The following is a 56,440-nucleotide window of genomic DNA, read 5'->3' as shown; positions in this document are numbered from 1 at the left end:
ATCAGTTGCGCGCCCACATCTCGGGCACAATCAATCAACAGATTTTCAAAGGGATGGGCGACAATCTCTGTCCCGGATTGCTCAGACAGCGATTTACACTCCGCCTCGATCATGGCAACCCGCTCTTCCAGCGTGAATAACGGGCCCTTGTCGCGATTGATCGCCACGCCAATCACCAGCCGGTCCACCAGCAAAGAGGCCCGTTTGATGATGTCCAGATGCCCAAGTGTCACCGGATCAAATGTACCGGGATAAAGTCCTACGCGCATGGCGTCCCCCACAATTTCCGGCACGCAACAATATTTCCAAGGTTATTGCAAGTTTTAGAAACGCACCTGCGCCCTAATGCCCCATGATCATGCCCTGAAGCGCATCTTTTTCCATGGCGATTTCAGATAGCTGCGCCTTGACCACGTCACCGATTGTCACCAGTCCGACCAACACACCATCATCGACAACGGGCATATGCCTGAAACGCCCCTCGGTCATGGTGGTCAGAATGTCCTGAACCTTGTCCTCAGGACCACAAGTGACAACAGTTTTGGTCATCAACGCGTCGACATTGTCATTCATGGTTGAAACACCACGTTTTCCCAGCTCGCGCACAATGTCACGTTCCGACAAGATCCCCTGTACGGATTTCTTATCGTCCGACACGACAACGGTTCCGATCCGGTGCTCTGCCAACATCTTGGCGGCATCCAACACATTCGACCCCGGCGTAATTGTCACAACATCCTGATTTGGCTTGGACTTCAAGATTTGGTGGACAAGCATACGGGCCTCCTGTTTCGTATCACCATAACGTTACCGTCGCGCCTCTCTATGCAACTGTCAAGTCAGGCTTTCCAATCTCGCCACTTCGCTACGGATTCCTTGCACCAATAGATCAGAAAACCTGTTTAATCTTTCAACTTTTCGGTCATCCATGTGGCGCACCAGATAAAAACTGCGAGTCAAAGACAGCTGATCGGTTAAAATACGCCTGATATTCGGGGCTGCAGGAATCGCAAAGTCATGCACAACCGCAACCCCCGCCCCCTGCCGGACAAAATTCAACTGAACAGAAAAGGAGTTGGACGCCAGATGCACCCTCTCCACCTTCATTTCGTCCAGATAGTCCAGTTCCTTGTCATGGATCATGTCGGGAATATAACCAATCAGGCGGTGATCCTTCAGATCTGACAGTCCGGTGATCGGGGGATGCGTTGCAAGATACTCCTCGCTGGCCGCCAGATGCAGGTGATAGTCGCTGACCCGTTGCACCATCAACCGGCCTGCCGTAGGGCGGGACACGGTGATCGCCATATCTGCCTCCCGCTTTGACAGGTTAAAAACCCGTGGCAGCGCAACAATCTGAACCTCCAGCCCGGGATTTTCATCGCACAACCGCGCACAAACCTGCGGCAGCAGATAGTTGGCCGATCCATCAGGGGCACCAACCCGGATCAAACCTGTCAGTTGCCCGGGCTCCCCCCGCATGTCCTCCACCCCCTGCGTCAGGTTCTGTTCGGCCCGCGTGGCATGTTCCACCAACCGCTCCCCCTGTTCGGTCAGCGCATAGCCTTGTGGCGACTTCACAAACAGGCGTGCTTCTAGCCCCTCTTCTAGCCTTGCAATACGTCGTCCAACCGTTGCCGGATCGATTTTCAGCCGCCTGCCCGCGCGCGACAGACTGTCAGATCGTGCCACCGCCAGAAAAATTCGCAGGTCATCCCATTGTAAATCCATCTTTCACCTTTGCATTTTTGCAAAACCTTTTTGTAAAACTGCCTCTTTTACACTTAAAAATGCAAGACTATTCTACGTCCAGCAAATTTCAGGAGATTCACCATGAAGACTATCGGTCACTTCATCAACGGCGCAGAGGTCGCAGGCACCACTGGTCGCACCTCTGACATCTTCAACCCGGCCACGGGCGAGGTCCAGGCGCAACTGGCAATCGCCTCCGCCGCTGAAACCGATGAGATCATCGCCAAGGCCGCTGCCGCACAACCGAAATGGGGCGCCACCAACCCACAAAAACGCGCCCGCGTGATGATGGCCATGGTCGGCCTGATGAACCGCGACATGGACAAACTGGCAGAGGCGCTGTCGCGCGAGCACGGCAAAACCATTCCCGACGCCAAGGGCGATCTGCAACGCGGTCTGGAAGTGATTGAATACTGCATCGGTGCCCCGCAGATGCTGAAAGGCGAATTCACCGACAGCGCCGGCCCCGGCATCGACATGTATTCCATGCGCCAGCCACTGGGCGTTGTGGGATCGATCATGCCCTTCAACTTCCCAGCAATGATGCCCCTGTGGCACGTGGGCCCGGCCCTGGCCTGCGGCAACGCCGTTGTGCTGAAACCATCTGAACGTGACCCATCCGTCCCGATGATGTTGGCTGAACTGTTTGTAGAGGCAGGCCTACCCGAAGGTGTCTTCCAGGTCGTCAATGGTGACAAAGAGGCCGTCGATGCGATCCTCGACAATGATATCATTCAGGGCGTCAGCTTTGTCGGCTCCACCCCAATCGCGCAATACATCTATTCCCGTGCGACCGCGAATGGCAAACGCGCACAATGTTTCGGTGGTGCCAAAAACCACATGATCATCATGCCCGATGCCGATCTGGATCAGGCTGCCGACGCATTGGTCGGTGCAGGTTTTGGCGCGGCAGGCGAACGCTGCATGGCGATCTCTGTCGCTGTGCCAGTTGGCGAAGAAACCGCCGACCGCCTGATCGAAAAACTGGTGCCTCGCGTTGAGAAACTGAAGGTCGGCCCCTACACCGCAGGCGAAGACGTCGATATGGGCCCGGTTGTGACCGCTGCCGCCAAGGAACGTATTCTGGGCCTGATCAATTCCGGCGTCGAACAAGGCGCGGAACTGGTCGTCGATAATCGTGACTTCAACCTGCAAGGCTATGAGGACGGCTTCTTCGTCGGCCCGCATCTGTTTGACCGCGTGACCCCGGATATGGATATCTACAAACAGGAAATCTTTGGGCCCGTCCTGTCCACTGTGCGCGCCAAATCCTACGAAGAGGCCATCGGCCTTGCCATGGATCACGAATATGGCAACGGCACGGCGATCTACACCCGCGATGGCGACACCGCCCGCGATTTCGCCAACCGCATCAATATCGGCATGGTTGGCATCAACGTCCCGATCCCGGTTCCGCTGGCCTATCACACCTTTGGCGGCTGGAAGAAATCCATGTTCGGCGACCTGAACCAGCACGGGCCGGACAGCTTTAAATTCTACACCCGTACCAAAACCGTGACCGCCCGCTGGCCGTCCGGCATCAAGGAAGGTGGCGAGTTCAACTTCAAGGCCATGGACTGATCACAAGACATCGCCTAACCTGACAGGGTCGCAGCATCGCTGCGGCCCTTTTCTTTTCTGGGGGAACTCACGTGTGGCCCGACACCCGACTATGCGATCTGCTGGGGATCGAACACCCCATCATTCAGGCCCCAATGGCGGGGACCACGACACCTGCATTGGCGGCAGCGGTATCAAACGCGGGCGGGCTGGGTTCCCACGGCTGCGCCTTGATGCCCATGGATCAGTTTAAGGCCGATATTCAAACCATTTCAGACACCACAAACCGGCCGGTCAATCTGAATTTCTTCTGCCACGCAGAGCCGGAATTTAGCGATGAACAGCATCGGCAGCTTCTGTCTGCCATGCAGCCCTTTTATCAGGCCGCGGGTGCCACACCCCCAGCCGATAAACCCGCCCCCAATTTCCAGCCCTTCGGGGCAGAACAACTGGACCTTCTGCTTTCCCACCCCCCCGCGGTGGTCAGCTTCCACTTTGGCCTGCCTGATGAAGATGCTGTGAAGGCCCTGAAACAGAAGAACTGCAAAATCCTGTGCACCGCCAATACCGTGGCAGAGGCCCGCTGCCTCGAAAACCGCGGCGTTGATGCCATCATCGCCCAAGGGTGGGAGGCCGGCGGCCATCGCGGCCTGTTTCTGGACCCCGATCACGATGCGCAGATCGGTCTCTTCGCGCTGCTGCCCCAAATCGTCGATGCAGTGGATGTGCCGGTCATTGCCGCCGGCGGTATTGCCGACGGGCGCGGGATAGTCGCGGCTTTTGCCCTTGGTGCCGCAGGGGTCCAAATTGGCACGGCCTTTATCACCGCTGATGAATCCGAAAAAAGAGACCTCCTTCGCCTTGCGACAGATGGCGCCCGGGATGACAGCTCTATTGTCACCCGCGCCGGTTCGGGGCGGCTGGCCCGTGGCCATCGCAGCCCATGGCTGGATCACATGGCGCGGATTGATACGGCCCCGTTCCCACTGATGTACAACTACAACGCTGCTTTAAAAGCGCAAGACACTGACATCACGCAAATCCACCAGCTTCTGCCTTATGGGCAAAGCGCAGCACTATCCCCATCTGGCAAGGCCGCCGAGCGGCTGGAACAATTGGTGGGCGAGGCACGCAGCCTCTTTGCCAACAACCGTCCCTGAGCCCTGATCGGCCTTATGTATCCACCAACCCCGCCACCCCAGGATCACGAAACGCCAGCAAATGCCGGGCGGCAAACCGCACCATATCTTGTGTCAGCCGCTTGCGCCGGGCGGCGGGCAGCTTGTCCTCTGGCCCCATGCGTAAAATCTCTGCATCATAGCCGTCCGCGATGATCAGCCCCGTCTCCTGAGGCAGTAGATCGGTGGGAAATTCCGCATCCACCGCCCAGAAATATCGGTCACACCATTCCAAATAGCCCTGCCATTTCTGATCCGCCTGAAAATCCGCCCGGCTGGATTTGCATTCCACCACCCACAATTCCCCCTTGGGGCCCAGCGCCATGACATCCACGCGCAGGCCTCGGGTGGGGGTAAATTCCTCAACAGACACAAACCCATGCTGTCGCAAATGCCGCGACACACCACGCGCCAAAACCTGTCCGGGCTGCAAATCTTCTCTCATAGCCAGATCATGAACAATTCATGAACATTTGACAAGCACCCTCGCTTTCAGGTGGCGCCGTGCGCGGCCCGGCGATAACATGGCCCGAACGAATGCAGAGGCCCCCTTGGCACAGACCGATCAGACCAGATTATCGTGGCATGACCAAAGCCGCCTGTTCGACGCACAGGGGCAAGCCCACGAACGCCCTGCCAACGCTGTTGAGCATGCCAATTGGGTGCTGACCCCCGATCAGGACGCCGCCGGGGCAATCGGTGAAATTTACCGCACAGGCATGGCCGCAACTGGATTTTGCGTCCATCAACAGGGCGGCGCCCCATCCGTCGATTTAGCCCCGACACAGACGCCATATTTGGGATGCATGACCTCCGGCACGACCAGCACGCCTAAAATGATCCTGCGCAGCCAACAAAGCTGGTGCAAAAGCATCGCAGTCAACCAACGGCGCTGGCAGATTTCGCCTGATGACAGTTACGGCGCTCTGGGTGCGCTCAGCCATTCGCTGTCGCTTTATGCCGCGTGCGAGGCGCTGCATCTGGGGGCAGACCTCCATCTTTTGTCTGGATTGCGACCAGATCGACAAGCAGCACGGCTCCGCTCCGCTGATATTACTATTCTCTATGCCAGCCCTGCACAGCTGCGCCAAATCGTGCAGGCCACCGACGGCCCAAACCTGCCAACATTGCGTTTGATCTTGATCGGCGGCGCACAGCTTGACCCCGAAACCCGCGCCACAATCGGCCAGATCGCACCTCGGGCCGCGATTCACGAATTTTACGGCGCGTCGGAAACCAGTTTCATCACGCTGTCTGGGCCCGACACCCCTCGAGGCTCGGCAGGCCAGGCCTATCCCGGCGTCACCCTCAGAATACGGGGCGAAGATAGTCAGAGCCTCCCCACGCATCAGACCGGGGAAATCTGGGTCGAAAGCCCCTATCTGTTTCACAGCTACGCAGGCAACACTGACACCTATACCAGACAGGTCGAAAAAGCGCTGAGCGTCGGTGAATACGGTCATCTGGATGAAAATGGGGATTTGTGGCTTTCCGGGCGCAAGGGGCGCATGGTTACGATCGCCGATCAGAACGTCTTCCCTGAAGAGGTTGAAACCTGCCTTCTTGGCTTGCCCGAGATTTCTCGCGCAGCAATCCTTCCAACCGCTGATCGACAACGCGGCACCCAATTGATCGCCTATGTCGAGGTCGGCACCGACATCACCGACGACGCGATCCTGCGTTACTGTCGCGCGACCCTTGGGCCGTTGAAAGCACCGCGCAGGATAATAAGGCCCCATCCCTTTCCGGTGCTGGCTTCCGGCAAGCCTGATCTTGTTGCCTTGGCGGACCAATTGGAAAGACAAGACGCATGATGAGCGCCCGTATCATCGCTGCCAAACGCAGCGCCGTAGCCCCGCGCGGCGGGGCCTTTTCCCGCCTCGCGCCCCACGAACTGGCCGCCCCGGTGATCTGTGCTCTGCTGGACCGCGCCGGGATCGCCCCGGATCAGGTGGATGAGGTGATCGTTTCAAACGCGCTTGGCGCGGGTGGCAATCCGGCACGGCTATGTGCCTTGGCCGCAGGGTTGCCAGAACGCGTGGGTGGGCTCAGCATCGATCGGCAATGCGCAGGCGGTCTGGATGCGCTTCTGCTGGCCAAGGCGATGATCGAAAGCGGGCAGGCCAATGTGGTGATCGCAGGCGGGGTCGAAAGTTATTCCCGCCGCCCCCTGCGCCTGAGGACCAGCACAGATGGCGGCGATCCGGTGCCTTACGATCAGCCACCCTTCACCCCCTTTCCAGACCGCGATCCCGATATGGCCGAGGCCGCCGCCAAACTGGCGATTAACCAATCCATCAGCCGCGAGGAACAAGACAACTGGGCCGTCCACAGCCATGCCAAGGCCCACGCGGCCCAAGCCCAGCCAACGGCCGAAATCGTACCCATCGCCGGGCTGGATCATGATGCCTTCACCCGTGCATTGACCCCGGCACATTGCGCACGCACCAAAACCATCACCGGCACCATCACCGCCGCCAATGCCGCCGTCGCTGCCGATGCGGCGGCCTTCTGTATAGTGGTGTCAGACCATATCGCGCGCACTCTGCCCGGCCTGCTCATCTTGTCCGGGGCCACGCTGGGTGCCGCCCCCGACTGCCCCGGCCTGTCGCCCTTGCCTGCCATCCATCACAGCCTCTCTGCCGCCGGTTTGCACCCCGCCGATCTCAGCGTGGCCGAGATTATGGAGGCCTACGCCGTCCAAGCCATCGCTTGCGTTCAGGGCGCGGGCATCGATCCTGCCATCACAAATCGCGGCGGCGGCGCCCTGGCCCGCGGTCATCCGATCGGGGCGTCCGGCGCAATTCTGGCCGTGCGATTGTGGCATGACATAATCGATCGGGGCGGCACAGGCTTGGCTGCAATCGCGGCGGCGGGCGGCGTCGGTTCTGCCCTGATCCTGACCGCAGATTAACTCTGCTCGTCAAACCCCTGAAAACTGGTGAACTCTTCCAAACCCGCGCGTTCCGTATGTACCGAATTTACATCTGCCTGCGGATCCACATAGCCCAGCGCCATACCGCAGACGACCATTTCGCCCTCTGGCAGGCCCATCGCCCCGTGCACCACATCGCCGTAGTTGGCCAAGGCCCCGATCCCGCACGTGGCAATGCCTTGATCCTCTGCCGCCAGCATCAACGCCATCAGCGCCATGCCCAGATCCATGAAACAGCCCTTGCCCATATCCCGGTCAATTGTCACCACAACCCCCACCGGGGCATCGAAAAACCGATAATTGCGGGCAAACTGATCACGGCGCGCGGCAATATCGCGCCGCTCGATCCCCAGCGCCTGATAGAGCGCAAATCCGGCAGCACGTTGACGTGCCTTCAATTCAGTGCCCATCCGGTCTGGGAAATAGGAATATTCGGAAACCTCAGGCCGCCCCTCTGCCACAGCGGTTTGCAGGGCTTTGGTCAGATCAGCCAATGCCACACCCGTCAGCACATGAAACCGTCCCGGCTGCAGATTGGCGCCGCTGGGGGCGGTTCGCGCCGCCCTCAGGATATCCTCGATCACATCGCGCGGCACCGGTGCGGGCAAAAAGCCCCGCACGGATCGCCGCGCATACAGCGCCTCTTCGACGCTCGCCATCAGGCCCGCGACAACAGCGCGTCAGGCCGCGCCTTGGCCAGGGCCGCCGTCACAAAGCCGGCCAGAACCGCCTTGATCAGATCACCCGGCATGAAGGGCGCCATGGCAACGACAAGGGCCTCCCCCAGCCCGGCGGGCTTCATCACCATGTAATAGGGGATCGCCACCAGATAAAGCGCCCCAATCCCGCCGATCACGGCGGCAACGCCTGCAACAACCGTCAGATTGCCGATGCGCCATTTTTCCATCACCAGACCGGTGACAAAGGCCGCAACCGGGAAGCCAAACAAAAAGCCGGCCCAAGGGGTGGTGAACACGCCCAAACCGCCACGTCCGCCCGCCAACAAAGGCAGCCCCAGCGCCACCATCAACAGGAACAATCCAACCGCCAACGCACCACGACGCGCGCCTAGAACCGTGCCGCACAGCATGATCCCCATGCTTTGCGCAGTGATCGGAATACCGCTGGCCAGTGTGATTTTCGGGATCAGTCCCAGCACTGCGATCAGGGCTGCGAACAGGGCGATATAAACGACATTGCGTTCCATTTGTATCCTCAGAGTGTCATAGCCGGCCCCTGTGGCCAACGTTGATCGGAACTTATGGCAGAGAATTCATGATGGGCAATCCGCAATCAAGGTTTACCCTGCGTCAATTTCGCCCAAATCGCACCTAGTCAATCCGCACCCCCTGCCGTTTCAGCTCTGCCTGAACCGGGGTCAGGTTCAACGCCGCCAACGGTGCATTGGATTTCACCGACAGCGCGGCCGCCACCCCTGCCCCCTGCCCGGCCACAGCACAGCACGACATATTGCGCGTGGCCGCATGGGCGATCCGGTCGCCCCCCGTGGCCCGGCCAGCCACCAACAGGTTTTCCACCCCCTGCGGCAACATCGACCGATAGGGGATTTGCATATACCGCCCCGTGGTGGGCAGAATAAGCACGCCATAACCATCAATGAATTCGGGATAGATGCCAATCGTGTCGTCAAACCGACCCTGCTCGCGCACATCCATCTCTGACATATTGTAATGGGCGTCGATCTTTCGCGTATCCCTGATGCCGATCGACATGCCGAAATTGCGCAACCGGATCCCATCACAGCCCGGCGTGTAGTTTCGCAGCGCCTCAATCGCCAGCATCGCCTGACGCCGGCCTTCGATTTCGAACTCTGTCAAACTGTCCGGGTCGGTGCCATCGCAGCCATCCAGATGGACAAGGTTCATATAGGTCATCTCGCCCGTATCATGCACCGCGCCCCAGGTGCCTGCGATCGTATTCAGATGCGGCGGGATCAGCCCGTCGCGAATGGCCTGCTCAAAGGGCTTCTTTAAGAAGGGCGAAAACATCTCATCCTCTTTACCGGATGTTTCGATCTTCCATTCGCCGCCACCGCCCCAATCGGCATAGGTCTGCGGGTCGGATTTGATCCCGCCCATAAAGGCCGCCTTGTCGATCCCGGCCACATGAAACATGACTGACGCCGCTTGCATATGTTCGCGTGGGGTCATGTGGCACGGTGCACCTGCCCGGTGGGCCACATCCGCATCGCCCGTTGCATCGATCACCCGCTTGGCCAAGATCGCCTCGCGCCCGGCTTTGCTCTCGACAATAATGCCGGTGATGGTCTTGCCTTCCATAATCGGCGCCACAAACTGCCGATGCAGCATGGCGCGAATGCCGGCCTCTTCGACCAGACGATCGGCGACCAGCTTGAACCCCTCGCTGTCCAACTCATAGCTCAGCGACTGGCTTTCCGGCACCGCCGCGCCCATCTCCTTGGCGCAGGCCTCGAACTCCCACCCGATGCCCCCGGCCTCCACGGTTTTTTCGTGCCTATACCAGGCAAAGCCTTCGACCCCGACCACCGTGATATTGCCACCAAAGCATCCAAACCGTTCGACCAGCGTCACGTCGACCCCTGCCCGCGCTGCGGCCAGCGCCGCTGCCAAACCGCCGGGGCCGGAGCCCACGACCAGCACATCGGTTTCATGGATAACCTCAATCTCGCGGGCTGGTTCGGTGATTGTGCGCGTCATGGAGTCTCCCCCGACAGAAAATTAAGGATTGGGCGTTCCGGCAGAATCCCCACCGACGTAATACCGACGCTATGCAGCCGTGTTACGGCAAGCAAGAATTAATCGTTAACGCACGCCGCCCCGGGCCCTGAGCGCCTCTGACACATGCTCGGCATCATCAATGGCCAACAACACCAACGGTACCACAATCCGCCACCCCGGGCGTTTGGGTGACCGACTGCGCCACGCCTCGGCCAGCGCCGTTCCTTTCTGCATCAGAACCGGCGTGAACCGGATCACCATGGCTATCGCCAGTTCCAGCGCCCGTGTATTCACACCCAGTTTGCGCAATGGCCATGTCAGCCAACGTAGCACCGCCAGCATGTCGTCCAACCGCGTCGTCATGGTGACCAGATTGGCCATCCCGACCGCCGCAATCAGCAAAAGGACGATGCCGATCCCCTCACCCATCGTCGCCGTCACGATATGCCAGATCGCAATAATAGCCACGAAAAAGAATATAGGTTTCAAATGCTTGACACCTTCAGTGGCAAAGCGCATTCCGCCAGAAACGTACAGTAACGCCACCAGGCAAACCGCAGCCACCCGGATCATTGCCGCATCATTCAGAAACAGAAACAGAGTGAACAGGCACAAAAATCCCAGTTTCAGCCCGGCGGGGATGCGGTGAAACCGCGTCTCAATCGAAGAGGTCAGAGCGATCATCATCCCCCTCCATCGCCGCCATAAAGGCCGGGATCACCTCAGCCGGTGGGCCATCGGCCTGCAACATCCCCTGTTCCAACCACAACACCCGATCATATCCCGCCAGCATGGCCGGATCATGGGTGATATGCAGAACCTGTTGATCCAACGCGTCCAGATACCGTGTCATGGCGCGGGTTGTCGGAATATCCAGCCCGGCAAACGGCTCATCCAGCAGGATCAAACGCGGATCCATCATCAACACCGCCATCAGGCAAACCAGATGCCTTTGGCCCTGAGAAAGCGTTTGGATTGATCGATCCGACCACTGTGATTTTCCAAATTTTTCAAGCATTTGAATGGCACCGTTGCGCGCCACGTCCTTGCTCTCTCCCAGTTGGGTCAGGCCAAAGGCAAGCTCCTCCTCAACCGTGGGAAAGATAATCTGATGATCCGGGTTTTGAAACAGGATACCCGCCGCCCCAATGGCAGATTTGCGGTCCCGGATCATGTCAATGCCGCCGACATGAACCGCCCCGTCATCCGGCTCAACCAACCCACAAATCAGACGCGCCAAGGTGGATTTTCCCGACCCGTTGCGACCAACCACGCCGATCCGGCGCTCAGACAGAGACACATCAGGAAGTGACAGGATCGTCTTGCCCAGTTTTGCAACCACGCAACCCGCCAGCCGAATTCCCGTATCATCCGGCATTGTTCTATGGTTCTTGCCTCGCCCCACCCGAAGGATCCTCTTTCGGTCGCCACGCTTTGCGACGTTCTAGTGCGCTTCTTGGCAGATTGGAATGGCCCTACCACGATCAGGATGCGAATCCTCTGAAATGAACGTGGCATTGATGATGCAGCGTCACAGGAATTGCACATCACAGCTTGGCAACGCAGGCGGACAGACCTATACCCGTCGCGAATTCAACTGGCGGAGCCCCCATGAGAACCGCAAAGATCAGCCGCAACACCGCGGAAACCAAAATCTCTGTGACCATCAACCTTGATGGCACCGGACGCTATGACAACCAGACCGGCGTAGGGTTTTTCGACCACATGCTGGACCAACTGTCGCGCCATTCGCTGATCGACATGGAAATCCGGGCCGAGGGCGACCTGCACATTGATGATCACCACACGGTAGAGGATACCGGCATCGCCCTGGGTCAGGCCTTGGCGCAGGCATTGGGCGACAAACGTGGCATTCGCCGTTATGGCGCCTGTCACCTGCCGATGGACGATGCGCAGGTGCGCGCGGCGCTGGATCTATCCGCGCGCCCCTATCTGATTTGGAATGTTGAACTGCCCACACCCAAAATCGGCACGTTTGACACTGAACTGGTGCGCGAATTCTTTCAGGCGCTGTCGACCCATGGCGGGATCACCCTGCACGTGGATCAGTTGCATGGCTTCAACAGCCACCACATTGCAGAGGCCGCGTTCAAGGCCGTAGCCCGCGCCCTGCGCGAAGCGGTAGAATCTGATCCTCGCAAATCGGATGCCATCCCATCGACCAAAGGGGCGCTGTAAACGGTGCTGACCGCAATTATCGACTACGGATCAGGCAATCTGCATTCTGCAGAGAAAGCCTTTCAACGCATGGCGAATGAGCTGGGCGCAGGCGAAGTCATCGTCACGGATCAACCTGATCAGATCGCCCGCGCTGACCGCATCGTCCTGCCGGGCGATGGGGCCTTTCCACATTGTCAAAACGCACTCTTCGGGCAGACCGGCATCGTCCATGCCATGCGCGACGCTGTAATCGACAAAGGGCGCCCCTTTTTGGGCATTTGCGTCGGCATGCAACTGATGGCCACTTGGGGCCGCGAATATGAGGACACCAAAGGGCTGGATTGGGTCAGCGGAGAGGTCGTTTTGATCGAACCCTCAGACCCTGCGCTCAAAGTTCCGCACATGGGTTGGAACGATCTGCAGATCACCAATCCGCACCCCGTGACCGACGGGATCGAGAGCGGCAATCATGCCTATTTCGTCCACAGTTACCACTTCCGTGTGGATGATCCGGCACAGCGCGTGGCCTATGTGGATTACGGCACCGACATCACCGCCATCATCGCCCGCGACAACATGGTCGGCATGCAGTTCCATCCAGAAAAAAGCCAGGAAACCGGATTAGGGATGATCGGTAACTTCCTGAACTGGAAACCATAACAGTCCACTACCCTTAGGCCTCAATGGTGATCTTTACCTTGAACAGAGCGGCATTTATGCCTTGGGAATGGACGATGGTCGATACGTCGCAATCCACCAAACATTGCCATTCGGGTCCTTCACGCCAGCCATTCGATCACCATGCGGCCGGTCATTCGGCTCCATAAGACTTTCCGCACCCGCCAATAGGGACGCACGGTAGTTCGCATCTGCATCCTCGACAAACAGATGCATCTGTGACTGAGTTTCCGGATAGTCTTCCGAACTGTCATTCAACATGACGATTGCCGTACCAATACGCATTCTCGCGTGTTGAACCCGGCCATTGTCGTATCGGTTTATCACGACAACCGATGCTTCAAACGCCGCCGTTAAGAACGCCATAAACTTATCTGCACCGTTGACCGTAAAGTATGGTGCAACCGAACTGTACCCGTCTGGAGTGTTGCTTTTGTTTATCATTTCCACTCACCACCCTTGTTCGCGCCAAGGTAACATCAAGGGCGGACACAAGCGAAGCCATAGGGCATAAGTGACAGAGCAATTTCTTTGCGACATGTTGATCAAAAATTCGCACCCCATGTCCGGCGTGCTCATCCAAGCGGCAAGCCAGGGTCGGTCATTTCAATGCTTTTACGCCGCGAGACACTCGCCCACCAATTGGAAAGCTCGGAAAAGTTGCCCACCGCGTCCGCTGCTTCGGGCGATTGGATGAAGTACGCCATCATCGGTGCAAGGTGACAATCAGCAAGAGTGAAATGCCGACCGTTGAGAACCTGGCCCTCTGCAGCGATGGAATTCAAGGCGGCCAAAACAGACCGCGACGCTGTCATACCCGCTGCAACCTCGATGTCTTCACCAATCTCTCCGACTGCCGGGCGAAACACGCGATGTGAAAAGACCTGTCTAATCATGGGGCGGTAGCCATAATTATCAATAATCGAAACAACTTGCGCCACCCGCGTCTGCGGTTCGGCCCCGACCGGCAAAAGGCTTGGGCCATCGAAGGCGGCATCAATGTATCGCGTTATCGCAGACGTTTCATAGATCTCGAACGCCCCGTGGCGTAGAACTGGAACGCGACCAAACGGATGGCGTTTAAGGTAGTCTGCCGGCATTTCGGCTGCGAAAGGATCAACCTCTTCTCTTTCATAGGCAACGCCCTTTTCGTGCAACGCCACCCGCGCGATACGATTGTACACGCTGAATTCATAGCCACACAATTTTACAGGTCTGGTCATGCGTTGACGTTAGCCATCACACCCCTGAACGGGAAGAGAAATATGGAAACAGCTAGTTCCTACTCCACCCTTACCCACGTCTGCCCGGAACAGATCAGCCCACCGGCCACACAGCCCCGCAGGCGTACGGAATCCCCATTCAGGCGCATTTTTCCGACATATATTTTGTCATTCGACGGTCGCCAGACTTTGCCGCGATATTCGCCCTCTCCCTTGGGCACCATATCGATCACCAATTGCTTGCCGATATCGGCACCCTGAAATTCTCCATCAATATCAAAGGTTCGCGCGATGATCCCGCAAAACGCCTGCCCACAGGGTGACATTTCGATAATCGCATAGAATCCATCATCGACCTCAGTCTGCCAGTTGCCCTCAATCGGGTCAGCCAAGACCGGTGCACCGACCAGAATCAACCCAGCCAAAACTGCCGAAAATCTCATCTCTGCTCTCCATCTGTTTTGCGACTGTATTGTGACGGTGACAGATTCTCGCGCAAGCGTGACGTTGGGTTGAAACCGGGCTTTGCAATTTCCTGCCGGTCATGCCAAAGAGCGCCAACCAAGACATTCAGGAAAAATCGCCATGATCCTCTACCCCGCCATCGATTTGAAAGACGGCAACTGCGTGCGCCTTTACAAGGGCGAAATGGATCAGGCGACCGTTTTTAATGACAATCCCGCCGCACAGGCACGCGCCTTTCAGGACGCCGGTTGTGAATGGTTGCATCTGGTCGATCTGAACGGTGCTTTTGCGGGCGAGCCGGTAAATGGCGCAGCGGTAGAGGCAATCCTGGCCTCCATAGATGTTCCGGCCCAACTGGGCGGCGGCATCCGTGATATGGCCACGATCGAGGCCTGGCTGCAAAAGGGGCTGGCCCGTGTGATACTGGGCACCGTTGCTGTGGAAAATCCCGATCTGGTGCGCCAGGCTGCACGCGCTTTCCCGGGCCAGGTCGCCGTCGGCATTGACGCTCGCGATGGCCGTGTTGCCACCAAAGGCTGGGCCGAAGAAACCGATGTCATGGTCACCGATCTGGCCCGCTCGTTCGAGGATGCCGGCGTCGCCGCGATCATTTACACCGACATCAACCGCGATGGCGCCATGCAGGGCCCGAATGTCCAGGCAACCGCCGTTCTGGCCAAGGCCGTATCAATCCCGGTGATTGCCTCTGGCGGGGTATCATCACTGGATGACCTGCGCGCGCTGAAAAACAGTGATGCATCGCTGGATGGTGCGATTTCCGGTCGGGCGCTCTATGATGGTGCGATTGATCTGGCAGAGGCGTTGCGCGTTTTGAAAGGCGATGCATGAACAATCGCCACCTGACATTGCTGGGCGGTGTTTTGCTCTTTATCGGCTGCCTGCCTTTTCTGTTGATGGGGTTGGGCATGATCCTGTCGGTGACCAGCGGCTGTGGCGAGGTCATTACCAGCGGGTCTGATCCATCCTGTCAGCACAATCATACTGAAACAGGCAGCCGGATCGCCAATCTGATGTTTGCTGGAATCTATGTTCCCATCAGCGTGCCCTTGGGCATGATCGGGGCGATCCTTTTGTGGATCTCCAGAAAGCGCCGCAAACAAATCTAACTCTGGATTGAGATTTCGACCAAACCCGTGCATATCACTCTTGAACCAGTCGGAGCTCACAAATGCTGAAAACCCGGATCATCCCCTGCCTTGATGTGGCCGAGGGCCGCGTCGTCAAGGGCGTGAATTTCGTCGATCTGGTCGATGCCGGTGATCCGGTGGAAAGCGCCCGCGCCTATGACGCTGCTGGCGCGGATGAGATCTGTTTTCTCGACATCAAGGCGACACATGAAAACCGTGGCACCATGTTCGATGTGGCCCGGCGCACGGCGGAGCAATGTTTTGTTCCCTTAACTGTGGGCGGTGGCGTGCGCACGGCAAAAGATGTGCGCGATCTACTTTTGTCGGGGGCCGACAAAGTCAGTTTCAACTCCGCCGCTGTCGCCAACCCGGATGTGGTGTCAGAGGCCGCCAATCAGTTTGGCAGCCAATGTATCGTCGTGGCCATCGACGCCAAAACCGTGAGCGACGGCAAGTGGGAGATTTTCACCCATGGCGGTCGCCGCGCCACTGGGATCGACGCCGTGGATTTTGCCAAAACCGTCGTGGCCAAAGGGGCTGGTGAGATCCTGCTCACCTCCATGGATCGCGACGGCACCCGGGCTGGCTTCAACCTGCCCCTGACTCGCGCCATTTCTGACGCGGTGAATGTGCCGGTAATCGCCTCTGGCGGAGTTGGCACACTGGATCACCTTGTCGAAGGCGTCACCGAGGGTGGCGCCGCCGCTGTTTTGGCCGCTTCGATCTTTCACTTTGGCGACTACACCATCCGCGAGGCCAAGGAACACATGGCCAATGCGGGCATCCCGATGAGGCTGGAATGAGCATTCTTGACGATCTCTACACAACCATCTCCGCCCGCAAGTCAGCTGACCCAGACAGCAGTTGGACCGCCAAACTTTTTTCCAAAGGCCCCGAAAAATGTGCCGAAAAATTTGGTGAAGAGGCGGTAGAGGCCATCATCGCCGCGGTCAAGGATGACAAGACCGAATTGACGGCAGAGGCCGCAGATGTGCTTTATCACTTGCTGGTTATGCTGGCGGCGCGGGATGTGTCTTTGGATGATGTCATGGCGGAGCTTGCGCGGCGTCAGGGCCAGTCCGGGATTGCGGAAAAGGCCGCGCGCCCCAAAACCTGACCTCCTTTTTCCTTTCGCCCCAAATACCTCGGGGTGAATTGGCCCGCAGGGCCAAGAGGGGCAGCGCCCCTCAAGCGATGTGCAGATTGACCCGCCTGTTCTGCTTGCCCTTCTTTTCGACCTTGCCCAACCTGACCGGGCCAATTTCTGCCGTGCTGCTCACATGCGTGCCGCCACAGGGTTGCAGATCGATGGGGTTTTCGCTCGGTCCGATCCGAACCAATCTCACATGTCCTGCCCCCATGGGCGGTTTGACCGACATGGTCTTGACCAGACCCGGATTGGCGGCAAGTTCTTCGTCGCTGATCCAGCTCTCGGAAACCCTCAAATCCTGTGCGATCAGGTCGTTCAATTGAGCCTCTATCGCCTCTTTGTTCTCCAGCGCATCCGGCATATCGAAATCCAAACGCCCCTTTTCGGCACTGATTGACCCGCCTGTCACCGACAGGGGTATCACGACAGACAACAGGTGCAACGCCGTGTGCACCCGCATATGGCGGTGCCGGCGTTCCCAATTCAGCGACTGTGTCACGATCTGGCCGGGTTTTGGCATTTTCGATGGCTCTGCCGGGACAAGAACGATATCGTCGCCGTCCCCTTTGACCGCTGTGGCGATTTCAAGCTGGTGACCATCCCATGCCACCCAGCCTGCATCACCGGGCTGACCGCCCCCTGTCGGATAGAAAATAGAGGCATCCAACACGATGCCACCCTCATCCGTGTGGCTTTTGACCACCGCTGCCGCCTCCCGCAGATAGGCATCCGAACGAAACAGTGTATCGGTCATTCTGACCCCCCATCATTGGCCGCGTCAGAGGCATCGCGCGCCGTCGGATTGGCCTGAGCGCGCGGCCCGGAGTGAGTTTCCCCGGAGGAAACGGATTTGGGTGCACCATCGGCCATGCGCAGCCAGACATCTTGTTGCGGGAATGGGATGGAGATGCCCGCCTCCTCAAAGCGGCGGACGATTTCATGGTTCATGTCCGACAGCGCGCTCATGATCCAGTTTACATCTCGCAGATAGGCGCGAATTTCAAAATCCAGACTGCTGGCCCCCAAACCCCGGAAAATCACACTTGGCTCCGGTTCGGTGACGACCAGTGGGTGCGCCTGCGCAATCTCCATCAGGATGGTTTCGACCAGCCTCGTATCCGTGCCATAGGCCACGCCAACGGGCACAATGACGCGTCCGATATCGTTGCCTTTGGTGACATTCTTGACCACGCCGGAAATCAGGTCGGCATTGGGGATGATCAGATCGGCCTGATCAAAGGTCTCGATCCGCGTGGAGCGAACAGAAATATCGCGTACATAGCCCGCCTGCCCCGAAACCTCGATCCAATCGCCCTCGGAAATGGGGCGTTCTATCAGCAGGATAATCCCTGAAACAAAATTCGAAACGATGGTTTGCAGTCCGAACCCGATGCCCACTGACAGGGCACCAGCAACAATTGCCAGCGATGACAGATCAATCCCCGCCCCGGTGATCGCCACCACAGCCGCCAGAAAAATACCCGTATATCCGGCGCCAACAACGATCGCATTGCGCCCACCCGCATCGAGCTTTGTTTTGGGCAGAACTGAATTGCGCAGGCTGCTCTGGACCAATCGGGTCGCCACATACCCGACGCTGAAAAGCACGGCAAAGGTGACAAAGTTCGCCGGCGAAATCTGCACGTCCCCAATGGACACACCGTCGATGAACCGGGCCCACCAATCCCAAAGCGTGGACGTTCTGACCCCCCAGATCAGCGCAAATCCGGGAAGGCTGGCCAAGGTAAAGACAAACCTCACCAGGACCGAGGATAACGGCTCACTATCCTCTTTCGATGCCGACACCAGTTCGAACAAAACGGTGATCAAACGGTGCAGAATTTTCAGAAATGCCAGCAATGCCAACGATTGCGCTGTCGAAAACACCAGCATGGATCCCAGCGACAGATACCCGATCGCCGCCAACACCACGCCGATGCTGGCCGCCGTGATCACCAGCCACGACATCCCATTGCCGATCCGGGCCCAGATTTGTTGCGCTTCCTGGTTTTGGCCAAAATGCCGTCGCAGCAATTGCCCCAACCGCAGCAAGGCGATCGCCTCGATCACCAGCAGGATGAAATTCGCAACCACAAGTGAAACCGGTGCGACGCTGCTCCATCCGGACATCGGTTCAATCAACAGCTTTACGCCCAAAGTCGCCCCAAGAACGGCACTGGCGACTCGGCCACCATGATTTTCAATCTCGTTCAGTTGCAGATAGGGCTGATCGGTATCTTGCTTGGGAAAGATCCTGATCCCCAGCCATCGCGCGATCAGAAATGCCAGCGCCGCACCAGGCACGGCCGCGATCACCCCGCTAAGGTGAAAACCCGTGACCCCGCTTTGCCGCAAGGCGTGGACCAGCACCATCACCCCGGCAAAGGGCAGCAAAACCTTACCGGTCGAGAAGATAAAGCTTAACAGGCGAAATACCGGTTGCTGACGCCGCTTTCGGGCAACCGCGACCGCCCGTTCCGACCAGACATGCCCGCGCCCGATCAACACCGCTGATATCAACAACAATACCAACGCCAGCGGCAGTCGATCACGAAATGCTCGCCGCTCTGTCGCATTGGAAAACACGGCCGTGAACTCTGATCGCAAGATCACCCCGACTTGGGACATGGTTGAAATAAGCGATGACCAATGCGGCGGGTTAAGTGGCGAATACCCCAGCCGCAGCAATGCATCGGCTTGACGGGTCCGCAGGACTGCATCCAGTTCTGCGATCAATCCATCCGCCTGCTGAAAAGCTTCCTGGGCTTGCACCAGGGGTAATCGCATTCGTGCTAACTGATCGGAAAGCACCACCCGGCGTTCGGCAATTTCGCGCGGCTCTGTTCCTTCCTCAGCGACGGGCCCCAATGCATCAAGCTGATCTTGTAGGGTTTTTTCGCGCAGCTGATCACCACTTTGCGCGGCTTGAAAATCCTGGCGCCAACCAACCATTTCGATGCGCAGTGTTTCAAGCGCTGCGTCAGAGGCACGATCAGCGTCAATGGCCCGCTGTGCCCGGTCAACAACCTTGTCCCAATTCGCATAGTCCGGCGTTGCCTCCTCTGCGCTTTGTGCAACAGCAGGTCGCAGATCAAAGGCAATTTCTGCCAGCCCCGATAAACAAACGAGGCAAACCAGAAGAGACGCGAATACCCTCCGCATCAATCCTCAAATACTGATGGGATCTGCGCGGTCGGACGATCCAGCCATTCCGGTACTGGCAGCCCTTTTTCACGCAAGAAGGCCGGGTTGAACATCTTGGATTGATAGCGGTTGCCGTAATCGCACAGGATGGTGACGATCCGATGGCCCGGGCCCAGATCTTTCGCCAACCGGATCGCGCCGGCCACGTTGATACCGGTCGATCCACCCATGATCAGGCCTTCTTCCGACAGCAGATCAAAGGCAACTGGCAGGGCCTCCTCATCTGGTACGCGGTAGGCATAATCAACACTCAGCCCTTCAAGGTTGGCGGTGATACGGCCCTGACCGATCCCTTCGGTAATCGAGGTCCCCTCTGCCACCATCTCGCCCTTGGCATAATAGTTGTAAAGCGCCGCGCCCCCGGGATCGGCAATGCCGATTTTCACATTCGGATCACACTCACGCAGGGCATGGGCCACACCGGCCAATGTGCCACCGGATCCAACAGCACAGATAAACCCGTCAATCTTTCCACCCATCTGGTCCCAGATTTCCGGGCCAGTGGTTTCAATGTGGGCCTGACGGTTGGCCACATTGTCAAACTGGTTCGCCCAGATCGCACCATTAGGTTCGGTTTTGGCCAATTCTTCGGCCAACCGCCCGGAATAGCGGACATAGTTGTTTGGATTTTTGTAAGGAACCGCCGGAACCTGAACCAATTCTGCGCCGCACAGACGCAACATATCTTTCTTTTCCTGGCTTTGGGTTTCGGGAATCACAATCACGGTCTTGAACCCCATCGCCGCCCCAACCAGCGCCAAACCGATACCGGTGTTTCCGGCTGTGCCTTCGACAATCGTGCCACCGGGTCTCAGCGCCCCGCGCGCGACGGCATCGCGAATGATATATAGCGCTGCGCGATCCTTCACGGATTGTCCGGGATTTAAAAATTCGGCTTTTCCGTAAATTTCACATCCGGTCTCTTCACTGGCTTTTCCAAGACGGATCAGGGGTGTGTTGCCGATCGATTCCACCAGATCATTACAGATGCGCATGTCAGTACAGTTCCTTCCTATTTCGCCCTGTGTAGGACGCTGTTCGGCGGAACTCAAGCACCTGCGCGCAAACGATCACGATGCCGTGCCAACCACAGTGCACAAATCATCAGCGGGCCTGCTTTGATCACCCCGCCATCGACCCGTTCCATCAATACGTCAAAGTCAAGGATATGGCTTTTGATATCTTCACCTTCATCAAATACTCCACCAAAACCAGAGCGAACCTCTGACAAATCGCACAACCCCAAAAAGCAGTGATATCGTTCGTTGGTCAGCCCGGGCGAGGGATAAGAGATGCCAATCCGCTCAAGGCTGCCGAGCTCCAACCCCGCTTCTTCGCAGGATTCGCGAATGGCTGCCTGCTCGGCGGTTTCACCCCGATCGATACGACCGGCCACGGGCTCCAATATCCATGGGGATGGATCACTGTGCAAAAATGGCCCGGGACGAAACTGTTCCAACAACAGCACTTGGTCCAGAACCGGATCATACGGCAACAGAATCGCCGCATCCATCGACACCAGTATTTCGCGATGCAGCACAGAAGATGTTTCGCCATCAAATCGACGATGCCGCAGGGCGACCTCGTCCAGCGCATAAAATCCATCATGCCTACGCCTGTAGGATCTGACATCGACATCTTTCAACCCCATGGAAGACGGGTCTGATTCAATCGGTCCTGCAGGCAACTTGTATGTGCGACCGGCCAGCATCGTCAGCATGTGCAGACGTGTTGGGACATCGCTGACCGCAAGATGGCCATATACGTCCATCAACCCGCGCGCGGCAATCCGCATGTCATCGATATCGGGGCTTGCGTCAGGATCCACTCCACCCGAAACAGGAATTTCCTCTGCCCGCCAGATCAGACAGTTTTCAGAGTTTTTACCGACATCAGCATTTACCCAGTACCCAGGATTGGAAGACAGGTAAAACTCTAGACGGTCCTTCTCTGCCGCTTTGACGGTGATCAGGTGTCCTGCAGCGAATTTATCTGGATCTGCGGGTATCAGGCACTCTACCCCGGTCTGCCCGCCAAATGCCTGCCAGCCATACAGCCGTAATACCGACGCTGCACCGACGCTTTGCATACGGCCCAAAACAGCCGTCAAAACGGCCTCATCCACGAGCGGCCCGGTCAGAAAAAGGGTGGAGGTCAATGTCGCGCGCCTGACTTTATTTGCCTATCTCCAGCGCGCAGCGGCAGAGCGCGCAATCAGCCCGCCCACCATTCCGCCAATCAACACCGTTGCCAAAACCTCTGCCGTGGCAACGATCATAAAGAATTTCCAAGCTTCCTCGATAACCCCGATCAGAGACTCAACGGCAGTTTCATAACGCTTACGCAGCGCGAGATCGACCATCTCCACCCCCGCATGGGAAAAGAGGGCCATCGCAAACCCCGCCACCGCCGTTGTCAGGCCTGCACCGATCGCATTTCGAAATGTCCCCTTGGCCCGCGGCCCCAAAATAAACCAACCAGCCACCAAACCTGCAGCAACATTGATGTTTGTGAAATGGCCCAAGCCGCCTTGTTGCGGTAGCAATGGGATGACAATGCTCGACAGGTAAAATCCCAGGCCAGCGAAATAAATTGCTCCGATTAAACGCGCAGCTGTAAACATGATTACACTCGATTTTTATACCTCAGGCGCGATTTTAGCCTACTTTAAGCCCAAAAGCAGCAAGGTTTCAGCGTTGGGCATCCATAAGTCTGATCCGGCGGTGTAGGATTGCAACGCCTGAATTTCAAAACAGACCGGTGGAAATTGCCGCAAACGCGACGCCGGTCTAGATCACTTGGTCCAACGCAGTGATCAATTGGGCGATTTCGTCTTCATGCGTGTAATGCAAGAAACTCAACCTGAGCACCCCCGTATCGGTGTTTATCCCCAGCGCTGACAGGGGACGCACTGCATAAAAATCGTCGCGCCCTGCCATAATTCCATGTTCGGCCAAGCGGGCTGTTTCATCGCCGCGAACGTCATCCAGAGCCACCGCAACCGTCGGCGCCCGGAGCGCTGCATCACGTGGCCCCAACAGATGCAAATTGTTGCGCTGCGCCAGATAGTCCAGCAAGGGTTGCTGCAGTTTGGTTTCACGCGCACGCATCAGATCATGAACCGAAGCCATCCGTTCAGAAGCGGACGCATTGTTCGTCCCCGCCTTAACGTGATGATCATAAAGCGCATCAATATAATCAGCGATCCCTGCGCAGGCGGCAACTTGCGCGTGATCGGGCCCCGCTGGCGTATATCGCATGTATCGAACCCCTGCATTGAAATAATGCCCCTGATTGGGCAGCAGGTCCGCCAAGGTCCGTCGCACCACCATGATCCCCTGATGCGGACCGTAGGTTTTGTAAGATGAAAACAGATAGATATCGGCGCCCAATTGACCAACATTGGGCAAGCCATGCGGGGCGTAACTTACCCCGTCGACACAGGCAAAAGCGCCCACAGAATGCGCCAGGTCGCAGATGTCTTTTACCGGATTGATTTCGGCGATGACGTTGGAACAATGTGGAAAACACACAAGCTTTGTCCGTTCATCGAGATGGGTTTTCAGCTCCTCCAGTTCCAGACGCCCGCTATCGGCGTTTAACGCCCATTCGCGCACTTCTATTCCGTCATCCGCCAGCCGGCGCCAGACACCCGAATTTGCCTCGTGATCCTGATTGGTGACCACAATCGCATCGCCAGGTTTCAACATGCCCCTAAATGCTTGCGCCAAGACATAGGTGTTCTGGGATGTTGATGGTCCAAAGCTCAGCTCGTCTTCTTCCACCCCCAACATCGCGGACAAGCGCGTTCTGGCTTCGTCCATTTCTTCACCAGCAAGTCGCGAAGCATTGTTGGCCTCATCGGGTTGAACCTTGCGCTGATGATAGAACCGCATCAGACGATTGATCACTTGTGAACAGGTATAACTGCCACCGGCATTTTCAAAAAATGCCTGTCCCGCAAGCTCTGGCTCACTGAAAGCGGGGAACTGCCCGCGAACAAATTCCACATCGAGCGAGGTCAGTTTGCTCATGCCTTCAATCTCCTTAATACTTCTCGCGGATGAGAGGACCAAGTCGCGTCAAATTGCAAGCCCCGCTTGTCAAACTTTCCATACTCTGGAACCTCGATATTTGAGCGGTCGCGCTTTGGTCTATCCGCGACATTGGCATGGGAGCAACAATATACCCCGAAGCAAACCACATGTTGTGCCTACACACGTGTCGATATACTATAAAAAGGAAACTGAAATGCGCTTAAGAAAAATATAATTGCTCAAATGTCGCTTTTCTTCCACTGTGCGACGCACATGTGCAGGCAAGCAACGGAGCCATCAACAAACTCGCCGGATGAGGACAACGCGCACATTCATCACCACCAATAACAATAATAACATCCGTTGCTGACAGTAACGTCCTCGACTTGCGAAACAGACTCAGGGAAGAGAAATGAGTATCAAACCGCCGTTTACCGAAGTGGAGATTCCGAAAGCTCCATCAGGATTTTATGAAAACAACAGTGTGCCCATTGCATTGATCAGTAAATCGATCATGGTCGCGCTCGTCCTGTGGGCACTGATCTTTCCAGGCAATGCCAACAGCACACTTGGCAGCTGGAACAGCAGCTTGCTGAACATCTTTAACCAATTCTACATCATCATCGTAGGATTGTTTGCATTCTTTCTGTTTGTCATCGCGGCCTTGCCTTCGACAGGTAAGCGTTTGATGGGCAAACCCGGAGAGGGAACAGAGTTTTCGAATTTCTCATGGTTCTCCATGATGTTTGGTGCCGGTCTAGGCGTGGGCCTGATGGTCTTTGCAACTGCAGAGCCTCTGGGCCTGTGGGGCTCAAACCCTGTTGTGATTGCAGGTGACGTCACCGGCAATACCGAAGAAGCACTTCAATCAGGGTATCGCTTCACATTTGCTCACTACGGCTTTCATGCATGGGCGATCTATGTCGTAACAGGCTTGTCCTTGGCATACTACGCCTACACGCGCGATATGCCGCTGACGATCCGTTCGGCCTTGACCCCACTGCTGGGCAAACTGGTCAACGGCCCGGTTGGACATATCGTAGACGTCCTGGGCGTTGTCGCAACGATCCTGGGTGTTTCGGTTACCATCGGCTTTGGTGTCAGCCAATTCATCGACGGTGTGTACGCCATCACTGGTATGGAATGGGTCATGGATATGACTGGTGACGTCCCGACACCATCCAAGGTTGGTCTGGTATCAGGTCTGCTCGTGATCATGGGTCTGTCGATCATTTCGGCTGTCTCCGGTGTTGGCCGCGGCGTTAAGTACCTGTCAAACCTGAACCTGGTTCTGTCGCTGATCCTGTTGTTGACATTTGTGATTTTTGGCTCGTTCCTGTTCGCGATGACCACATACGCAACAGCGCTGATCGATTATATCATCAACTTCATCTCGATTAGCTTCAATGCATTCGGCCCGCTTAGCGAAGCTGATTTTGCGGCATCCCTGCCAGCAGCAGCGCAACCATTCGCCGGCGAACTGTACGGTGGCGCAACCAACCCATGGATGGCATGGGCCGGTTCTGATGGCTTTGCAGGCTTCAAGTCTGGTCTTGAAGGTGGAGCTGCGGAACTGGACGAAGCCACGCTGGCTGCAGTTTACGAAGCCGGCAACCAAGGCCGTCAGTTCGGCTGGCAAGCTGGTTGGACAACCTTCTACTGGGCTTGGTGGATTGCGTTCTCGCCTTTCGTTGGTCTGTTCCTTGCTCGTATCTCTCGCGGTCGTACGGTTCGTGAATTCATCCTGGGCTGTGTCTTTGCACCGGCACTGGTGTGTTTCGCCTGGATGACCATCCTGGGCGGCACGGCAATTGATCTGGAACTGTCAGGTGCGGCTGAAGGCGCGATCATTGGTGCCTCTAACACTAACAAACTGTTTGCGACGCTTGCCTTCATGATCGAGGGCGGATTTCTGCAAGGCATAACCATCATGTGTGTGGTTTTGATCATGACATTCCTGGTCACATCTGCTGACTCCGGTATTCTTGTTATGAACACCATCATGTCTGGTGGCAGCCAGGAAACCGGTATCAAGCACCGCATCATCTGGGGTCTGATCCTGACCGCGGTGATCGGTACGCTGATTGTGGCGGCAGGTGAAAACAACCCGATGGATGCGCTGAAAAACGCAATGATCATCGGCGCCCTGCCCTTCACCATGGTTATGGGTCTGATGATGGCCTCATTGGCCAAGGCGCTCTATCGCGACAGCCTGCGTGACAAACATGGCGACGAACCTGCAAGTCAACCTGCAGAGTAATCGCTGACAAATAAAATAGAGCGGCGCCGCAATTTGCGGCGCCGTTTTCTTTTGTTCGGACCAGTTTTTTAATCAGGCGTTAACGTCAACAACCACCCGGCCCTGAACCTGACCGCTCAGGATATCGGCCCCCAACTGTGGAAGATCATCAAGCGTGGCAGGCCGGATCATTGCCTCCAACTTATCCATCGGCAAATCCCGCGCGACACGCTGCCATGCCCGCACCCGGTTGTCATAGGGTTGCAGAACACTGTCGATCCCCAACAGGTTCACCCCGCGCAACAGGAACGGAATGACGGTCGCAGGCAAGACTGCCCCACCTGCGAGCCCAACCGCGGCAACAGATGCACCATATTTCATCTGCCCCAACACCCGCGCCAGCATCGTACCGCCCACGGCATCAACGCAGCCGGCCCAGGATTCGCTCTCCAGCGGGCGTTTTGTGGTTTCGTTCAATTCTTCCCGTGGCACGATCTGTGTGGCGCCCAGTTCACGCAGATAATCTGCAGACTCTGGCCGCCCTGTTACGCCCGCGACCTCATACCCCAAATTGGCAAGGATGGCCGTGGCAACAGATCCAACACCACCGGCAGCGCCCGTCACCAGCACTTGCCCGTGTCCCGGCTCCATACCGTGATCCTCTAGCGCCATGATTGCCAGCATCGCGGTGAAACCTGCTGTCCCGACCGCCATCGCCTGTCGTGTCGTCAGCCCGTCTGGCAATGGCACCAGCCAGTCCGCGCGAACATTAGCTTTCTGCGAATAGCCGCCCCAGTGGGCCTCACCCACACGCCATCCGGTCAGCACCACCTTGTCACCGGGTGCATAGCGATCATCACTGCTGGCCTCTACGGTACCGGCAAAATCAATACCCGGAATATGCGGGTAGCTGCGCACCAACCCGCCTCCGGGCCCCAGGCACAAACCATCCTTGTAGTTGACAGTTGAATATTCCACTGCGACCGTCACCTCAGTTTCTGGCAGATCGCTTTCGCTAATCTCTTTTACAGCGGCGCTGGTTTTCCCGCCTTCATCCCTATCGACGACAACTGCACGTATCATGGCAAATCTCATTTCCTATTAATCGATGAATCACAGCGGTATGGTGGCTGCTTCTCAACCAGTGTATGACAGGGTGATGAGTTCGGAAAGTCAATTGTCTGACATTTAAATGAATATGAAACAAAACATACCTCCCCAGGATCTGTCTATTCAGATCGCAGAAGACATTAAGTCTGCAATCGTCGAAGGGCGGCTGAATGTAGATGACCGCCTGCCGTCGGAGGCAGAATTGTCTGCACGTTTCAACGTTTCGCGCCCCACAGTGCGCGAGGCGTTAAAGCGATTGGCCGCGCAAAACCTGATCCGCACCCGGCGTGGCGCATCGGGCGGCGCCTTTGTGAACCGGTTGCGCTATGAGGAAGCCTACAGCCAACAGGTCACCACCTCGATCCTTCTGCTGTCGATGAACGAGGTCAAATTTGAAACAGCGTGCGAGGCGCGATTTGCACTGGAACGTTCCTGCGTCCGGCTTTCGGCGGAACGTCGCACCACCGACCATCTGGCAACGATGCGGGCGGAAGTGTACCGGCAGGCGCAGCCCGGGCTTTCTGATGAGGCATTCTGCACCTCTGATGTGGCCTTTCACCGTGCGCTTGTCGACGGTGCGGGCAACCCGATTTTGTCCTATCAATTGGCTGGCGCCATAGAGGCGATCGAACCCCTGATGAATATGCTGACATTCACGCAACGCGATCGGGACGTCATCGTGGATCTGCATGCAAAAATCGCGGATGCGCTAGAAGCCCGGAACGCCGATCAGGTAATTTCCCATCTGGATGAACTTTCCGCCTACACAGTTCAATTATTCAACGAGGTCGCCTTGCAAAAATCTCGGGGCGCATCGGGGAATTAATACGCGCAGCATAAAGCTTGCCTCTTTTCATTCACCCTCAGACTGCTTACATTCGTCCTGTTCCCTCGGGGACTATGGACATAAACGCGCTCGTAATAAGCGGATCGGACCCGGGGGCGGTACCCGGCGTCTCCACCAAAATCCTTCATTTGGGGATCATGGGGACGAAACAGGATCGACGAACGTCTAAAGGGGTTAGCTTTGTCCCGGTGAGTTACCACCGTTATCGGTACACTTAAGCTAGTTGCAAATGACAACAAAGCTCCGGTTGCTCTCGCTGCTTAATGCAGTGCGAAAAGCCGAAATCTAAGCCCTGACGCCTAGCAGTGTCAGGCGGGGTTCGCAGGCACCTGGCAACAGAAGCCTGCACTTTCCCAAATGCCAAACGGATGTGATTTGCCTTGCGTGACAAACCGCGTACCCTTGGGGAATGAAAATCTGGTTGGGAATTCTCTTCACTTTGGGAACCAGCGTACGAGCTGCCCTTGGCTGTGAGCTCGCGTTAGTGGTCGCACTGGATGTGTCGCGGTCGGTCGATAAGTTCGAATACCGGCTGATGCGTAACGGCATTGGTGCCGCGTTTCTAGATCAGGATGTAGTGGATATTATCTCAGCCCTACCGGGTGGTGTGATGGTAACTGTGACCCAGTGGGGTGGCGAGGGTCAACAACGCCAAGCCATCGGGTGGCGGCATCTGAATGATCTGGAAACAACACTGAATTTCGTCGAAACCTTCACCCAGATTGATCGGGGCTATTGGATGGCTGATACATCCGTATCTGGCGCCTTACTTCATGCCGATCTTCTCCTCCAGGATCCGCGCGCCGACTGCAGACGAAAGGTCATTGATGTCTCGGGCGATGGCATTTCCAATTCAGGACCAGATGTTGCGCCAATTGCTGTGGCTGTAGAGGCAAGAGGCGTCACCGTAAACGGGCTGGTCATTTCAGGGGCCAAGCCTGATCCGGTCGCTTACTTCGTGACCAATGTCATCGGTGGGCCTGGCGCGTTTGTCGAAGTCGCAGATAACTATCACAATTATGAATTGGCGATGAGGCGTAAACTGCTGCGTGAACTAACGCCCAATTTGTCGTTGAACCGAAAAACGGACCAAGCGCAATACAGCTATCTCACCAATGTTGATTGAGCTGAACCACCCACCCAAAGGCGCGGGAATCCTTTGCCCAAAATCCTGCAAATTCACCGCTTTCGGCCTCTTCCCTTCGCGCCGGAATCCCGTATGCTGAACCCGTGATTTGAACAGAGGCTATTACGCTATGTCGAACTCTATCGACTATGGAAATTTGATGCATGACGCCATGCGACAGCTCATCCAAAAGGTTCTGAGTGACGTGGCCGCGGATGGATTGCCGGGAGAGCATCATTTTTTCATCACATTCGACACGATGCACCCCGATGTGAACATCGCAGATTGGCTTTCAGATCGCTATCCCGGTGAAATGACCATCGTCATGCAACATTGGTTCGACGATCTGGATGTCACGGACGAAGGATTCACCGTCACCCTGAACTTTGGGGATCATCCCGAAACGCTCTATATTCCTTACGAGGCAATCATCACCTTTGTCGATCCATCCGTGGAATTCGGTCTGCGGTTTGAGATACACAGCGATGATGTTGACGAAGACGTTGCTGAGGCCCCGATGATCGTCGATGCCGAGGAAGAGCACAAAGACGCAGAAGTCGTCAGCCTCGATAGTTTCCGTAAATAATCACGCAATTTGCCGCATTGAAATCACGTTGAATTCTGAACTGCGGGCGGTATGAATGTGCAACCGCCCCGGAGGAGAGACCATGAGCACCACTCGTACTGAAACCGACAGCTTTGGCCCATTGGAGGTTCCCTCTGACCGGTATTGGGGCGCACAGACCCAGCGCAGTATTATGAATTTTCCTATTGGCTGGGAAAAACAACCCATTGCTATCGTCCGCGCTTTGGGCGTGATCAAGCAAGCGTGTGCAGAGGCGAATGTCGAACAAGGTGGGTTGGACAAGGATAAGGGTGACGCGATCATTCAGGCCGCATCCGAAGTGGTGTCGGGCGACCTAGATGACCACTTCCCACTGGTGGTTTGGCAAACCGGTTCGGGCACGCAATCCAACATGAATGCGAACGAGGTGATCGCCAACCGTGCCATCGAAATTATGGGCGGCGTGATCGGGTCCAAAACCCCCGTACACCCCAACGATCACTGTAACATGGGGCAATCGTCAAACGATACCTTCCCCACCGCCATGCATATCGCCACCGCGATGACAGCCCATGATGTGCTGCTCCCCGGCCTTGCACATTTACATGCAGCACTGGAAATGAAGGTGCAGGAATTTGACGGCATCATCAAAATTGGCCGCACCCACACGATGGATGCAACGCCCCTGACGTTGGCACAGGAGTTTTCCGGCTATGCCCATCAGGTCGCCATGGGTATCGTGCGAGTGAAATCTGCCCTGCCCCGTATCTATGAACTGGCACAGGGCGGCACTGCCGTCGGTACTGGGCTCAACACCAAACATGGTTGGGGCGAAAAGGTGGCGGAAAACATGGCCCGGATCACTGGCCTGCCCTTCATCACGGCCCCAAACAAGTTCGAGGCATTGGCCGCCCATGACGCCATGGTCGAAATGTCCGGCGCGTTGAAAACCGTGGCGGCCAGCCTGTTCAAAATTGCCAATGACATCCGCCTGCTGGGGTCAGGCCCTCGTTGTGGTCTGGGTGAATTGATGCTGCCGGAAAATGAACCGGGATCGTCTATTATGCCCGGCAAGGTGAATCCCACACAATGTGAGGCCCTGACCCAGGTTTGCGCCCATGTCTTCGGCAATGACGCGGCCGTTGGGTTTGCAGGGTCGCAAGGGCATTTCGAACTGAACGTCTATAAACCCATGATGGCCTATAACGTGTTGCAATCCATGCAGCTTTTAGGCGATGCCTCTATGGCCTTCACCGACAACTGCGTCTCCGGCATCCGCGCCAACAAGGACCGGATCGCCAAGATCATGAATGAAAGCTTGATGCTGGTCACCGCGCTCGCCCCGACCATCGGTTATGACAACGCCACCACCGTTGCAAAGACCGCGCACAAGAATGGCACCACGCTGAAGGAAGAGGCGATCAATCTGGGCTTTGTCGACGAAGAAACCTTTGACCGCGTGGTGCGGCCAGAACAGATGATCGGCCCCAAATAGCCAGCTTTGGCGCGGTATTTCATGCCGCGCCAATCTTTGCTCAGTCTAAAACGCGTAGAATTTCCCATCTGGAACTGCCGGAAACGACGACGTCTGACAGTTTTCGCCCCCAATCTTTGTGAATCTCTACCGTTGCGAGCTGTGCAAAGAATTCGTCCATCTCGCCAAGATTTTCAATCTCGACCTCATGCACGATCATCGATTCTGCGTTGCCGATATGACCGGTCAAATAGCGCTGATTGTGGGTATCCGCGCCTAGCGTTTTGCCCACGGCTTCGTCCCACTCTTTCATCAGATTGATCACATCACTTTGATGGCCGAATTTCGCTTTGATTTGCCAGCGTGCTACAAACATGGTCTTCCCCCTTGGTTCCGTTTTCTACTGCCAACGAGGTCTGCGGCCTGTATTCCCGCCGCTTGCATCATAAACGCTTTAACGATCATATGAAAGCAAGGCCGGATCGGAGTTCGACAAAATGGGCAAAGTCATAAACCTGCGACAATTGCGAAAACAGCAGGCAAGAGACCAGAAAGCGCGTGCAGGCACGGAAAACGCCGCGCGCCATGGCCGGAGCAAGGCGGAAAAAGCGCTTGATCAGGCAGAGGCGGACAAGCTGCGCTCCCATCTCGACCAACATCGGTTGGATGAATGAGCGGCCGCCCCGTCAAACATTCGCTGACCCTTCGCGGTCATCGCACCAGCGTTTCACTTGAAGAGTCATTCTGGAACGCCTTTCGCGCCATAGCGCATGATCGCGATGTGCCGATCAACGCCCTGGCTGCCGAGATTGATGAAGCCCGCGATATGGATACTGGCCTCGCCTCCGCCATCCGGGTTTATGTGCTGAACCACTATATCTCGGCCGCGTCTGACTGATCTGTTCTGGGCTTTAGTTGCAGCCAAATCCCTTCCCCCGAGCGAACGGTCAAATGCGCAACAGGCACCGGTGGCTCACCTGCCACCTCTAGATGAAACGCCCGCACGATACGTGACAGCATCAACACCCCTTCGGCCATGGCAAAACCCGCGCCAGGGCAGACACGCGACCCGGCAGAAAACGGCAGATAGGCATCGCGCTGACAGGCTTTGCCGTTTTCAGTTGCCCATCGACCCGGGTCAAACTCATCGGGCCTGTCCCACATCCGTGGGTGCCGATGCAGATGCCAGGGGCTGATCACGATCTGGGCGCCCGGTTTAATTTTTCGCCCGCGAAACTTTTCGGGACATCGCGCCTCTCGCACCATCATTGGAACGGGGGGGTAAAGCCGCACGGCCTCCCGAAACACATCACGGCTGATCCGAAACCCAGACAGATCGGCAATAGTTTGGGGCGCGTCCACCGCTAGGGCTTCCTGCGCCACCCGGTTCTGCCACATTGGATCAAACGCCAATAAATACAACGCCCAAGCCAACGCTGATGCACTGGTTTCATGGCCCGCGAGCAGAAAGATCGCCACCTGATCCACCATCTCCTCTACATCAAACCGTTGGCCGGTTTGCGGGTCAGGTGTCGTCATAATCCGAGTTGCCAGATCATCGGGGGCTGTTTCGGCCTCAATCTCTGCCATTCGTGCGACTGTCAGATCGCGGATCAAGGCGCGAATACGTCCCGCCGTTTCGCGCACGTCCCGCCGGTGAGTGCGCGGCACCCATGAGGGCAAGCGCAGGAATGCCGCAACATTCAAAATAGGTTGGCTGCGCTGGTAGGCCCTGAATTCACGAAACAACTGGCCCGCGACCTGATCCTCTATCGGCAGTGAAAACAGCGTGCGAAAGATCACATCAGCTGCGATATGACTTGTGATCTCTTCGATCTCAACCGCCTGCGACAGGTCCATTTGCGCGATCCGGGTCACCGCAGCATCGGCCGCCGCCTGCATCGCTGGAAAGATATCCTTCAGCCGCCCGCCAGCAAAGGCGGGGTCAATGATCCGCCGCTGATGCTCCCATTCCTGACCATTGGTTACGAAGACTGATCGCCCGAGCAGTGGGCGCAGCCCCTCCTCCACCCGATCAGACTTTGGAAACACCTGCGGGCGTTGTCGCAAAACCTGTTTGATCAGCTCTGGTTGGTTGATTAGGTAAGATCTGAAAAATGGCGTGCGAAACTCTGCCATCCAAGCGCGATAAAGCCGTTCAGGTTGGGCCGACAGGATATCCTGCCGAAACAAACGTAAATAGCGCCACAGGGACACCCGGTCCGGGCGTGACGGGGGTCTGGGTGGCCTCATGGGGCCATATCCCGGTAGCCGGACAAAGGTGCTTCAATCCGCGATTTAGATGGTGCCCTGCCGCGAACACGCTCTGCCAATGTCTGTGGTCCGGCTGTGATGGCGAAATAGTCGTACCATCCAGGTTGGTCAAAGGCGCAGAGGTACTGAAAATGTAGCCGAAAGAATCGCCAACGCAATGCCTTCCATCGTTCAGGCGACAACGTCTGACTGAAAGCTGCCGACAGTACCAGTGGCCAGCATTTATCCGGTGGGGCCACACCGGTGACCGCCACCGGGTCACATAGGGCAAATGAGCAGCCATCGCCCGGTGCGCTGACATCCACCCATGTCAGTTGCGTTGATCGCGACAGCGCTGCCAGATCACGCCGCAACTCGGTGGCCCGCGGCAGGAACGATATCATCGGAACCGCCTGCCCCAGCGACAGGAAAGACAATTTGGCGCCCGCTGGTCGTTCACGCCGCAAAAGCTCTGCCAGAACACTCACCCCCAAATAAACGCCCGACGAATGCCCGATGACCAGCACCTCATCAACATCTTCCGACACTGCGGTTTCGATTCGGGCGCGAAACTGGTCCAGCCGCGCCTGTAATTCTGGTGAGTATGTTCCCCTCCCTTGCGCGGTGAACGCATAATCCTGCATCAGGTAATGGGCATAGATATGCCGATCCAGATGACGAAACAGCTGCATCACCCCAGCAAAGGCAAATACCGCGACGATCATCCCACCAAACGGGTGTATGGCACCAACCCAGTTAAGCAAAAGCACAGCCAGCAAAACAGCCACTGCCAGTTGCGAAAACATCAATGCCACCGGATAAAAGGCTGCGATCACTGGACCTTTTCGCATCCGGACCAGCCGAAATATTGCGCCGCTGGCAACATACACGAATATGGTCTGAAACAAGTATCCGTAAGTCTTTGTAATCGAATTGCCCATGGCAGCAGAAACGATATCCGACCAAACCAGTACCTCGACTTCAGTCTTGGACACTTCCCCATCAAATTTCGCCGAGACCTGCCAACTATCGGCCCGAGTTTCCGGCAAGGTCGCGATATCCATTCTATATCCTGATAACGCGGCTTGTTTTGCAGCTTCCTTGCGATAGAGCTCCCTGTACCGGCGCGCCGGAAATGGATCAAAGCCCGGGATATAGAACACCCGCCTCGTCCGGACTTTGCCTGTCTCTGCCACTGATATCCCCGCTCTGCCTGCGCGCAGATTAGCGATGCTTGGGTTCAAGGTTAAGTCCGCTTAGCCAAATCTTTGCAAGACCGGGAAAGTTTCGTTCAGCCACCAGGCCAAATCGGTGAAATTTCCGGTGATCATCATCAACCCAACCGTCCACAACAACAGGCCCATAATCCGTTCGATCTGTTCCATATGTTGTTTCATCCAATTCATCACGCCGCGAAGGTTCGGAAAGAACGCAGCAACCAACAGAAATGGAATTCCCAGACCCAGGGCATAGACAAACAACAAGAAGGCCCCACGCGACACTGACCCATCTTGGGCTGCCAATGTCAAAATGGTTCCAAGCTGTGGACCGATACAGGGTGTCCAGCCAAAGGCAAATGCCAACCCCAAAACATAGGCGCCAAAGGCAGAGCCACCCCTATCGCCGGCCTCAAACCGCATTTCGCGATCCATTATTCCGATCCGGTAAACCCCGACGAAATGGCCCCCAAAAATCATAATTACAAGGCCCGACAACATGACGAACCATTGTTGATTTTGCAGAAAGAACTTCCCAAAAACCGACGCGCTTGCCCCCAAAAGCAAAAACACCGTCGAAAGACCCATGACAAAGAACAATGCCGACAACAGAACCCGTCTTCGGGCCGAAACATCATCCCCCATATCAGAGACAGACACACCACCCATATAGGCCAGATAGGGTGGCACGACGGGTAAAACGCAAGGGCTGAGGAAAGACAGAATCCCACCCGTCATTGCAATCAGCATAGACGGCAACAAACTCGCGTCGAAAAGATCGAATCCAAACATCTGCTCAATACCTCTGGCCTATGACCAGATACGCGAAAATTCCTACCCCGTCACGCAACAGATGGTCACATCTGCGTTTGTTTCAAAGCGTGTAAGCAATACTTCTCAGGGGATCTGCTATTTGGTGCGGTCGAGAAGACTCGAACTTCCACGGGAGTTACCCCACAGCGACCTCAACGCTGCGCGTCTACCAAATGGATCACCGTGCCCTAGTTGTTCAAGGGGAACTAGAAATTATCCTCGCAACTACTGTCATTCGGCATGTTCACTCCAACACCCGGGCAGACTATTCAGTCACCCGGCGCTTAGCTGTTTGGTTGCCTCAATCAGCTTGCTTCGTGTGTCTCGGGCAAGGCTGCTTTCCAGCTCAATCCGGATATCGGGGTTTTTGCGGCATAGGTCTTGCAACGCGCCTGTATCGATCGCAAACAGCCGAATGGTCCCGACAGCGCGCACCGTGGCGCTGGCGGGTTCGCCGGTGAAACAGGTCAATTCGCCAATAAAATTCGGGGCCCCCAGTTCACGGATCACGACATCGCCCGAGCGGATCTCAACCACACCTTCGGCCAGATAGTAGAGCGTGCCAATCTCCTCTCCATGGGTGGCAATCTCTGCCCCATCTGGGCGGTTGCACCAGTATCCAGCATCCAACAACTGTCGCACGTCCAGATACGGCATATCGGCCAGGGCGCCCTCATACAGGGCGCGCTCCTCGGCTGTGAAACGGATACGGTGGGTTAGTATAAAATAGCGGGTGATGCCGAAAACGCTGATCGTGATCCAACTGAGCTGAATGATCGCGGACCACAGATTGAAATTTGACGCGAGCGATAGCAAGACCAGCGACGCCGCGATCAGATTCAGCAGGGCATAAAGGTAACCGGCGCCCCGGATATAACCAAGTTGCAAAGCTGCATACGACCCCAGATAAACGGCCACCCCCAAAAAGCCCGCAACCTCATACATCTGTTGCGACAGCAACCAATCCATACACGTTCCCCCATGTCCGCAGATCATTCCTAACCGCAATTTTCATAAATTGCAGGTCGTTTTTTAAGATCTCTGATGAAGAGTGGGAAATTCTTATAAACTGTGAACCTTGCCAATGGACACATCCATTCGGCGATGGCCCGTCCACATGCTGCCGAGTTTTTCTCTGAAAGTCCGAAATAACCTTCGACTTCGACGGCAGACAACGCTCAGAAACCAGCGTCCCGGAACAGTTTGTTCATTCGCAAAACGCGTTGAGCCAAGTACCCGGCCGCGCGACGGTGAAGTTCCGCAGCAACCGCCCGCCCTTCAATCGTTGCTGGTATATTTTCCAAACTGATTTGCAGGACCTCAACAGGCGTATCGGCAACAATGGCGGCTGAACGGGGTGCGTTTGCATAATAAGCCATCTCGCCAACAAGGGCACCGGGCCGGAAGCGGGCGACGACATGTTTGTTGCCATCTTGGTCGGAAATTTCTGCACGAAGTTCCCCCAACAGCAATTGATAGACTTCGGTCGACTTCGATTGTTCGGTGAACAGTGCGTCACCGGCTGTAAGTGACAGGAACTGCGTGAACTGCGTAGGATCAATTTGCGGTAACTGGGGAAGGATCTCCTTCAACAGATTTTGTACAGGTGCACTGGAATGGATGTTTTCAGATCTGGAGAGAACGTCGGCTTCTAACGAAATTAACGCGTCGTCCAACGAGGTATAATTCTGTGAGCTGTCGAACGCCTCGCCCAGCTTCAGTTGTGCAACCAAGGTTTCGGAAGCACCCGAGACTGCGAACGTGACACCGTGCAGAGCACAGATTTCTGCAATGCGTGTTAAGGCGAAGTTGGCAGATGTGTCGAGACCAATGACATGTGTAAAATCAAATATGATCGCACGCGGGGGCGACGCTGATGATACCTCTTCCTTGAGTGTCTCCATCAGGGAATTTGCTGTCCCAAAGAACAGATACCCGCTGAGTTCGAATATCTGTGATCCGGCCCCGTGATCGGCGAGATAGGCCAACTCCTCTGGCCCCCGCTCTATTGACGATCGACGTGATGCGATCGAGGTCTTTAAGCGAACCACATCAACGCGCGCGTATGACATCACGAAAAGGATCAATGCCGCCAACAGACCAAGCGCAAGCGCCTGCAGAAATCCGAGCGTTGCCGCGGCCATCAGGATCAAGGCGATGATCAGTTTATCGCCCCGTGGCAGGCGGCGACGTTGAACCCAAATCCATTCATAGAGCAAATCCAACCCCAGATAAGCGACCACAGCCGCGGCAAGCCCAACGGGAAACGCACCAATGATCTGGGTTCCCAGAACCAATGGGATCATCGCTGAAAGGCCCACAGCGATACCTGCGGCCCGTCCAGTAGCACCCATTTTGTTTGCGAAAATTGTTTCACCCAAAAGATGGAACCCAACAAACCCCCCGGTCATCCCGGAAATAACATTCGATGATCCCACCGTTTTCAGTTCATGCTCCAGATCAAGTTCCTGATCCAACGCCACTTCCAAGGCGCTTGAGTTTAGCAACAAGCCAATCGCGGAAACACCAGCAACTGCTATGATCGTGGGTGAATGGGTTACAATTGCGCCCCAATTGGCCTGTGCCGGAATGTCAAAGGACAGACCCTGAAAAAAACTGTCATTCGGAAACGGGCCAAGCAGAAGATTCAATTCGCCTGCCTGTTCCAAGTCCATTCCCTTGAAATAAAGAACGGTAAAAAACACCACCGCAGCCAGGGCTAAAGCGGCAGGCAATGTCATTTCAGATTTATAGTTACGGGTGAGTAGGACAAGCAGCGCACTGAACGCGAACCAGGGCAACCAGAACATCAGCTTACCACTCTCAAAGATTGTGGCCAGATTCCAAACCGTGATCGTGTCCTTTAAAATCATCGAAATAGCGCCGGTCGTCAGCAGAAGTCCGGTCGCGGCTAAAAACCCGCCAATTACGGAATAGGGTATGAACCGTGCGATTGCACCCAGCCGGAACCTTCCTGCCAGAAACAAGGTAATCCCGGTGAAGATCGACGTAACCCCGACAAGCGTTGCCACGGTTGGAAACATCTGTTCTGGCGCGGTGGTAGATAAGGCCGCAGCTATCGACGCAGCTGCACCAGCCAAAAGCAGGGTTGGCGCGTCTTGCACATGGCACACAACGCCAGAACCCGTTGATCTGAATGCCACGATGATCGGCATCGCAACGGAACCGATTAGGGCCAATCCTATTCCCATGCTCAAATGTGACGCGAGTAGGCCGTTGTAGATAAAGGCCGCGAATGAGACCACGAATGACAAAGCAAGCGCTGAGATGACGATCAGCGCGACAGTTAGCTTAGCCAATCCGGTTGGGCTCAAATCAAAATTTGAAACCGTGTCGTCGTCAAACCCACGCTCCACTGTCATACTGAATTCCCATCATGTGCAAGGAAGTTAGAGGGGAATGGTGTAAATTATCAAGAAATTTCCATGACCTATCGCAATGGCGTAGAGGCGCGACAGATAAAATAGATATGCAAACTCCCGTCGACGTGTTGCGTTACAAACTCAAAATGCAGCCGCTTTGGAGTATAGAGGATGTAGAATAATTACATTTTATCGCGCTGTTCCGATTTGCATTGGCAGTTTCCGAATCGAACTAGGCAGTATGATCTAATATCGAGAAATTTTGAGAAATTGGGTTAAGATTCTTCAAGTTTATGGCTGAAAAGACCAGAATTTTTTAATTTCCTTGAATTTTTTTACTTTTTGCTATTCAATTACCCATCGGCAATTAGGGCGGGCAGGCCTAGTCGGGGGCTCAATTTATATTTGGTGTGGGTATGGCTTTAATGCGAATTGTTAAGTTTTTAACATTGTTTTTCACAATATTTACTGGAATGGCGATCTCTGCGATAGCGGCACCAATTGCGACCGTCGCGGGATTGGTCGGACAACCCTCTGTTTCTGACGGAGCTTCGGTGTCTGCGTTAAGCAATGGGGCCCGAATTGAACAAGGCAGCACGGTGGAGACCGACGCGAACTCTCGGGTTGAGCTTGTATTCGACGACGGAACGATGATTGCAATCGGGCCAAATTCCAGGCTTGAAATCACCGATGTGTTGATGAGTTCTTCTAATCGCGCGAGCCGTTTTGCGATCAAGGCGATCGGCGGGGGTTTTCGTTTTATCTCCGGCAAGAGTGACCGCGAGGTTTACAAAATCACGACACCGACAGCGACCATGGGTATTCGCGGGACTGTTTTCGACATCGCGATCGTTGAGGGTGAAACTTTGATGGCACTGTTCGATGGCGAAGTTCAGATGTGCCGGAATGCGAACACCTGTAAGGTTTTCGCTGATCCCTGCTCGATATCGATTGCCCCTCGTAATATTGCCATAGAGGAAATCGAGGGGGTCGATGCGCTTGAGGCTCTGGGTACGCAGTTTTACTTTTTCCAGGAACCGCCTGCGATCGGCACGGGCTTCGACACGGATATATCCAGTTGCTCGCGGCACGCGGAAGTCGTCGTGGAATCCATCGAAGAACCGCGCGCCGAACCTGCTCAAACACAGCCTCCTGCGCCTGAACCACCAGCCCCTGAGCCTCCGGCACCTCCGTCTGGCGACTTTCCCGGCAACAGTGGCGAATTAGGTCCTAGCGAAGGCAAGGGCGGAGGTGTAAGCGCGGGGCAAAATGGGTTTGGCACCGGCAATGGACGTGGCGCAGATAATGGTGGCGGAAACAAAGGCGGGAAAAAATAGAGCCGCCCGCAAAAGCCCCCGGCTTGGATCTCTTTAGGCGAGGATAGACCATTGCGTGTGCCCATTCTTTTGCTCGGCATCACAATGGTCTTGGCACTTGCGACCCTGCGGTTGGTCAATCCCTACCCCGTGGAAGCGCTCCGCCTGAGCTACTTTGATTTTCTGCAACGTCTGGTACCACGCAGCTACCAGGACCTTCCGGTGCGTGTTGTCGATATCGATGAACAAAGCCTACAAGAATTGGGTCAATGGCCCTGGCCCAGGGATCAACTGGCGACACTGGTCGAAAAACTGGCCGATCATGGCGCGGCGGTGATTTCTTTGGACGTCCTGTTTGCCGAACCGGACCGGAACAATCTGACCAAACTGCTCCAGGATCCGGTGTTGTCAGACATGCTGACGCCTGACATGCGCGATGTTCTTTCCAACAAACTTGCGACAGACCAAATTTTCGCCCGGACAATCGCTGATTTTCCGGTGGTTCTTGGCCAAGCGGCGGCAGCTCATAGTAAAACGGATATGGTTACTTACGACAAGGCCGGGATTGTAGAGGTTGGCCTTAATCCTAGTGACGGCTTGATATTCATCCCCGCCACCACGCCCATTCTACCTGTCCTGCGTGATGCCACCTGGGGCATAGGCAACATCAACGTCACCCCGGTTCAAACGACGGGGATCGTTCGGCAAGTTCCTTTGATCTGGAAAACACAGCAGGGATTTCTTCCGTCGCTATCAGTAGAAACACTGCGGGTTGCGTTGGGACACCCGATTTTTCTGTTAAATGGCTCTCCGGATGTCTCTGGGATTGTTCAATCCCTGCAGGTGGCGGGCTACACGATCCCCACCAACGAACTTGGCGAAATATGGATGTATTATCGTCAGGACCACCCAGATCTTTATGTGTCTGCCGTGGACGTCATGTATGATCGCGACCCTGCCATGCTTCGGCAGGCTCTTGAGGGGCAGATCGTGCTGGTCGGCACATCTGCGGCGGGGTTATTGGACATTCGTGCAACGGCGCTGGGCGAAAGTGTGCCCGGCGTGTCGATCCATGCGCAAATCATCGAACAAATCCTCACCGAGGATTATCTGTTTCGCAACGATACAATCGCTGGGCTTGAGGTCCTTGCCTTCGTGATTGTCGGCCTATTGGTGACATGGGTCATGCACCGTGCCGGTGCGACGAGTTCCGTCATCGCCGGTGCGGGCGCCGCCGTTATTGTTGTGGTTGTCAGCTGGGTCGCTTTCCACCGTTATAGTTTTCTGTTTGACGCAACTTTTCCCATGCTTGGGGGATTGGCCAATTTCGGCGTTTTGAATGCCTTTCAGTTTATTGTGGCCGACAGAGACAAGCGCCGTATCCGCCAATCCTTTTCCCAATATCTGGCGCCGTCAGTGTTGGATCAGATTGAAAAGCAGGATTACGCCATCTCGCTGGATGGTGAGCTGCGAGACATGACCGTGATGTTCACGGATATTCGGAATTTTTCCCCCATGGCAGAACAAGTGTCTCCGCAAAGATTGGTTGAGATACTCAATGAACTGTTTACCGATCTATCCGATGGGATACTCGACAACGATGGAACGATCGACAAGTTCATCGGCGACAGCATTATGGCATTCTGGAACGCACCGCTTCCTGTCGAACAGCATCGCCGAATGTCTGCACTGGCTGCGCTGAGAATTGAAAGCGCCACGAAAAATTTTGCCCGCAAGCATCCTGAAATTGACCCCCCTATTCGCGTGTGCCTGGGGGTTTCCTCCGGGAAAGTAAGCGTCGGCAATATGGGGTCGCGGCAACGATTTAATTATTCCGTGATCGGGGATACCGTGAATGTGGCCGCGCGGCTTGAAACCAGTTGCCGGCACTTAGAGGCGGAGCTTGTATTCTCTCAGGAGGTGCGCGATGCCACCGATGATCTTGCGTGGATTTTTGCTGGTAATTTGTCACTGAGGGGGATCAGCAATCGTCAACCAGCTTATGTGCTCATCGGGGATTCTAACATGAAAGCATCTGAGGATTTCAAGGCGTTCTCGGACGCTTACAATGCGCTCATCGCTGCCCTGCAAGAGCGGAATTCGCTATCGCCGCATCTTGAAAAATGCCGGTTACTAGCCCCATCGATCAGCAGGCAGTTGGTGGATTATCTTGGGCGGCTTTCTGAGCGGGTCGAAGATTTCTCAGCACCTCAGGCAATGGCCCAAACCGCCAGGATCATGACATAAGTCAGCTGGTGTGCCGCCTGATCAACCCCAGCTGCCCGCCAAAACGCCGCATCTGCCGGTGTTAACCCCTTGCCATCCGTCACGCGCGCCTTAATCCAATCAATATGAAAATGGATGATCAGATCACTTGCAACCAACAGAAAAAGCAAAGTTGGTGACGTCTGAACAATCACCAAAACGATGGCAGTTCCTACCGCATGCACCACTGCATGGGCGAAGCGACCAACATGCAGATATGTCTGCCTTCCGCTGCGCATAAATGCAGGCTGAAGAAAGTAGTCAGCAAACATGTGCTTCACCTGGAGAAGCACCATTAATATTATGATATCTGCTGTCATGGTCGCGTGGAAACACCCCTTTGGTAACAGCACCCTATATTTGCAACTCCCTTTGATGCAATCGGCAAATTAGGGTTCGTCAGAAAACGCGGTATTGCCCAGCAATTACATTTGTTCGATCGAGCTGCTCAGATGGTAGCGGTTGCCGGGATAGATCAGGTTGCTCGTCGTGGCAACGGTGCGGCCACTCCAGGTTTTCCGCTCGATCATCAGGCAAGGAATGTCTTTGTCTATATCAAGATTTCTTTGAGTTTCAGCATCGGGCATGATGGCATGTAATGATTGGATTGCGCGAGTGACCGGGCTGATCTTTTGGATGTAGGAATAGGTCGTCATGCAGTTGAAGTCTTGCTCTAGATAATCCGGAACGGCATAAGGATTGACGAATTTGTTTTCCAGTTGCAGCGGGATCGCACCCTCATAGTGCACGACGCTGGAGAAAAATATCGGGTGACCGGGTGATATGTTGAACCGCGCGGCCAGCTGAACGTCCGAATGAATTTCCGTCAGCTTCACAACCTTGCACTGGTGGCTGTGTCCGCGCGCAACAATTTCCTCCGCGATGTCGGCGATCTTCAGAACCGAAGATCCGAATTTCTTTTCTGCAACAAAACTGCCTGAGCCTGGAATACGCTTGACCAGCCCTTCATCCGATAATTCTCTGATGGCTCTATGAACGGTCATTCGGGATGCAGAAAAACTATCCATCAAAGCGTGTTCCGTCGGGATCTTGTCACCTGGCACGAGCAGACCGGAATCGATCTCTTCGCGGATGAAATCCTGAATATGTTTGTAGATAGGTTGGTTTTTCTTTTCTGGCAAAGCAAAGCTCACTCGGGATTACATAGCGCGCGAATGGGTTGCGCGAGTGTTGTCGGTGCGAGTGTTAGTGCATATTGTTCACCTTTTCCACATCTGTGACAAAACCGCGGTGCCAAAACTTGACCAGCGGCGCCTGGGGCCCAAGGGCATCCAGTACAATCCGAACGCCTGAAGCCGCCAATTCCACGTATTTGTGGAAAAGCGCAGTTGTTTACGCATTGGTGAGACTGGCAACGTTGTGCCATTTTAGCCGCACGTAGATATTCACCTGTGCGCTGGGTGATCGAATTTAGTTCAATCACCGCGCAGTTCTAAAACGGTATAAAAGGCCCCCTTGCAAAATGGCCGCATGTTCTAACTGTCAAAAGACATTCCGCTCTTTGTAGGATTCAAGGAAATCCACGATCCTTTGTTCAGAACTTTCCTGGAAGAATTCCGATGTGGTGGTGTATTTCACGAGCTGCCCTTTATCGAGAAAGGCAATCTTGTCGGCGACATGGGCGGCAAAACCCATTTCATGGGTGACAACAACCAAGGTCATGCCCTCCGCAGCCAGCGCCTTGATCACTTCCAGAACTTCGCCCACCAATTCAGGATCCAGCGCCGAAGTTGGTTCATCAAACAGCATCAGGTGCGGTTCCATCGCAAGTCCGCGTGCGATGGCAACCCGCTGTTGCTGACCCCCCGAAAGCTGCGAAGGATAGCTGGCCGATTTTTCGAGCATTCCAACCTTTTCAAGCACTTCCTTCGCCTTGGCGTGTGCCTCTGACAGCTTGAACTTTCGCACACGCACCAATGCATCACTTACGTTTTCCAGCACCGTCATATGAGGCCATAGATTGAACTGCTGGAAAACAAAGCCAATGTTGCGGCGGGCGTGCAGAAGCTCTTTTTCCGTCATCAGAGCGCGGGAATTCCCCTTGTCGGTATATCCAAGAAGCTCACCCTCGATCAGAACCGATCCTTCATTATACTGCTCAAGAAAACTCATGCAGCGCAACAGGGTGCTCTTTCCGGAACCGCTTGGACCGATCAGGCACACAACTTCGGATTCATTGATGTCCAGAGAGATGTCTTTCAGCGCCTGAAAGTCGCCAAACGTTTTGCTGATATTCTGCACTGAGATCGCAACGGGTGTTTGAGGCTGAGTCATGGGTATTCCTATTTGCGGATCGTGAGATGGCGGGTGAAGCGTGATTCAGCCTTGCGCCCCAGATACGAAGTCAACTCGACCAGCATCCAGTAAAACATAGCAAGGATCAGCGTCGCTTCGAAAAACGCGAAGGTTTCGGTCGACATGGTGGTCACTTCGAACAAAAGCTCGGGAACTGTAATCACTGAAAGCACGGCCGTTTCTTTGGTCAGGATGATCGAGAAATTCGTCAGGGGCGGAATGATCGAGATCAGCATTTGCGGCAGCATCACCCGACGCATAATTGTGAAACGTGACATGCCCAACATCTGTGCTGCCTCGATATGCCCGGGAGGGACAGCGCCGAACCCAGCCCTGAAAATCTCGGCAAAATAGGGGCTGCTGTAGACTGTCAATCCGATGACACCTGCGGGGATAGGATCCAGCACAAGACCAAAAGAAGGCCCACCATAATAGAGGATGAACAGCTGAACCAAAAATGGTGTCCCCCGGATGATTTCTACATACGCCCGAAGGATGGGATTGAGGAATTTGTTTTTGGCACGAATGCCAAGCGCCAGAACAAAACCCAGCATTGCACCCAATATTGTCCCGGCAATCCAGCACAATACAGTCACACCAAATCCGTTCAAAAGAGCGGGGCCGTAGCGGACGAAGAGATCAAAGTCCATATCATGCTCCTCCATGCGCGGGTGAGAGTTTGCGCTCTGCTGCACGACCGGCCATGGCGATCACTAGGTTAAGGGCTAGGTAAAGGGCGGCAGCCGCCAGGTAAATTTCCAATGGTCGATAGGTCGAGGCCGCTATGTTCTGGCTGGTGCGGGTCAGTTCGGCGATCCCGATCACCGAGATCAACGAAGACGCTTTCAAAAGCAGGATCAGCTCGTTTATCAGCGATGGCAGTGAAATAACGAGAGCTTGTGGAATGAGGATCTTTTTCCAGACCTGAGTCATTGGAAACCCAAGTATTCGGGCAGCTTCGATCTGTCCCTTTGGGATCCCCATCAGACCGCCGCGAACAATTTCACCGATATAGGCGGCAGAACAAAACGACAGGGCAATCAGGGCCGCAATAAAGGCTGGAAGTGAAACGCCGATGACAGGCAACGCGTAGTATACAAGCATTAGCTGTACGACCAATGGCACACCGCGGAAAATGCTGACATATAATCCGCCAATTCTGCGGATTGCTTTTTTTTCAGATACACGCGCGGCGCAGACCGTCACTCCGATCAACAAACCGCACAACATTCCCGTCACGGACATGACAAGGGTAACCATCAACCCCTGAAACAAAAACGGCAGTGCATCAACGACAACTTGAATGTCCATACGGCCCTCCGGCTAAACGGTTCAATGCGACCCCCGCGCCGAGATCGGGCGCGGGGGTGCGTGAGCTACTGTCAGATTTTTGGTTCTGGTACTTCCGTCGGGAGATCAATCGTAGTCCCGAACCATTTTTCCTGAATTTTAGCCAGCTCACCGTTTTCATGCATCGCTTTGATCGCATCATCGATCGCCGCTTTCAGGCTTTCAGAGTCACCTTCAAGGCGCAGCGCCATGGCGAAATAGGTTGGTGTGCCAAAAGCGGGTTCAACAATTGCAAATTCTGTGCGTGACTGAGTCAGATAAGCAAGGTTGAGCAAAGGCCCGACCACCGCATCGACACGACCAGCCATCAGATCGGAATAGGCTTGGTTGTTGTCGACATATTCACGCAGATCAGTGCCACCATCCAAGGTTCCAACATAATCTTTCAACTGGTTGAATTCGGAAGATGCCTTCTGTCCGCCAACAACCAAACCTGCGATATCGCTGGGTTGCGAAATCCGGTCATCATCGGCTCGCTTGACCAGCCCGACTGTACCCGTGGCAAATGGGATCGTGAATGCATAGCGTGTCATACGCTCAGAGGTCACGGTAACCGGGGCGTTCACCACATCAAAACGACCCGCTTCGAGGCCAGGTAGAACGCTGGACCAAGGCAGGTCGGTGTATTCTGCCTTGACGCCGATATGCGCTGCGATTGCATCGGCCATATCGCGGCTAACACCTTGGTATTCTCCATCAACGATCATGTCGAAAGGTGGGTATTGCATCTCTGTACCAAAGCGAAGAGTGCCGCTTTCAAGTACATCTGACAAAATGTCAGCCTTGGCCGTGGCGACACTGGATAGTGCGACGACACCGGCCATAGCGGCGATCTTTGCAAGTTTTGTTGCGTTGTTGGTGAAAGGTAAATTCATCTGGTCATCTCCCCATTGTTGGAACGGCAACCGCGGTTGCGAAATTATTTTGCGCCGCTCAGTGGTTTTCTGTAGTATCAATCTGCATATACAATTATATGCAGTTGTCAAGCCACCACAACACACCGCCGCCAACGAACAGCAGGAGTCAAAATGAGACAGGAGCCAGGAAGCGAAAAAATGCGCCTCTACGAAGAGGAAAGCTCACCTGAGGCCATCAGCAAAAAGTTTGGAATTGACGTCAGTGACATCATCGATTTCTCAGTCAATGTGAACCCATTTGCCCCGCCACCGGTTGTTTTCAATGAAGCATTGGAAGCCATCAAAGCCTGCGGCGTTTACCCTGATCTGCATCTCAAAGGCCTAAGGCAAATACTGTCCAAGCGGCACGGCTTTGATGAAGGCTGCTTTATGTTTGGTGCCGGATTGGATGATGTTTTGAAACTGATTTCCCAAGCGTGGCTCGGACCATCGAAGACGGCGTTGATCCACATCCCAACATTCCCACGATACGAGCTTGAGGCACGAATCGTAGGGGCCACCCAAGTTTTTGTTGAATCAGACACACCCTGGCAGATTGACATCGCCAAGATCAGAGCAGCTCTTCAGACGCAACAAATTGATGTTGCTTATTTATGCTCTCCGAACAATCCAACCGGTGCGCAAATCGCGATCGATGACATCAATGATCTCGTATCAGAGTTTCCTAAGACAAAATTTGTTGTCGACGAAGCTCTTGCTGACCCAGGCGAACTGGGTGCGCTTCCATTGGTAAATGCTCACTCAAACATGGTGGTCTTGCGCACATTTTCAAAGTATTTCGGCCTGGCTGGGCTAAGAGTTGGATATGCTGTTGGTCAACCTGACACGGTCTTTTCCCTGGCTCCCGTGCGCCCCCCGTTCAATGTCTCTGGTTTCTCGGCCAGGATGGCAATGGCAGCCCTTGAAAATGATGAATTTTTGACAACCTCGCGTCATGCATTTCTGAAAGAACGTGAATTTGTCATTTCGGAACTCAAGAAAATACCCGGCCTGAATGTTCGCGGATCGTGTTCAAATATGATGTTGATATCCATAGAAGATATTCCCACTTCAGAGTTTGTCGGCGCATTGGCCAGGCATGGTGTTCTTGTGGTCGATGCAACATCGTTCCGGGGCCTCGAAAATGTACCATCGATAAGAGTATCACTGCGAACACGCGCCGAGACCGCACGACTAACAGACGCGATACACGCGGTTATACCGAATGCATAACCCGCAAATTATTCCAATCGGCTTTTGGGCGTCACAGCTTTGAAAGCACAAGAAAGTCTCCTAAGTTGACAACGCCAAACTGGTACATTTTCCTGTCTAGCTGCCACCGACCCCATATTTCCGACTTCTGCATGTGGGTGCAAAATCTCCTTAACCGGCAATTCATGTCTTAACTTCGCACTTTTCAAAAAGATTAGGGTTTTGCGTTCACTCGTTGAATCCACTCCGCATTGCAGACACTTATTGTCAGGCAAACAAAGATCGGCCGCAAAGAGTCGCGGCCGATCCTGGTTTTGGTTAATTCGCTCTGCCTGGTTTATCGAACCACATAAACCGAACATTTCGCATGGCGGACAATTCGCGAAGAGTTTGGACCAATCAGATAATCCGCAAGGTCTGCCTTATGTGCCCCGACTACGATCAGCGATGACCCTGCCGCAACAGCAGCACGTAGCACTTCGTCATAAACACGCCCAGTCGCAACAATGTGACGGACTTGGCTGTTTTGATCCTGGCCCAACACCTTGGCCACTAACGCATTAAGCTGAGCTTTGGCGACATCGACCATCTTTTCATGATGATCTGAGCCGAAGAAATCACCAACTTGGCTCATCCCGAAATCGGGCACCACGGCGATAACATCCAGCTGCGCCCCATCCATTGCTGCGATTTGCGCAGCCCGCCGGAGCGTTTTGACATCATCATCACCGTTGCTGATATCGACGGCACACAGAACTGAATTGGTCATGCGGGTACTCCTTCGCGGGAAATGCGGCCACGTTGCAGGAAGGCAACCAATCCCAGCAATATCAGCGCCGGAAGGATCACAATTTCCTTTGGCATCTGCGCTGATGGCGCCATCACGGATTTCAGTGTCACAGCGTCGTCTGCGTAGAAGTCAAAGCTGGACAGTGTATCTGCAAATGGAGAACTGAAGGACGGTTCGTCCATTTTCACAACACCGTCTTCCTCCAATAACAGCAAACCGGTTTCTTCCAACCTTGCATCTGCATCGCCCTCTCCGCTCACGGCGATAACAAGGGTGGTTTCCTTGATGTTGCCCGTGTCGAAATCGGGGCCCTCGACCACAATTCGCAACTCATCCCCATCAGCTGCATTCCCAAGCGCTGCTGTAAGTTCTGCAGGCTGAATGCTTTCAAACGGGGGCTGGACGCGATCCATGATGAAATCCGGTCGGAACATCGCAAATGCAATCAAAACCAATGCAACACTTTCATAGATCCGGCTTTTCGTCAGGAAATACCCCATCGTTCCGGCCGTAAAGACCAATATGGCAATTGAGGCCGTCACAAAGACGAACACCCCCTGAACCAACGAGACATCAATCAACAGAAGATCCGTGTTGAAGATAAACACAAACGGCAACGCCACAGTCCGCAAGCTATAGAAGAATGCCGTGAACCCTGTTCTGATCGCATCACCGCCAGAAACCGCCGCAGCTGCGAAACTGGCAAGCCCAACGGGTGGCGTCACGTCAGCCATGATCCCAAAATAAAAGACGAACAGGTGAACCGCGATCAATGGCACGATCAGCCCGGATTGCGCGCCCAGCTCAACTACAACGCCCGCCATCAAAGATGACACAACGATGTAGTTCGCCGTGGTTGGCAGCCCCATGCCCAGAACAAGGCTCAACAGCCCAACCATCACCAACATCAGGATCAGATTGCCGCCAGACAGGAACTCCACCAGGTCCGCCATGACCTGTCCAACACCTGTCAGGGTGACGGTGCCCACAATCACACCAGCGGTCGCCGTGGCAAGGCCGATCCCGATCATGTTACGCGCGCCATCAATCAAGCCCTGGATCAGATCTGCAATTCCATCACGGAAGGCATTGGCCGTATCGGATTCACCCCTGAAGATCGCCTTCACCGGCCGTTGTGTCAGCAGGATCACGAATAGTAACATCGTGGCCCAGAAGGCCGACAGACCCGGAGATTTCTGTTCAATCATTAGAAAGTAAACCAACACAATGATCGGCAGCAGATAATAGAGGCCGGATTTGTAGATCTCTGCGATCACCGGCAGTTCGACCTTTTCGGCATTTGGGTCATCTGGTTCCAGATCGGGTACGCTTGACGCAAGCCATAACAGCGCCAGATACGCCAGAAAGATCAGTGCAGACATAACGATCGCAGACATATCCGGCACCAGGGCTACAACCCAGCCAACAGGGTACTGCACGCCGTAGCACAGGCCAGCAAAACCCGCGAAAAACAGCGCCATGCCGCCAATGGTTTTGCCCATGGAAACGACACGGTCGCCCAAGGTTGGCATGTTATTCTTCACCGCCTCCAAATGCACAATATAGACCAGTGCGATGTATGAAATTGCAGCGGGCAGGAAGGCATGGGTGATCACCTCGACATAAGATATCCCCACATATTCGACCATCAGGAAGGCCGCCGCGCCCATCACCGGCGGCATGATCTGGCCATTGACAGAGGAGGCCACTTCTACCGCGCCGGCCTTTTCGGAACTAAAACCAACCCGTTTCATCAGCGGGATTGTAAATGTGCCGGTGGTGACCACGTTAGCAATGGAAGAGCCGGAAATCAGGCCAGTTGCGGCAGAACCGACAACTGCGGCCTTGGCCGGGCCACCCCGCAAATGACCCAACGCACCAAAGGCCATTTTGATGAAATAGTTCCCGGCGCCAGCCTTATCCAAAAGTGCCCCAAACAGAACAAAGAGGAAGACGAATTTTGTAGACACTCCAAGTGCGATACCAAACACGCCTTCCGATGTGATCCACATATGGCTCATGGCCTTCTTCAGCGATGCGCCCTTCCACCGGATGACGTCGGGCACCCAATCGGACGACCCAAAGAAGACATAGGCCAAAAACACAGTCGCAATGATAGCCATCGCAGGCCCCAGAGCGCGGCGTGCGCCCTCAAACAAGATCAAAAGACCCGCAAGCGCGAACCATTTGTCGACATCATCGGCAAGGCCGCCTGCATCCACGATTTTTTGGTAAAAGACGAAACCGTACATGGCGATGATCGCCCCTGCCAGACCCAAAATCCAGTCGGCAATGGGGATATAGTTTCGAGGGCTTGATTTGAATGCAGGATAGGCCATGAAAGCCAGAAAAACAGCAAAGGCCAGATGCACCTGCCGAGAGTTATTGATCAGATCACCGGGCAGAACATAGTTCGCCAACGGGGACGCCAATACAACTTGAAAGACCGACCAGACAACCGCCACGATTGCCAGCAACATTCCCACGGATCCTGCCGGGTTTCTGGCCCCGGCATCGGTGGAGGCGACAAGATCTTGGAGTTCCTCTTCGCTAAGCGGGCGACTGCCCTCGTTCTTTTCGGCCATTTTCACACTCTCCCTGACATGCCGCTTTTGTATGATGCGGCTTACACGGCATTACTGCCAAATATACTTTGACCAATAGACAAGGGCGGCCTCAGCCGCCCTTGCAATGGATGGATTGTTATTCGATCCAACCTTGTTCCTTGTAATATTTCGCAGCACCTGGGTGCAGTGGGGCCGACAGGCCAGCGGTTGCCATATCCTGCGGTTCAAGATGGGCAAAGGCCGGATGCAGCTTCTTGAAGTCTTCGAAATTGTTGAAGACCGAAGACACAACGGCATAAACCGCATCTTCAGATACAGCAGAGGAGGTCACGAAGGTCGCGCCAACACCAAATGTTTGGGTGTCGTTGTCAGACCCGCGATACATGCCACCCGGAATGGTTGCTGAACGGTAGAAGGAATTATCAGCAATCAAGCCATCGACCACATCGCCAGACACCTCAACCAACACGGAATCGCAGGCGGTTGTTGCCTCCTGGATCGAACCGGACGGGTGGCCAACGGTATAAACCATCGCATCGATCTGGTTGTCGCACAGGGCTGCAGACTGTTCTGCTGCCTTCAGCTCTGTCGCCAGGGCGAAACTATCGGTTGACCAGCCAAGCGCGCCCAGCAGAACCTCCATCGTGCCGCGCTGACCGGAACCGGGGTTGCCGATGTTTACGCGTTTTCCCTCAAGATCGGCGAAGGTTGTAACGCCAGAATCTGCACGAGCTACAACCGTGAAAGGCTCCGGGTGTACAGAAAAGACGGCGCGCAGATCTTCAAACGGGCCAGCATCCTCGAATTTCGAGGTGCCGTTATAGGCATGGTACTGCCAGTCAGATTGGGCCACACCAAATTCCAACTCGCCTTCGCGGATGGTATTGATGTTGTAAACCGATCCGCCGGTGGATTCGACAGAGCAGCGAATACCATGCTCTTTGCGGCCCTTGTTCACTAGGCGACAGATGGCGCCCCCTGTGGGGTAATACACACCTGTCACACCGCCGGTACCGATGGTGATGAACTCTTCGGCGATTACCGCAGGTGCCATCAACGCACCCACCGCAAGTGCCGCCATGGAAACTTTTATTCTATTACTCATCAAACTTTCTCCCTTTTTGATGCGTGGATTGGTTGCCGCCTGAAACTTCGGATAGGCGGCAGTTTTTATGCTCTACTTCCGCTATTCGCTGTCGAGCAGGATCACCGGAGCGGGCAGCCAACATCCCAATCATAATTTCACACAGTACCACGGTGGACACATATGACGAAAAAAAATGCTGACTGTCTGTCGGAACAATAAAACTTGCCGAAGCACTGACAAGGGCCGGGCAGGTATGCGTATCGGTAATCACAATCACAAATACACCAGCGGCACGCGCCTCTTGGGCGGCAAGTATGGATTTGCTGGCAAATGGCGGTTTGGTCACAACGATCAGGACATCCTGATCCGACATGGCAACCAAACCACTGGCCAAAGACGCTCCCATGCGGCTGGCCATGGACCAGTTATCGGCAATGAAACTCGCCATATACGCCAGATATTCTGCAATACCAGTTGATCCCAGAGCCCCGGTCACCAGCACCTTTCGCGCGGAATGAAGCCTCTCAACACAAGCCTCCATTGCAGAGGTGTCTATTGTCGCGCTGAGTTTTTGAATATTGCTGGAACAATCCAAAGTATGTTGGGTTGTAAAATCATGTCCCCCCTCATCATGTCGCTGCTGCAACGCCTCGACACGATGTGAAAAAGAGTTTGACTTACGCTCAATCGAATTGCGCAAAACGTCGCGCAGATCTTCATAGCTGTCAAAACCCAGCGCTGTGGACATACGCGAAAACGTGGCTGGCGATAGGTTTGCGTCTTTGGACACTTTGCGCAGGCTGCGTGTCGCAACATCAACAGGATTCGCAACGACAAAATCCGCTGCCTGCTGCAGCTTTGTACTCAATAATCCGTATTTGCCGGACAATTGCTGTTCAAATGATGGCGCCAATGACTTCAACCCAGGTCACACCCAATTTTGGCAATGTTTCATTTGTTTCACATCTAGTCAACAAAAGAATTTTATGTTTCAGTTACAGGCATTGATTCACAAGAGGATTGAAAGATGTCCCACGTCTTTCCCCGCCACACGAAATCATCGCTCCCCACGATATCGCGCGGTCAGGGTGTCTATTTGTACGATCAATCGGGAAAACAGTATTTCGATGGATCTGGTGGCGCGGCTGTATCCTGCCTTGGACATGGGGATCAGGATGTTACCGATGCGATCAAGGCGCAGCTAGACTCTGTCGCCTTCGCCCATACTGGGTTTTTCACCTCTGACCCTGCGGAAAAACTGTCTGATACGCTCATCAAACATGCGCCCAGAGGGATCGACCGTGTCTATCTGGTGTCAGGCGGATCAGAGGCTATGGAGGCAGCGCTGAAACTCGCGCGCCAGTATTTTGTGGAATGCGGGGAAATCGGACGCCGTCATATCATTGCTCGGCGGCAGAGCTATCATGGCAATACGCTGGGGGCGTTGGCGACCGGCGGCAACGCATGGCGTCGCGAACCGTTTTCACCGTTACTTATTGAAACAACACATATTTCCCCCTGCTTTGAGTACCGCGATCGACCAGAGGGTGAAAACGCTTATGACTACGGTCAGCGTGTCGCGAATGAGCTGGAGGAACAAATCCTGCGCCTGGGCCCGGAAACGGTCATCGCCTTTGTCGCTGAACCGGTTATCGGGGCAACTGCAGGTGCGGTTCCGGCGGTCGAGGGCTATTTCAAACGCGTTCGGGAAATCTGCACGCAATATGGCGTATTGCTGATCCTTGACGAGGTTATGTGCGGCATGGGGCGCACCGGCAGCCTATTTGCCAGTGAACAAGAAGGGATCAGCCCTGATATCGTCGCCATCGCAAAAGGGCTGGGCGCCGGATACCAGCCGATCGGCGCCATGCTGTGCAGTGCTGAAATCTATGCGACAATCGAACATGGAAGTGGTTATTTCCAACACGGTCACACCTATATGGGTCACCCAACCGCATGCGCCGCCGCGCAGGCCGTGGTGGCAAAACTGACCGATGGGGGGCTGACAGATCGATGCGCTGTAATGGGCGAAAAACTGCAGGACTCCTTACATCAGACCTTTGGCCAACACGCTCATATCGGGGATATTCGGGGGCGTGGGCTGTTTCGCGGGATCGAGTTTGTCGAGGATCGTGACACCAAACGCCCGTTTTCACCAGACCGTAAGCTGCACGCGGCGCTGAAAAAAGCCACGTTTGAGGAAGGCTTGATCTGTTATCCGATGGGTGGAACAGTGGACGGAGTGAACGGCGACCATATCCTGCTGGCCCCACCCTTTATTCTGGAAGACAACCACATCGATGAGATTGTCAGCAAACTGCACACCGCAATTGGACGCGTTCTGTGACACATCTGCCCAGGCTAATGGTTGCACCCAATGGTGGCAGACTAACAAAGGCAGATCATCCAGAAATCCCGATCACGTTGGAGAAGATCGTTGCAACAGCGGTTGAGTGTCATGCTGCAGGGGCTGACGGTCTGCATTTTCACGTCAGAGATCGAAATGGGCAGCACGTTCTTGACGCTGGGCTGTATCGAGAAACCTTGACAGAATTACGCAGCGCGGTGCCCGAAATGTTCTGCCAGATCACGACCGAAGCGATGGGCAGATACAGCCCGCAACAGCAACGACAATTGGTGGATAGCGTCCAACCAACTGCGGTCTCAGTTTCGCTGTCTGAAATGCTGCGTGATGGAGAAACAAAAGCCGCAGCGATGTTTTACGCCCGGTGTAGAGAGCGTGACATCGCCGTTCAGCATATCCTCTACAACGATCAGGATCTGGACACTCTCTCCCATTGGGTAGAGGCCGGATATCTAAATCCGGACGAGCTTCAGATCCTCTATGTGCTTGGCAGATATGCCGCCCCGCAAAACAGCTTTGTTGTGGAACTGAATCCGCTGCTCAAATGGTTGCCCCAGCAAAGTTTTGTGCCCGACTGGGCCGTGTGTGCTTTTGGGCGCAGCGAAACATCCTGCCTTCTTGCCGGAGCCTGCCATGGTGGAAAGGTGCGAATTGGGTTTGAGAACTCGATTTACAACTCGGATGGATCCGTTGCCGGATCAAACCGCGAACGTGTTGTCGAAATGGATGCGATATTGAGGACCCAAAGTTGCCCATAAGGCATGCAATTTGCGCTTGGCTCTTCAGTGACAGTTTTCAGAACTTACTTCTCGTTCACACATGACGCAGCATTTGACTCCATTGGGCCTATTTTGTTCACTAATCTGTCGATGTACTTCTCCCATTTCTGGAGTTGGAGTTCCCCCGGTTTGATGGACACTTTTTATCGATGAAGGAGAATGTTTTTCATGCCGAGAACGAGGAACCCGTACCCTGCGGAATTCAGGGATCAAATGGTCGCGCTGGTGCGAACCGGGCG

At 55.0% G+C, this 56,440-nt stretch carries 57 protein-coding genes and 1 other RNA gene (1 of these 58 cut by a window edge); 23 read left to right on the top strand and 35 right to left on the bottom strand.

Annotated features, from left to right (window positions below):
• The 3 genes from coaD to AC2D8P_RS13790 form a co-directional block, all read right to left on the bottom strand.
• Positions 1–269 carry the 5' portion of a pantetheine-phosphate adenylyltransferase gene (coaD, locus tag AC2D8P_RS13800; RefSeq protein ID WP_484703367.1) on the bottom strand. Its footprint begins 223 nt before the window's first position, so only the first 269 of its 492 coding nucleotides appear in the window; the start codon lies at positions 267–269; its stop codon lies beyond the left edge, outside the window.
• Positions 270–342: 73 nt separating this feature from the next.
• The gene (locus AC2D8P_RS13795; RefSeq protein ID WP_484703366.1) at positions 343–777 is read right to left on the bottom strand and encodes a CBS domain-containing protein; all 435 of its coding nucleotides are present in this window, start codon (positions 775–777) and stop codon (positions 343–345) included.
• A 57-nt stretch (positions 778–834) separates the two neighbouring features.
• Complete coding sequence (locus AC2D8P_RS13790; protein ID WP_484703365.1) at positions 835–1,731, bottom strand: LysR family transcriptional regulator; 897 nt, start codon at positions 1,729–1,731, stop codon at positions 835–837.
• Positions 1,732–1,833: 102 nt separating this feature from the next.
• On the opposite strand from AC2D8P_RS13790, the gene AC2D8P_RS13785 reads away from it, so the two are divergent.
• Together AC2D8P_RS13785 and AC2D8P_RS13780 are read left to right on the top strand one after the other, a co-directional pair.
• Entirely contained in the window at positions 1,834–3,333 is a 1,500-nt protein-coding gene (locus AC2D8P_RS13785; protein ID WP_484703364.1) for a CoA-acylating methylmalonate-semialdehyde dehydrogenase, read from the top strand.
• Positions 3,334–3,404: 71 nt separating this feature from the next.
• The gene (locus tag AC2D8P_RS13780; protein ID WP_484703363.1) at positions 3,405–4,472 is read left to right on the top strand and encodes an NAD(P)H-dependent flavin oxidoreductase; all 1,068 of its coding nucleotides are present in this window, start codon (positions 3,405–3,407) and stop codon (positions 4,470–4,472) included.
• A 13-nt stretch (positions 4,473–4,485) separates the two neighbouring features.
• On the opposite strand, the gene AC2D8P_RS13775 is transcribed toward AC2D8P_RS13780, so the two are convergent.
• Positions 4,486–4,935 (bottom strand): MmcB family DNA repair protein, encoded by a 450-nt coding sequence (locus AC2D8P_RS13775; RefSeq protein WP_484703362.1) that lies wholly within the window; start codon positions 4,933–4,935, stop codon positions 4,486–4,488.
• A 79-nt stretch (positions 4,936–5,014) separates the two neighbouring features.
• On the opposite strand from AC2D8P_RS13775, the gene AC2D8P_RS13770 reads away from it, so the two are divergent.
• Both AC2D8P_RS13770 and AC2D8P_RS13765 read left to right on the top strand, forming a co-directional pair.
• Positions 5,015–6,304: an AMP-binding protein gene (locus AC2D8P_RS13770; protein WP_484703361.1), complete on the top strand. Its 1,290-nt coding sequence runs from the start codon at positions 5,015–5,017 to the stop codon at positions 6,302–6,304.
• Positions 6,301–7,404: an acetyl-CoA C-acyltransferase gene (locus tag AC2D8P_RS13765; protein WP_484703360.1), complete on the top strand. Its 1,104-nt coding sequence runs from the start codon at positions 6,301–6,303 to the stop codon at positions 7,402–7,404. The genes AC2D8P_RS13770 and AC2D8P_RS13765 overlap by 4 nt, the downstream gene beginning before the upstream one ends.
• Here the strand turns inward: AC2D8P_RS13765 and AC2D8P_RS13760 are convergent.
• The 5 genes from AC2D8P_RS13760 to AC2D8P_RS13740 form a co-directional block, all read right to left on the bottom strand.
• The gene (locus tag AC2D8P_RS13760; RefSeq protein WP_484703359.1) at positions 7,401–8,084 is read right to left on the bottom strand and encodes a nitroreductase; all 684 of its coding nucleotides are present in this window, start codon (positions 8,082–8,084) and stop codon (positions 7,401–7,403) included. The two genes, AC2D8P_RS13765 and AC2D8P_RS13760, sit on opposite strands and share 4 nt — an antisense overlap.
• A complete protein-coding gene (locus tag AC2D8P_RS13755) occupies positions 8,084–8,632 on the bottom strand; it encodes a biotin transporter BioY (RefSeq protein WP_484703358.1) in 549 nt (182 codons plus the stop codon). Before AC2D8P_RS13755 ends, AC2D8P_RS13760 begins: the two co-directional genes overlap by 1 nt.
• A gap of 124 nt (positions 8,633–8,756) precedes the next feature.
• Positions 8,757–10,124, bottom strand: coding sequence for an FAD-dependent oxidoreductase (locus tag AC2D8P_RS13750; protein ID WP_484703357.1), 1,368 nt, complete (start codon positions 10,122–10,124; stop codon positions 8,757–8,759).
• A gap of 105 nt (positions 10,125–10,229) precedes the next feature.
• The gene (locus AC2D8P_RS13745) at positions 10,230–10,829 is read right to left on the bottom strand and encodes an energy-coupling factor transporter transmembrane component T (protein ID WP_484703356.1); all 600 of its coding nucleotides are present in this window, start codon (positions 10,827–10,829) and stop codon (positions 10,230–10,232) included.
• On the bottom strand, positions 10,804–11,523 hold the full coding sequence (locus AC2D8P_RS13740; protein WP_484703355.1) for an energy-coupling factor ABC transporter ATP-binding protein: 720 nt from the start codon (positions 11,521–11,523) through the stop codon (positions 10,804–10,806). The genes AC2D8P_RS13745 and AC2D8P_RS13740 overlap by 26 nt, the downstream gene beginning before the upstream one ends.
• A gap of 233 nt (positions 11,524–11,756) precedes the next feature.
• Here AC2D8P_RS13740 and hisB point away from each other — a divergent pair, with 233 nt between their 5' ends.
• Together hisB and hisH are read left to right on the top strand one after the other, a co-directional pair.
• Entirely contained in the window at positions 11,757–12,344 is a 588-nt protein-coding gene (gene hisB / locus AC2D8P_RS13735; RefSeq protein ID WP_484703354.1) for an imidazoleglycerol-phosphate dehydratase HisB, read from the top strand.
• A 3-nt stretch (positions 12,345–12,347) separates the two neighbouring features.
• Entirely contained in the window at positions 12,348–12,986 is a 639-nt protein-coding gene (gene hisH, locus AC2D8P_RS13730) for an imidazole glycerol phosphate synthase subunit HisH (RefSeq protein ID WP_484703353.1), read from the top strand.
• Between the two features lie 54 nt (positions 12,987–13,040).
• Here hisH and AC2D8P_RS13725 read toward each other — a convergent pair whose 3' ends face one another.
• The 3 genes from AC2D8P_RS13725 to AC2D8P_RS13715 form a co-directional block, all read right to left on the bottom strand.
• Entirely contained in the window at positions 13,041–13,448 is a 408-nt protein-coding gene (locus AC2D8P_RS13725; protein WP_484703352.1) for a VOC family protein, read from the bottom strand.
• Positions 13,449–13,579: 131 nt separating this feature from the next.
• The gene (locus AC2D8P_RS13720) at positions 13,580–14,227 is read right to left on the bottom strand and encodes a glutathione S-transferase family protein (RefSeq protein ID WP_484703351.1); all 648 of its coding nucleotides are present in this window, start codon (positions 14,225–14,227) and stop codon (positions 13,580–13,582) included.
• Between the two features lie 59 nt (positions 14,228–14,286).
• A complete protein-coding gene (locus AC2D8P_RS13715) occupies positions 14,287–14,670 on the bottom strand; it encodes a DUF2147 domain-containing protein (RefSeq protein ID WP_484703350.1) in 384 nt (127 codons plus the stop codon).
• A gap of 142 nt (positions 14,671–14,812) precedes the next feature.
• On the opposite strand from AC2D8P_RS13715, the gene hisA reads away from it, so the two are divergent.
• The 4 genes from hisA (at position 14,813) to AC2D8P_RS13695 (ending at position 16,957) form a co-directional block, all read left to right on the top strand.
• Positions 14,813–15,541 (top strand): 1-(5-phosphoribosyl)-5-[(5-phosphoribosylamino)methylideneamino]imidazole-4-carboxamide isomerase, encoded by a 729-nt coding sequence (hisA, locus tag AC2D8P_RS13710; RefSeq protein ID WP_484703349.1) that lies wholly within the window; start codon positions 14,813–14,815, stop codon positions 15,539–15,541.
• A complete protein-coding gene (locus AC2D8P_RS13705) occupies positions 15,538–15,819 on the top strand; it encodes a hypothetical protein (protein ID WP_484703348.1) in 282 nt (93 codons plus the stop codon). Before hisA ends, AC2D8P_RS13705 begins: the two co-directional genes overlap by 4 nt.
• A gap of 62 nt (positions 15,820–15,881) precedes the next feature.
• The gene (gene hisF, locus AC2D8P_RS13700; RefSeq protein WP_484703347.1) at positions 15,882–16,643 is read left to right on the top strand and encodes an imidazole glycerol phosphate synthase subunit HisF; all 762 of its coding nucleotides are present in this window, start codon (positions 15,882–15,884) and stop codon (positions 16,641–16,643) included.
• Positions 16,640–16,957 carry a phosphoribosyl-ATP diphosphatase gene (locus AC2D8P_RS13695; protein WP_484703346.1) on the top strand — a complete coding sequence of 106 codons (318 nt, stop codon included), beginning with the start codon at positions 16,640–16,642 and terminating at the stop codon, positions 16,955–16,957. Before hisF ends, AC2D8P_RS13695 begins: the two co-directional genes overlap by 4 nt.
• A gap of 70 nt (positions 16,958–17,027) precedes the next feature.
• Here the strand turns inward: AC2D8P_RS13695 and AC2D8P_RS13690 are convergent, their stop codons facing one another.
• The 6 genes from AC2D8P_RS13690 to AC2D8P_RS13665 form a co-directional block, all read right to left on the bottom strand.
• The gene (locus tag AC2D8P_RS13690) at positions 17,028–17,744 is read right to left on the bottom strand and encodes an alanyl-tRNA editing protein (protein ID WP_484703345.1); all 717 of its coding nucleotides are present in this window, start codon (positions 17,742–17,744) and stop codon (positions 17,028–17,030) included.
• Complete coding sequence (locus AC2D8P_RS13685; protein WP_484703344.1) at positions 17,741–20,152, bottom strand: DUF3772 domain-containing protein; 2,412 nt, start codon at positions 20,150–20,152, stop codon at positions 17,741–17,743. Before AC2D8P_RS13685 ends, AC2D8P_RS13690 begins: the two co-directional genes overlap by 4 nt.
• Positions 20,152–21,189: a cysteine synthase A gene (locus AC2D8P_RS13680; RefSeq protein WP_484703343.1), complete on the bottom strand. Its 1,038-nt coding sequence runs from the start codon at positions 21,187–21,189 to the stop codon at positions 20,152–20,154. The genes AC2D8P_RS13685 and AC2D8P_RS13680 overlap by 1 nt, the downstream gene beginning before the upstream one ends.
• A gap of 53 nt (positions 21,190–21,242) precedes the next feature.
• The gene (locus AC2D8P_RS13675; protein ID WP_484703342.1) at positions 21,243–22,352 is read right to left on the bottom strand and encodes an NUDIX domain-containing protein; all 1,110 of its coding nucleotides are present in this window, start codon (positions 22,350–22,352) and stop codon (positions 21,243–21,245) included.
• A 24-nt stretch (positions 22,353–22,376) separates the two neighbouring features.
• Entirely contained in the window at positions 22,377–22,817 is a 441-nt protein-coding gene (locus AC2D8P_RS13670; protein WP_484703341.1) for a TrgA family protein, read from the bottom strand.
• Positions 22,818–22,983: 166 nt separating this feature from the next.
• Complete coding sequence (locus AC2D8P_RS13665) at positions 22,984–24,228, bottom strand: aminotransferase class V-fold PLP-dependent enzyme (protein ID WP_484703340.1); 1,245 nt, start codon at positions 24,226–24,228, stop codon at positions 22,984–22,986.
• A gap of 415 nt (positions 24,229–24,643) precedes the next feature.
• Between AC2D8P_RS13665 and AC2D8P_RS13660 the strand changes: the two genes are divergently transcribed.
• Complete coding sequence (locus AC2D8P_RS13660; RefSeq protein WP_484703339.1) at positions 24,644–26,491, top strand: BCCT family transporter; 1,848 nt, start codon at positions 24,644–24,646, stop codon at positions 26,489–26,491.
• Between the two features lie 72 nt (positions 26,492–26,563).
• On the opposite strand, the gene acuI is transcribed toward AC2D8P_RS13660, so the two are convergent.
• Positions 26,564–27,553 carry an acryloyl-CoA reductase gene (gene acuI, locus AC2D8P_RS13655; RefSeq protein WP_484703338.1) on the bottom strand — a complete coding sequence of 330 codons (990 nt, stop codon included), beginning with the start codon at positions 27,551–27,553 and terminating at the stop codon, positions 26,564–26,566.
• 115 nt (positions 27,554–27,668) lie between these two features.
• Between acuI and AC2D8P_RS13650 the strand changes: the two genes are divergently transcribed.
• The 5 genes from AC2D8P_RS13650 to fumC all read left to right on the top strand — a co-directional run bounded on the left by AC2D8P_RS13650 (position 27,669) and on the right by fumC (position 31,613).
• Positions 27,669–28,406 (top strand): FadR/GntR family transcriptional regulator, encoded by a 738-nt coding sequence (locus AC2D8P_RS13650; RefSeq protein ID WP_484703375.1) that lies wholly within the window; start codon positions 27,669–27,671, stop codon positions 28,404–28,406.
• 20 nt (positions 28,407–28,426) lie between these two features.
• Positions 28,427–28,777: a transfer-messenger RNA gene (ssrA, locus tag AC2D8P_RS13645) on the top strand.
• A gap of 59 nt (positions 28,778–28,836) precedes the next feature.
• Entirely contained in the window at positions 28,837–29,553 is a 717-nt protein-coding gene (locus AC2D8P_RS13640) for a DUF1194 domain-containing protein (RefSeq protein ID WP_484703337.1), read from the top strand.
• Between the two features lie 130 nt (positions 29,554–29,683).
• Positions 29,684–30,139 carry an SspB family protein gene (locus AC2D8P_RS13635; RefSeq protein WP_484703336.1) on the top strand — a complete coding sequence of 152 codons (456 nt, stop codon included), beginning with the start codon at positions 29,684–29,686 and terminating at the stop codon, positions 30,137–30,139.
• 82 nt (positions 30,140–30,221) lie between these two features.
• Entirely contained in the window at positions 30,222–31,613 is a 1,392-nt protein-coding gene (gene fumC / locus AC2D8P_RS13630; protein WP_484703335.1) for a class II fumarate hydratase, read from the top strand.
• 40 nt (positions 31,614–31,653) lie between these two features.
• Here fumC and AC2D8P_RS13625 read toward each other — a convergent pair whose 3' ends face one another.
• Positions 31,654–31,968 (bottom strand): hypothetical protein, encoded by a 315-nt coding sequence (locus tag AC2D8P_RS13625; RefSeq protein WP_484703334.1) that lies wholly within the window; start codon positions 31,966–31,968, stop codon positions 31,654–31,656.
• 121 nt (positions 31,969–32,089) lie between these two features.
• Here AC2D8P_RS13625 and AC2D8P_RS13620 point away from each other — a divergent pair, with 121 nt between their 5' ends.
• Entirely contained in the window at positions 32,090–32,266 is a 177-nt protein-coding gene (locus AC2D8P_RS13620) for a DUF4169 family protein (RefSeq protein WP_484703333.1), read from the top strand.
• Positions 32,263–32,490, top strand: a complete 228-nt coding sequence (locus tag AC2D8P_RS13615; RefSeq protein WP_484703332.1) for a ribbon-helix-helix domain-containing protein — start codon at positions 32,263–32,265, stop codon at positions 32,488–32,490. Before AC2D8P_RS13620 ends, AC2D8P_RS13615 begins: the two co-directional genes overlap by 4 nt.
• Here the strand turns inward: AC2D8P_RS13615 and AC2D8P_RS13610 are convergent.
• The 5 genes from AC2D8P_RS13610 to AC2D8P_RS13590 form a co-directional block, all read right to left on the bottom strand.
• Positions 32,466–33,845, bottom strand: a complete 1,380-nt coding sequence (locus tag AC2D8P_RS13610) for a cytochrome P450 (protein WP_484703331.1) — start codon at positions 33,843–33,845, stop codon at positions 32,466–32,468. The two genes, AC2D8P_RS13615 and AC2D8P_RS13610, sit on opposite strands and share 25 nt — an antisense overlap.
• A complete protein-coding gene (locus AC2D8P_RS13605) occupies positions 33,842–35,041 on the bottom strand; it encodes a hypothetical protein (protein WP_484703330.1) in 1,200 nt (399 codons plus the stop codon). The genes AC2D8P_RS13610 and AC2D8P_RS13605 overlap by 4 nt, the downstream gene beginning before the upstream one ends.
• Positions 35,042–35,101: 60 nt before the next feature.
• Positions 35,102–35,854 (bottom strand): cytochrome c biogenesis CcdA family protein, encoded by a 753-nt coding sequence (locus tag AC2D8P_RS13600; RefSeq protein WP_484703329.1) that lies wholly within the window; start codon positions 35,852–35,854, stop codon positions 35,102–35,104.
• Between the two features lie 294 nt (positions 35,855–36,148).
• The gene (locus tag AC2D8P_RS13595) at positions 36,149–36,844 is read right to left on the bottom strand and encodes a cyclic nucleotide-binding domain-containing protein (RefSeq protein WP_484703328.1); all 696 of its coding nucleotides are present in this window, start codon (positions 36,842–36,844) and stop codon (positions 36,149–36,151) included.
• A gap of 209 nt (positions 36,845–37,053) precedes the next feature.
• Positions 37,054–39,258 carry a SulP family inorganic anion transporter gene (locus tag AC2D8P_RS13590; RefSeq protein ID WP_484703327.1) on the bottom strand — a complete coding sequence of 735 codons (2,205 nt, stop codon included), beginning with the start codon at positions 39,256–39,258 and terminating at the stop codon, positions 37,054–37,056.
• A 425-nt stretch (positions 39,259–39,683) separates the two neighbouring features.
• Between AC2D8P_RS13590 and AC2D8P_RS13585 the strand changes: the two genes are divergently transcribed.
• Together AC2D8P_RS13585 and AC2D8P_RS13580 are read left to right on the top strand one after the other, a co-directional pair.
• Positions 39,684–40,595, top strand: a complete 912-nt coding sequence (locus AC2D8P_RS13585) for a FecR family protein (RefSeq protein WP_484703326.1) — start codon at positions 39,684–39,686, stop codon at positions 40,593–40,595.
• A 57-nt stretch (positions 40,596–40,652) separates the two neighbouring features.
• A complete protein-coding gene (locus AC2D8P_RS13580) occupies positions 40,653–42,821 on the top strand; it encodes a CHASE2 domain-containing protein (RefSeq protein WP_484703374.1) in 2,169 nt (722 codons plus the stop codon).
• Here AC2D8P_RS13580 and AC2D8P_RS13575 read toward each other — a convergent pair.
• From AC2D8P_RS13575 to AC2D8P_RS13550, 6 genes are all read right to left on the bottom strand, one after another.
• On the bottom strand, positions 42,785–43,159 hold the full coding sequence (locus tag AC2D8P_RS13575; protein WP_484703325.1) for a DUF3307 domain-containing protein: 375 nt from the start codon (positions 43,157–43,159) through the stop codon (positions 42,785–42,787). The two genes, AC2D8P_RS13580 and AC2D8P_RS13575, sit on opposite strands and share 37 nt — an antisense overlap.
• Positions 43,160–43,264: 105 nt before the next feature.
• Positions 43,265–43,993, bottom strand: a complete 729-nt coding sequence (gene hutC / locus AC2D8P_RS13570; protein WP_484703324.1) for a histidine utilization repressor — start codon at positions 43,991–43,993, stop codon at positions 43,265–43,267.
• A 349-nt stretch (positions 43,994–44,342) separates the two neighbouring features.
• Entirely contained in the window at positions 44,343–45,134 is a 792-nt protein-coding gene (locus AC2D8P_RS13565; RefSeq protein ID WP_484703323.1) for an amino acid ABC transporter ATP-binding protein, read from the bottom strand.
• A gap of 8 nt (positions 45,135–45,142) precedes the next feature.
• The gene (locus AC2D8P_RS13560; protein WP_484703322.1) at positions 45,143–45,805 is read right to left on the bottom strand and encodes an amino acid ABC transporter permease; all 663 of its coding nucleotides are present in this window, start codon (positions 45,803–45,805) and stop codon (positions 45,143–45,145) included.
• A gap of 1 nt (position 45,806) precedes the next feature.
• A complete protein-coding gene (locus tag AC2D8P_RS13555; RefSeq protein ID WP_484703321.1) occupies positions 45,807–46,466 on the bottom strand; it encodes an amino acid ABC transporter permease in 660 nt (219 codons plus the stop codon).
• Between the two features lie 71 nt (positions 46,467–46,537).
• On the bottom strand, positions 46,538–47,380 hold the full coding sequence (locus tag AC2D8P_RS13550) for a transporter substrate-binding domain-containing protein (protein WP_484703320.1): 843 nt from the start codon (positions 47,378–47,380) through the stop codon (positions 46,538–46,540).
• A gap of 153 nt (positions 47,381–47,533) precedes the next feature.
• Between AC2D8P_RS13550 and AC2D8P_RS13545 the strand changes: the two genes are divergently transcribed.
• A complete protein-coding gene (locus tag AC2D8P_RS13545; RefSeq protein WP_484703319.1) occupies positions 47,534–48,634 on the top strand; it encodes a pyridoxal phosphate-dependent aminotransferase in 1,101 nt (366 codons plus the stop codon).
• 316 nt (positions 48,635–48,950) lie between these two features.
• Here AC2D8P_RS13545 and AC2D8P_RS13540 read toward each other — a convergent pair whose 3' ends face one another.
• From AC2D8P_RS13540 to AC2D8P_RS13525, 4 genes are all read right to left on the bottom strand, one after another.
• Positions 48,951–49,382 carry a universal stress protein gene (locus AC2D8P_RS13540; protein WP_484703318.1) on the bottom strand — a complete coding sequence of 144 codons (432 nt, stop codon included), beginning with the start codon at positions 49,380–49,382 and terminating at the stop codon, positions 48,951–48,953.
• Positions 49,379–51,988 carry a TRAP transporter permease gene (locus AC2D8P_RS13535; RefSeq protein WP_484703317.1) on the bottom strand — a complete coding sequence of 870 codons (2,610 nt, stop codon included), beginning with the start codon at positions 51,986–51,988 and terminating at the stop codon, positions 49,379–49,381. The genes AC2D8P_RS13540 and AC2D8P_RS13535 overlap by 4 nt, the downstream gene beginning before the upstream one ends.
• Positions 51,989–52,106: 118 nt before the next feature.
• On the bottom strand, positions 52,107–53,075 hold the full coding sequence (locus AC2D8P_RS13530; RefSeq protein WP_484703316.1) for a TAXI family TRAP transporter solute-binding subunit: 969 nt from the start codon (positions 53,073–53,075) through the stop codon (positions 52,107–52,109).
• Entirely contained in the window at positions 53,068–53,925 is an 858-nt protein-coding gene (locus tag AC2D8P_RS13525; protein WP_484703315.1) for a MurR/RpiR family transcriptional regulator, read from the bottom strand. The genes AC2D8P_RS13530 and AC2D8P_RS13525 overlap by 8 nt, the downstream gene beginning before the upstream one ends.
• Before the next feature lie 159 nt (positions 53,926–54,084).
• Here AC2D8P_RS13525 and AC2D8P_RS13520 point away from each other — a divergent pair, with 159 nt between their 5' ends.
• Positions 54,085–55,404: an aspartate aminotransferase family protein gene (locus AC2D8P_RS13520; RefSeq protein WP_484703314.1), complete on the top strand. Its 1,320-nt coding sequence runs from the start codon at positions 54,085–54,087 to the stop codon at positions 55,402–55,404.
• Positions 55,401–56,180 (top strand): beta-keto acid cleavage family enzyme, encoded by a 780-nt coding sequence (locus AC2D8P_RS13515; protein WP_484703313.1) that lies wholly within the window; start codon positions 55,401–55,403, stop codon positions 56,178–56,180. The genes AC2D8P_RS13520 and AC2D8P_RS13515 overlap by 4 nt, the downstream gene beginning before the upstream one ends.
• Positions 56,181–56,440 lie beyond the last annotated feature (260 nt).

Source organism: Roseovarius sp. YIN77, from assembly GCF_057219155.1.
Note: the sequence above shows the minus strand (reverse complement) of the source record. Positions and strands in the feature narration are given on the sequence as shown.

What these genes read in the sequence shown, in the direction of transcription:
- AC2D8P_RS13650 (WP_484703375.1), top strand. Translation starts at nt 27,669, where the DNA reads ATGAAACAAAACATACCTCCCCAGGATCTGTCTATTCAGATCGCAGAA.
- AC2D8P_RS13600 (WP_484703329.1), bottom strand. Translation starts at nt 35,854, where the DNA reads ATGTTTGGATTCGATCTTTTCGACGCGAGTTTGTTGCCGTCTATGCTG.
- AC2D8P_RS13640 (WP_484703337.1), top strand. Translation starts at nt 28,837, where the DNA reads ATGAAAATCTGGTTGGGAATTCTCTTCACTTTGGGAACCAGCGTACGA.
- AC2D8P_RS13565 (WP_484703323.1), bottom strand. Translation starts at nt 45,134, where the DNA reads ATGACTCAGCCTCAAACACCCGTTGCGATCTCAGTGCAGAATATCAGC.
- AC2D8P_RS13540 (WP_484703318.1), bottom strand. Translation starts at nt 49,382, where the DNA reads ATGACCAATTCAGTTCTGTGTGCCGTCGATATCAGCAACGGTGATGAT.
- hisF (WP_484703347.1), top strand. Translation starts at nt 15,882, where the DNA reads ATGCTGAAAACCCGGATCATCCCCTGCCTTGATGTGGCCGAGGGCCGC.
- AC2D8P_RS13740 (WP_484703355.1), bottom strand. Translation starts at nt 11,523, where the DNA reads ATGCCGGATGATACGGGAATTCGGCTGGCGGGTTGCGTGGTTGCAAAA.
- AC2D8P_RS13795 (WP_484703366.1), bottom strand. Translation starts at nt 777, where the DNA reads ATGCTTGTCCACCAAATCTTGAAGTCCAAGCCAAATCAGGATGTTGTG.
- AC2D8P_RS13690 (WP_484703345.1), bottom strand. Translation starts at nt 17,744, where the DNA reads ATGACCGATACACTGTTTCGTTCGGATGCCTATCTGCGGGAGGCGGCA.
- AC2D8P_RS13705 (WP_484703348.1), top strand. Translation starts at nt 15,538, where the DNA reads ATGAACAATCGCCACCTGACATTGCTGGGCGGTGTTTTGCTCTTTATC.
- AC2D8P_RS13685 (WP_484703344.1), bottom strand. Translation starts at nt 20,152, where the DNA reads ATGCGGAGGGTATTCGCGTCTCTTCTGGTTTGCCTCGTTTGTTTATCG.
- AC2D8P_RS13670 (WP_484703341.1), bottom strand. Translation starts at nt 22,817, where the DNA reads ATGTTTACAGCTGCGCGTTTAATCGGAGCAATTTATTTCGCTGGCCTG.
- AC2D8P_RS13775 (WP_484703362.1), bottom strand. Translation starts at nt 4,935, where the DNA reads ATGAGAGAAGATTTGCAGCCCGGACAGGTTTTGGCGCGTGGTGTGTCG.
- AC2D8P_RS13665 (WP_484703340.1), bottom strand. Translation starts at nt 24,228, where the DNA reads ATGAGCAAACTGACCTCGCTCGATGTGGAATTTGTTCGCGGGCAGTTC.
- AC2D8P_RS13785 (WP_484703364.1), top strand. Translation starts at nt 1,834, where the DNA reads ATGAAGACTATCGGTCACTTCATCAACGGCGCAGAGGTCGCAGGCACC.
- hisA (WP_484703349.1), top strand. Translation starts at nt 14,813, where the DNA reads ATGATCCTCTACCCCGCCATCGATTTGAAAGACGGCAACTGCGTGCGC.
- AC2D8P_RS13770 (WP_484703361.1), top strand. Translation starts at nt 5,015, where the DNA reads ATGGCCCGAACGAATGCAGAGGCCCCCTTGGCACAGACCGATCAGACC.
- AC2D8P_RS13625 (WP_484703334.1), bottom strand. Translation starts at nt 31,968, where the DNA reads ATGTTTGTAGCACGCTGGCAAATCAAAGCGAAATTCGGCCATCAAAGT.
- AC2D8P_RS13615 (WP_484703332.1), top strand. Translation starts at nt 32,263, where the DNA reads ATGAGCGGCCGCCCCGTCAAACATTCGCTGACCCTTCGCGGTCATCGC.
- AC2D8P_RS13575 (WP_484703325.1), bottom strand. Translation starts at nt 43,159, where the DNA reads ATGACAGCAGATATCATAATATTAATGGTGCTTCTCCAGGTGAAGCAC.
- AC2D8P_RS13750 (WP_484703357.1), bottom strand. Translation starts at nt 10,124, where the DNA reads ATGACGCGCACAATCACCGAACCAGCCCGCGAGATTGAGGTTATCCAT.
- hisB (WP_484703354.1), top strand. Translation starts at nt 11,757, where the DNA reads ATGAGAACCGCAAAGATCAGCCGCAACACCGCGGAAACCAAAATCTCT.
- AC2D8P_RS13765 (WP_484703360.1), top strand. Translation starts at nt 6,301, where the DNA reads ATGATGAGCGCCCGTATCATCGCTGCCAAACGCAGCGCCGTAGCCCCG.
- AC2D8P_RS13520 (WP_484703314.1), top strand. Translation starts at nt 54,085, where the DNA reads ATGTCCCACGTCTTTCCCCGCCACACGAAATCATCGCTCCCCACGATA.
- AC2D8P_RS13715 (WP_484703350.1), bottom strand. Translation starts at nt 14,670, where the DNA reads ATGAGATTTTCGGCAGTTTTGGCTGGGTTGATTCTGGTCGGTGCACCG.
- AC2D8P_RS13745 (WP_484703356.1), bottom strand. Translation starts at nt 10,829, where the DNA reads ATGATCGCTCTGACCTCTTCGATTGAGACGCGGTTTCACCGCATCCCC.
- AC2D8P_RS13545 (WP_484703319.1), top strand. Translation starts at nt 47,534, where the DNA reads ATGAGACAGGAGCCAGGAAGCGAAAAAATGCGCCTCTACGAAGAGGAA.
- AC2D8P_RS13680 (WP_484703343.1), bottom strand. Translation starts at nt 21,189, where the DNA reads ATGCGCATCTGTAATGATCTGGTGGAATCGATCGGCAACACACCCCTG.
- AC2D8P_RS13720 (WP_484703351.1), bottom strand. Translation starts at nt 14,227, where the DNA reads ATGACCAGACCTGTAAAATTGTGTGGCTATGAATTCAGCGTGTACAAT.
- AC2D8P_RS13635 (WP_484703336.1), top strand. Translation starts at nt 29,684, where the DNA reads ATGTCGAACTCTATCGACTATGGAAATTTGATGCATGACGCCATGCGA.
- AC2D8P_RS13590 (WP_484703327.1), bottom strand. Translation starts at nt 39,258, where the DNA reads ATGACAGTGGAGCGTGGGTTTGACGACGACACGGTTTCAAATTTTGAT.
- AC2D8P_RS13755 (WP_484703358.1), bottom strand. Translation starts at nt 8,632, where the DNA reads ATGGAACGCAATGTCGTTTATATCGCCCTGTTCGCAGCCCTGATCGCA.
- AC2D8P_RS13610 (WP_484703331.1), bottom strand. Translation starts at nt 33,845, where the DNA reads ATGAGGCCACCCAGACCCCCGTCACGCCCGGACCGGGTGTCCCTGTGG.
- fumC (WP_484703335.1), top strand. Translation starts at nt 30,222, where the DNA reads ATGAGCACCACTCGTACTGAAACCGACAGCTTTGGCCCATTGGAGGTT.
- AC2D8P_RS13595 (WP_484703328.1), bottom strand. Translation starts at nt 36,844, where the DNA reads ATGGATTGGTTGCTGTCGCAACAGATGTATGAGGTTGCGGGCTTTTTG.
- AC2D8P_RS13620 (WP_484703333.1), top strand. Translation starts at nt 32,090, where the DNA reads ATGGGCAAAGTCATAAACCTGCGACAATTGCGAAAACAGCAGGCAAGA.
- AC2D8P_RS13790 (WP_484703365.1), bottom strand. Translation starts at nt 1,731, where the DNA reads ATGGATTTACAATGGGATGACCTGCGAATTTTTCTGGCGGTGGCACGA.
- acuI (WP_484703338.1), bottom strand. Translation starts at nt 27,553, where the DNA reads ATGATACGTGCAGTTGTCGTCGATAGGGATGAAGGCGGGAAAACCAGC.
- AC2D8P_RS13535 (WP_484703317.1), bottom strand. Translation starts at nt 51,988, where the DNA reads ATGGCCGAAAAGAACGAGGGCAGTCGCCCGCTTAGCGAAGAGGAACTC.
- AC2D8P_RS13760 (WP_484703359.1), bottom strand. Translation starts at nt 8,084, where the DNA reads ATGGCGAGCGTCGAAGAGGCGCTGTATGCGCGGCGATCCGTGCGGGGC.
- AC2D8P_RS13555 (WP_484703321.1), bottom strand. Translation starts at nt 46,466, where the DNA reads ATGGACATTCAAGTTGTCGTTGATGCACTGCCGTTTTTGTTTCAGGGG.
- AC2D8P_RS13660 (WP_484703339.1), top strand. Translation starts at nt 24,644, where the DNA reads ATGAGTATCAAACCGCCGTTTACCGAAGTGGAGATTCCGAAAGCTCCA.
- AC2D8P_RS13530 (WP_484703316.1), bottom strand. Translation starts at nt 53,075, where the DNA reads ATGAGTAATAGAATAAAAGTTTCCATGGCGGCACTTGCGGTGGGTGCG.
- AC2D8P_RS13560 (WP_484703322.1), bottom strand. Translation starts at nt 45,805, where the DNA reads ATGGACTTTGATCTCTTCGTCCGCTACGGCCCCGCTCTTTTGAACGGA.
- AC2D8P_RS13550 (WP_484703320.1), bottom strand. Translation starts at nt 47,380, where the DNA reads ATGAATTTACCTTTCACCAACAACGCAACAAAACTTGCAAAGATCGCC.
- AC2D8P_RS13585 (WP_484703326.1), top strand. Translation starts at nt 39,684, where the DNA reads ATGCGAATTGTTAAGTTTTTAACATTGTTTTTCACAATATTTACTGGA.
- AC2D8P_RS13725 (WP_484703352.1), bottom strand. Translation starts at nt 13,448, where the DNA reads ATGATAAACAAAAGCAACACTCCAGACGGGTACAGTTCGGTTGCACCA.
- AC2D8P_RS13695 (WP_484703346.1), top strand. Translation starts at nt 16,640, where the DNA reads ATGAGCATTCTTGACGATCTCTACACAACCATCTCCGCCCGCAAGTCA.